This is a genomic window from Citrobacter sp. Cc139, from assembly GCF_030334645.1.
In the GTDB taxonomy this organism is placed as follows: domain Bacteria; phylum Pseudomonadota; class Gammaproteobacteria; order Enterobacterales; family Enterobacteriaceae; genus Citrobacter; species Citrobacter werkmanii.
In genome coordinates this window covers 1-56,846 of record NZ_JAOWDM010000076.1, presented here as the reverse complement: position 1 = coordinate 56,846, position 56,846 = coordinate 1, and the positions used below count along the sequence as shown (strand labels likewise).

General features: G+C 50.2%; 56 protein-coding genes and 2 pseudogenes (1 of these 58 running past the window's edge). 20 read left to right on the top strand and 38 right to left on the bottom strand.

Annotated features, from left to right (window positions below; all coding sequences use genetic code 11):
* The 3 genes from OGV69_RS09890 to symE form a co-directional block, all read left to right on the top strand.
* A protein-coding gene (locus tag OGV69_RS09890; protein WP_069324116.1) for a restriction endonuclease subunit S crosses the window boundary here: on the top strand, window positions 1–923 show its 3' portion. It extends 409 nt beyond the left edge of the window; only the last 923 of its 1,332 coding nucleotides appear in the window; its start codon lies off the left edge, out of view; it ends in the stop codon at window positions 921–923.
* A 94-nt stretch (window positions 924–1,017) separates the two neighbouring features.
* Window positions 1,018–4,284, top strand: coding sequence for a type I restriction endonuclease subunit R (locus tag OGV69_RS09885; protein WP_069324117.1), 3,267 nt, complete (start codon window positions 1,018–1,020; stop codon window positions 4,282–4,284).
* A gap of 223 nt (window positions 4,285–4,507) precedes the next feature.
* A complete protein-coding gene (gene symE / locus OGV69_RS09880) occupies window positions 4,508–4,852 on the top strand; it encodes an endoribonuclease SymE (protein WP_069324118.1) in 345 nt (114 codons plus the stop codon).
* 217 nt (window positions 4,853–5,069) lie between these two features.
* Here symE and OGV69_RS09875 read toward each other — a convergent pair whose 3' ends face one another.
* From OGV69_RS09875 to OGV69_RS09855, 5 genes are all read right to left on the bottom strand, one after another.
* Complete coding sequence (locus tag OGV69_RS09875; RefSeq protein WP_069324119.1) at window positions 5,070–5,576, bottom strand: hypothetical protein; 507 nt, start codon at window positions 5,574–5,576, stop codon at window positions 5,070–5,072.
* 272 nt (window positions 5,577–5,848) lie between these two features.
* Window positions 5,849–6,913, bottom strand: a complete 1,065-nt coding sequence (locus tag OGV69_RS09870; RefSeq protein WP_069324120.1) for a DUF2955 domain-containing protein — start codon at window positions 6,911–6,913, stop codon at window positions 5,849–5,851.
* Window positions 6,903–7,970 carry an HlyD family secretion protein gene (locus tag OGV69_RS09865; RefSeq protein ID WP_069324121.1) on the bottom strand — a complete coding sequence of 356 codons (1,068 nt, stop codon included), beginning with the start codon at window positions 7,968–7,970 and terminating at the stop codon, window positions 6,903–6,905. Before OGV69_RS09865 ends, OGV69_RS09870 begins: the two co-directional genes overlap by 11 nt.
* A gap of 6 nt (window positions 7,971–7,976) precedes the next feature.
* Complete coding sequence (locus tag OGV69_RS09860) at window positions 7,977–8,441, bottom strand: MarR family winged helix-turn-helix transcriptional regulator (RefSeq protein ID WP_069324122.1); 465 nt, start codon at window positions 8,439–8,441, stop codon at window positions 7,977–7,979.
* Between the two features lie 148 nt (window positions 8,442–8,589).
* Entirely contained in the window at window positions 8,590–8,754 is a 165-nt protein-coding gene (locus OGV69_RS09855; protein WP_069324123.1) for a DUF1127 domain-containing protein, read from the bottom strand.
* A 176-nt stretch (window positions 8,755–8,930) separates the two neighbouring features.
* On the opposite strand from OGV69_RS09855, the gene OGV69_RS09850 reads away from it, so the two are divergent.
* A complete protein-coding gene (locus OGV69_RS09850; RefSeq protein ID WP_069324124.1) occupies window positions 8,931–10,343 on the top strand; it encodes an aminotransferase-like domain-containing protein in 1,413 nt (470 codons plus the stop codon).
* 26 nt (window positions 10,344–10,369) lie between these two features.
* Here OGV69_RS09850 and OGV69_RS09845 read toward each other — a convergent pair.
* A pseudogene (locus OGV69_RS09845) lies at window positions 10,370–10,759 on the bottom strand (Rpn/YhgA-type helix-turn-helix domain-containing protein); the annotation flags it as partial.
* A 185-nt stretch (window positions 10,760–10,944) separates the two neighbouring features.
* On the opposite strand from OGV69_RS09845, the gene OGV69_RS09840 reads away from it, so the two are divergent.
* The 3 genes from OGV69_RS09840 (at window position 10,945) to mdtM (ending at window position 14,026) form a co-directional block, all read left to right on the top strand.
* The gene (locus OGV69_RS09840; RefSeq protein ID WP_069324125.1) at window positions 10,945–11,760 is read left to right on the top strand and encodes a helix-turn-helix domain-containing protein; all 816 of its coding nucleotides are present in this window, start codon (window positions 10,945–10,947) and stop codon (window positions 11,758–11,760) included.
* Window positions 11,761–11,808: 48 nt separating this feature from the next.
* A complete protein-coding gene (locus OGV69_RS09835) occupies window positions 11,809–12,459 on the top strand; it encodes a LysE family translocator (protein WP_069324126.1) in 651 nt (216 codons plus the stop codon).
* Window positions 12,460–12,784: 325 nt separating this feature from the next.
* Entirely contained in the window at window positions 12,785–14,026 is a 1,242-nt protein-coding gene (gene mdtM / locus OGV69_RS09830) for a multidrug efflux MFS transporter MdtM (protein ID WP_038636916.1), read from the top strand.
* 84 nt (window positions 14,027–14,110) lie between these two features.
* Here the strand turns inward: mdtM and OGV69_RS09825 are convergent, their stop codons facing one another.
* The 3 genes from OGV69_RS09825 to OGV69_RS09815 form a co-directional block, all read right to left on the bottom strand.
* Window positions 14,111–14,671, bottom strand: a complete 561-nt coding sequence (locus tag OGV69_RS09825; protein WP_069324127.1) for a YagU family protein — start codon at window positions 14,669–14,671, stop codon at window positions 14,111–14,113.
* A 239-nt stretch (window positions 14,672–14,910) separates the two neighbouring features.
* Window positions 14,911–16,101: a cystathionine beta-lyase gene (metC, locus tag OGV69_RS09820; protein ID WP_069324128.1), complete on the bottom strand. Its 1,191-nt coding sequence runs from the start codon at window positions 16,099–16,101 to the stop codon at window positions 14,911–14,913.
* A gap of 31 nt (window positions 16,102–16,132) precedes the next feature.
* A complete protein-coding gene (locus OGV69_RS09815) occupies window positions 16,133–17,365 on the bottom strand; it encodes a dicarboxylate/amino acid:cation symporter (RefSeq protein ID WP_038636908.1) in 1,233 nt (410 codons plus the stop codon).
* 219 nt (window positions 17,366–17,584) lie between these two features.
* Between OGV69_RS09815 and OGV69_RS09810 the strand changes: the two genes are divergently transcribed.
* From OGV69_RS09810 to OGV69_RS09800, 3 genes and pseudogenes are all read left to right on the top strand, one after another.
* On the top strand, window positions 17,585–18,511 hold the full coding sequence (locus OGV69_RS09810) for a LysR family transcriptional regulator (RefSeq protein ID WP_069324129.1): 927 nt from the start codon (window positions 17,585–17,587) through the stop codon (window positions 18,509–18,511).
* Between the two features lie 75 nt (window positions 18,512–18,586).
* Entirely contained in the window at window positions 18,587–19,867 is a 1,281-nt protein-coding gene (locus tag OGV69_RS09805) for a DUF445 domain-containing protein (protein WP_069324130.1), read from the top strand.
* Window positions 19,863–20,021, top strand: a pseudogene (locus OGV69_RS09800) (MFS transporter); the annotation flags it as partial. The gene OGV69_RS09805 and the pseudogene OGV69_RS09800, both read left to right, overlap by 5 nt.
* A 273-nt stretch (window positions 20,022–20,294) precedes the next feature.
* Here OGV69_RS09800 and OGV69_RS09795 read toward each other — a convergent pair.
* The 5 genes from OGV69_RS09795 to uxuA all read right to left on the bottom strand — a co-directional run bounded on the left by OGV69_RS09795 (window position 20,295) and on the right by uxuA (window position 25,979).
* On the bottom strand, window positions 20,295–21,302 hold the full coding sequence (locus tag OGV69_RS09795; RefSeq protein WP_069324131.1) for a porin: 1,008 nt from the start codon (window positions 21,300–21,302) through the stop codon (window positions 20,295–20,297).
* 188 nt (window positions 21,303–21,490) lie between these two features.
* A complete protein-coding gene (locus OGV69_RS09790) occupies window positions 21,491–21,703 on the bottom strand; it encodes a hypothetical protein (protein ID WP_370602398.1) in 213 nt (70 codons plus the stop codon).
* Window positions 21,704–22,331: 628 nt separating this feature from the next.
* Window positions 22,332–23,105, bottom strand: coding sequence for a Uxu operon transcriptional regulator (gene uxuR, locus OGV69_RS09785; RefSeq protein WP_038636895.1), 774 nt, complete (start codon window positions 23,103–23,105; stop codon window positions 22,332–22,334).
* A 133-nt stretch (window positions 23,106–23,238) separates the two neighbouring features.
* Complete coding sequence (locus OGV69_RS09780) at window positions 23,239–24,714, bottom strand: fructuronate reductase (RefSeq protein WP_069324132.1); 1,476 nt, start codon at window positions 24,712–24,714, stop codon at window positions 23,239–23,241.
* Between the two features lie 80 nt (window positions 24,715–24,794).
* Complete coding sequence (gene uxuA / locus OGV69_RS09775; RefSeq protein WP_069324133.1) at window positions 24,795–25,979, bottom strand: mannonate dehydratase; 1,185 nt, start codon at window positions 25,977–25,979, stop codon at window positions 24,795–24,797.
* 261 nt (window positions 25,980–26,240) lie between these two features.
* On the opposite strand from uxuA, the gene gntP reads away from it, so the two are divergent.
* Window positions 26,241–27,584 (top strand): gluconate permease GntP, encoded by a 1,344-nt coding sequence (gene gntP, locus OGV69_RS09770; protein ID WP_286469235.1) that lies wholly within the window; start codon window positions 26,241–26,243, stop codon window positions 27,582–27,584.
* A 49-nt stretch (window positions 27,585–27,633) separates the two neighbouring features.
* On the opposite strand, the gene OGV69_RS09765 is transcribed toward gntP, so the two are convergent.
* The 3 genes from OGV69_RS09765 to OGV69_RS09755 are packed head-to-tail and all read right to left on the bottom strand — an operon-like array spanning window position 27,634 to window position 30,479.
* A complete protein-coding gene (locus OGV69_RS09765; protein ID WP_038636881.1) occupies window positions 27,634–28,329 on the bottom strand; it encodes a LutC/YkgG family protein in 696 nt (231 codons plus the stop codon).
* On the bottom strand, window positions 28,322–29,749 hold the full coding sequence (locus OGV69_RS09760; protein ID WP_069324134.1) for a LutB/LldF family L-lactate oxidation iron-sulfur protein: 1,428 nt from the start codon (window positions 29,747–29,749) through the stop codon (window positions 28,322–28,324). The genes OGV69_RS09765 and OGV69_RS09760 overlap by 8 nt, the downstream gene beginning before the upstream one ends.
* A gap of 10 nt (window positions 29,750–29,759) precedes the next feature.
* Entirely contained in the window at window positions 29,760–30,479 is a 720-nt protein-coding gene (locus tag OGV69_RS09755) for a (Fe-S)-binding protein (protein WP_069324161.1), read from the bottom strand.
* Between the two features lie 580 nt (window positions 30,480–31,059).
* Between OGV69_RS09755 and OGV69_RS09750 the strand changes: the two genes are divergently transcribed.
* On the top strand, window positions 31,060–32,613 hold the full coding sequence (locus OGV69_RS09750; RefSeq protein ID WP_069324135.1) for an L-lactate permease: 1,554 nt from the start codon (window positions 31,060–31,062) through the stop codon (window positions 32,611–32,613).
* Window positions 32,614–33,036: 423 nt separating this feature from the next.
* On the opposite strand, the gene pdxY is transcribed toward OGV69_RS09750, so the two are convergent.
* The 3 genes from pdxY to OGV69_RS09735 all read right to left on the bottom strand — a co-directional run bounded on the left by pdxY (window position 33,037) and on the right by OGV69_RS09735 (window position 36,731).
* Window positions 33,037–33,894 carry a pyridoxal kinase PdxY gene (gene pdxY, locus OGV69_RS09745; protein ID WP_069324136.1) on the bottom strand — a complete coding sequence of 286 codons (858 nt, stop codon included), beginning with the start codon at window positions 33,892–33,894 and terminating at the stop codon, window positions 33,037–33,039.
* An 11-nt stretch (window positions 33,895–33,905) separates the two neighbouring features.
* The gene (locus OGV69_RS09740) at window positions 33,906–35,171 is read right to left on the bottom strand and encodes an aromatic amino acid transporter (protein WP_038636871.1); all 1,266 of its coding nucleotides are present in this window, start codon (window positions 35,169–35,171) and stop codon (window positions 33,906–33,908) included.
* Between the two features lie 189 nt (window positions 35,172–35,360).
* On the bottom strand, window positions 35,361–36,731 hold the full coding sequence (locus OGV69_RS09735; protein ID WP_038636869.1) for a tyrosine phenol-lyase: 1,371 nt from the start codon (window positions 36,729–36,731) through the stop codon (window positions 35,361–35,363).
* Between the two features lie 744 nt (window positions 36,732–37,475).
* On the opposite strand from OGV69_RS09735, the gene OGV69_RS09730 reads away from it, so the two are divergent.
* Entirely contained in the window at window positions 37,476–37,658 is a 183-nt protein-coding gene (locus tag OGV69_RS09730) for a SymE family type I addiction module toxin (RefSeq protein ID WP_069324137.1), read from the top strand.
* Between the two features lie 46 nt (window positions 37,659–37,704).
* Here the strand turns inward: OGV69_RS09730 and OGV69_RS09725 are convergent, their stop codons facing one another.
* Complete coding sequence (locus tag OGV69_RS09725; RefSeq protein WP_069324138.1) at window positions 37,705–38,340, bottom strand: HNH endonuclease; 636 nt, start codon at window positions 38,338–38,340, stop codon at window positions 37,705–37,707.
* A gap of 128 nt (window positions 38,341–38,468) precedes the next feature.
* On the opposite strand from OGV69_RS09725, the gene OGV69_RS09720 reads away from it, so the two are divergent.
* Window positions 38,469–39,341 carry a phosphorothioated DNA-binding restriction endonuclease gene (locus tag OGV69_RS09720; protein WP_083242132.1) on the top strand — a complete coding sequence of 291 codons (873 nt, stop codon included), beginning with the start codon at window positions 38,469–38,471 and terminating at the stop codon, window positions 39,339–39,341.
* A 181-nt stretch (window positions 39,342–39,522) separates the two neighbouring features.
* On the opposite strand, the gene OGV69_RS09715 is transcribed toward OGV69_RS09720, so the two are convergent.
* The 12 genes from OGV69_RS09715 to OGV69_RS09660 all read right to left on the bottom strand — a co-directional run bounded on the left by OGV69_RS09715 (window position 39,523) and on the right by OGV69_RS09660 (window position 46,470).
* Complete coding sequence (locus OGV69_RS09715) at window positions 39,523–40,512, bottom strand: restriction endonuclease (RefSeq protein WP_077905735.1); 990 nt, start codon at window positions 40,510–40,512, stop codon at window positions 39,523–39,525.
* A gap of 281 nt (window positions 40,513–40,793) precedes the next feature.
* On the bottom strand, window positions 40,794–41,135 hold the full coding sequence (locus OGV69_RS09710) for a TA system toxin CbtA family protein (protein WP_069324140.1): 342 nt from the start codon (window positions 41,133–41,135) through the stop codon (window positions 40,794–40,796).
* A 59-nt stretch (window positions 41,136–41,194) separates the two neighbouring features.
* Window positions 41,195–41,425 carry a hypothetical protein gene (locus OGV69_RS09705; protein WP_069324141.1) on the bottom strand — a complete coding sequence of 77 codons (231 nt, stop codon included), beginning with the start codon at window positions 41,423–41,425 and terminating at the stop codon, window positions 41,195–41,197.
* A 5-nt stretch (window positions 41,426–41,430) separates the two neighbouring features.
* Complete coding sequence (locus OGV69_RS09700; protein WP_069324142.1) at window positions 41,431–41,799, bottom strand: type IV toxin-antitoxin system YeeU family antitoxin; 369 nt, start codon at window positions 41,797–41,799, stop codon at window positions 41,431–41,433.
* A 23-nt stretch (window positions 41,800–41,822) separates the two neighbouring features.
* A complete protein-coding gene (locus tag OGV69_RS09695; RefSeq protein ID WP_069324143.1) occupies window positions 41,823–42,044 on the bottom strand; it encodes a DUF987 domain-containing protein in 222 nt (73 codons plus the stop codon).
* Between the two features lie 14 nt (window positions 42,045–42,058).
* Complete coding sequence (gene radC / locus OGV69_RS09690; protein ID WP_069324144.1) at window positions 42,059–42,544, bottom strand: RadC family protein; 486 nt, start codon at window positions 42,542–42,544, stop codon at window positions 42,059–42,061.
* Between the two features lie 55 nt (window positions 42,545–42,599).
* On the bottom strand, window positions 42,600–43,070 hold the full coding sequence (locus OGV69_RS09685) for an antirestriction protein (protein ID WP_077223891.1): 471 nt from the start codon (window positions 43,068–43,070) through the stop codon (window positions 42,600–42,602).
* 81 nt (window positions 43,071–43,151) lie between these two features.
* Window positions 43,152–43,973, bottom strand: coding sequence for a DUF932 domain-containing protein (locus OGV69_RS09680; protein WP_069324145.1), 822 nt, complete (start codon window positions 43,971–43,973; stop codon window positions 43,152–43,154).
* 111 nt (window positions 43,974–44,084) lie between these two features.
* Window positions 44,085–44,318 carry a DUF905 family protein gene (locus tag OGV69_RS09675; RefSeq protein ID WP_069324146.1) on the bottom strand — a complete coding sequence of 78 codons (234 nt, stop codon included), beginning with the start codon at window positions 44,316–44,318 and terminating at the stop codon, window positions 44,085–44,087.
* Window positions 44,319–44,450: 132 nt separating this feature from the next.
* Window positions 44,451–44,915 carry a YfjT/YkfB family phage-associated protein gene (locus OGV69_RS09670; protein WP_069324147.1) on the bottom strand — a complete coding sequence of 155 codons (465 nt, stop codon included), beginning with the start codon at window positions 44,913–44,915 and terminating at the stop codon, window positions 44,451–44,453.
* A gap of 64 nt (window positions 44,916–44,979) precedes the next feature.
* Window positions 44,980–45,384: a hypothetical protein gene (locus OGV69_RS09665; protein ID WP_069324148.1), complete on the bottom strand. Its 405-nt coding sequence runs from the start codon at window positions 45,382–45,384 to the stop codon at window positions 44,980–44,982.
* Window positions 45,385–45,582: 198 nt separating this feature from the next.
* Entirely contained in the window at window positions 45,583–46,470 is an 888-nt protein-coding gene (locus OGV69_RS09660) for a GTPase family protein (protein WP_069324149.1), read from the bottom strand.
* Between the two features lie 215 nt (window positions 46,471–46,685).
* Between OGV69_RS09660 and OGV69_RS09655 the strand changes: the two genes are divergently transcribed.
* Entirely contained in the window at window positions 46,686–47,504 is an 819-nt protein-coding gene (locus tag OGV69_RS09655) for an HAD family hydrolase (protein WP_227628895.1), read from the top strand.
* On the opposite strand, the gene OGV69_RS09650 is transcribed toward OGV69_RS09655, so the two are convergent.
* From OGV69_RS09650 to OGV69_RS09635, 4 genes are all read right to left on the bottom strand, one after another.
* Entirely contained in the window at window positions 47,466–48,296 is an 831-nt protein-coding gene (locus tag OGV69_RS09650) for a dCTP deaminase domain-containing protein (protein WP_069324151.1), read from the bottom strand. The genes OGV69_RS09655 and OGV69_RS09650 overlap by 39 nt on opposite strands.
* A gap of 376 nt (window positions 48,297–48,672) precedes the next feature.
* Window positions 48,673–50,004: a phage exclusion protein Lit family protein gene (locus tag OGV69_RS09645; RefSeq protein WP_069324152.1), complete on the bottom strand. Its 1,332-nt coding sequence runs from the start codon at window positions 50,002–50,004 to the stop codon at window positions 48,673–48,675.
* Between the two features lie 229 nt (window positions 50,005–50,233).
* A complete protein-coding gene (locus tag OGV69_RS09640; protein ID WP_069324153.1) occupies window positions 50,234–50,953 on the bottom strand; it encodes an HNH endonuclease signature motif containing protein in 720 nt (239 codons plus the stop codon).
* Between the two features lie 111 nt (window positions 50,954–51,064).
* Entirely contained in the window at window positions 51,065–52,273 is a 1,209-nt protein-coding gene (locus OGV69_RS09635; protein WP_069324154.1) for a hypothetical protein, read from the bottom strand.
* A gap of 688 nt (window positions 52,274–52,961) precedes the next feature.
* Between OGV69_RS09635 and OGV69_RS09630 the strand changes: the two genes are divergently transcribed.
* The 5 genes from OGV69_RS09630 to OGV69_RS09610 all read left to right on the top strand — a co-directional run bounded on the left by OGV69_RS09630 (window position 52,962) and on the right by OGV69_RS09610 (window position 55,684).
* A complete protein-coding gene (locus OGV69_RS09630; protein ID WP_069324155.1) occupies window positions 52,962–53,549 on the top strand; it encodes a YagK/YfjJ domain-containing protein in 588 nt (195 codons plus the stop codon).
* An 84-nt stretch (window positions 53,550–53,633) separates the two neighbouring features.
* Window positions 53,634–53,840, top strand: coding sequence for a helix-turn-helix transcriptional regulator (locus OGV69_RS09625; RefSeq protein ID WP_069324156.1), 207 nt, complete (start codon window positions 53,634–53,636; stop codon window positions 53,838–53,840).
* A gap of 118 nt (window positions 53,841–53,958) precedes the next feature.
* Window positions 53,959–54,345, top strand: coding sequence for a putative zinc ribbon protein (locus tag OGV69_RS09620; RefSeq protein ID WP_069324157.1), 387 nt, complete (start codon window positions 53,959–53,961; stop codon window positions 54,343–54,345).
* A gap of 51 nt (window positions 54,346–54,396) precedes the next feature.
* Entirely contained in the window at window positions 54,397–54,831 is a 435-nt protein-coding gene (locus OGV69_RS09615) for a putative zinc ribbon protein (RefSeq protein ID WP_069324158.1), read from the top strand.
* 508 nt (window positions 54,832–55,339) lie between these two features.
* A complete protein-coding gene (locus tag OGV69_RS09610; RefSeq protein WP_407125726.1) occupies window positions 55,340–55,684 on the top strand; it encodes a glycosyltransferase family 2 protein in 345 nt (114 codons plus the stop codon).
* Here the strand turns inward: OGV69_RS09610 and OGV69_RS09605 are convergent.
* Window positions 55,606–56,774, bottom strand: a protein-coding gene (locus tag OGV69_RS09605) for an IS3 family transposase (protein WP_114140367.1) whose coding sequence is annotated in 2 segments (ribosomal slippage) — window positions 55,606–56,525 and window positions 56,525–56,774 — 1,170 coding nt in all. Because the reading frame shifts where the segments join, the coding sequence is not laid out codon by codon here. The two genes, OGV69_RS09610 and OGV69_RS09605, sit on opposite strands and share 79 nt — an antisense overlap.
* Window positions 56,775–56,846: the final 72 nt, after the last annotated feature.

Sequence of the window (56,846 nt, the reverse complement as noted above, 5' to 3'; positions counted from 1 at the left end):
CTGGTGCAACGAGAAATGCCTTAACAAAAGGAATGATTGAGGACTTACAAGTTCCCAAACCTCCTGTATATGCACAAAAATCTATTGCAAATGTATTAGATAGCTTTGATAAAAAGATAGAAAGTAATAATAAAATCAACCAAACCCTCGAACAAATGTCCCAAACCCTGTTCAAATCCTGGTTTGTGGATTTTGACCCGGTGATTGATAACGCGCTGGATGCGGGAAACCCAATCCCGGAAGCGCTGCAATCTCGCGCTGAGCTGCGTCAAAAAGTACGCAATAGTGCAGATTTCAAACCACTTCCGGCAGACATTCGTGCTCTGTTCCCGGCTGAATTTGAAGAAACAGAGTTGACCTACGCACCAAAAGGTTGGGTGACGAATCGGCTGGAAAATATTTTAGAGTTGGCTTACGGAAAAGCACTTAAAAAGACAGAAAGAACCAACGGTGATTATCCTGTTTATGGTTCTGGTGGTGTGGATGGAACCCATAATGAGTATCTTGTTAAAGGGCCTGGAATTATTGTTGGAAGGAAAGGTACTGTTGGTTCACTACATTGGGAAAACAAAGATTTTTACCCCATCGATACGGTGTTTTTCGTAAAACCAAAAGAATATTTTCCCCTTGTTTACTGCTATCAACTATTGAAGACACTGGGATTAGAAAATATGAATACCGATGCTGCTGTCCCTGGGTTGAACAGAAACAATGCTTATCGTCTTGAGGTCGTTACACCGACCCAACCCATCATTGCCAAATTTACAAATATAATTCAGGCAATCCAGTTTAAAATAGATTCAAACCATAATGAGACTGAGAATCTAACCGCCCTCCGTGACACCCTGCTCCCCAAACTTATCTCCGGCGAGCTGTCCCTGGAGGATCTGCCAGATTTAGTAACCCAAACCGAACCCGCATAACGCATTTTGCCCCTGAAAAATCAGGGGCTTTCTGGTAAGGTTTTCTCTGTTACAGGAACCCTTACCAGAAAATCAGCCAGGGCCGGAGCGAGATATGCATCTCACATTCAGTGAAGCGAAGTTAGAACAAACCATTATCGAACTGCTACAGGAACAGGGCTATCAGCACCTGATCGGCGATGATGTACCACGTTCCAGCCTCGATCAGGTAATTATCGAAGACGATCTTCGCTACTACCTCGCCGCGCGCTATCAGGCCGACGGCATCACCGAAGCGGAAATCCAGCGGCTGATCAAACAGTTCACCACCCTGCCCGCCTCCGATCTCTATGAAAGCAACAAAACCTTCTGTGCCTGGCTGGCCAACGGTTTCCTGTTCAAACGTGACGATCGCCAGCAGAAAGATCTCTATATCGAACTGCTCGACACCCGGCATCTGCCCGCCGCGCTGCGCGAACTGTTCGATACCGAAGAGGTTCCGCTGCAACAGGCCGCGGAAACATCGGCAAGTTATCATCTTACCCAGCCGCTGAACCGGGTAAAAATCGTTAATCAGCTGACCATCACCGGCAAAGAAAACCAGCCGCGCATTCCGGATGCGATTTTGTATATCAACGGCCTGCCGTTAGTGGTGTTTGAATTTAAAAGCGCAGTGCGCGAGCAGGAAGCCAATATTGGCGATGCGTATAAACAGCTCTGCACCCGCTATCGCCGCGATATTCCGCAGCTGTTTGTCTATAACGCGCTGTGCATTATCAGCGATGGGGTCAATAACCGCATGGGTAACCTGTTTGCGCCGTACGAGTATTTCTACTCGTGGCGCAAAGTCACCGGCAATGAAAACCGCGAGCAGGACGGCATCCCTTCCCTGCACTCGATGATTCAGGGGCTGTTTCACCCGGTCCGCCTGCTGGACGTGATCAAAAACTTTATCTGCTTCCCGGATAAAGCCAAACACGAAGTAAAAATCTGCTGCCGCTACCCACAGTACTATGCGGCGCGCAAGCTGTACTACAGCATCGAACGGGCGCGTAAACCTTTCGGCGACGGCAAGGGCGGCACCTACTTTGGCGCAACCGGCTGCGGCAAGAGCTACACCATGCAGTTCTTAACCCGCCTGCTGATGAAGAGTGTCGAGTTCGCCAGCCCGACGATCGTGCTGATCACCGACCGTACCGATCTGGACGATCAACTCTCGGCGCAGATGTGCAATGCCAAAAACTATATTGGCGACGACACCGTGGTGCCCGTCACCAGCCGCGACGATCTGCGGGAAAAACTAGCCGGTCGCAACAGCGGTGGCGTCTTTCTGACCACTATCCATAAATTTACCGAAGACACCGAGCTGCTCTCCGAGCGCAGCAATATCATCTGTATTTCCGATGAAGCGCACCGCAGCCAGGTCAACCTCGATCAGAAAGTGATCGTCGATAAAGAAAACGGCAAGGTGCGCAAAACTTACGGCTTCGCCAAATATCTGCACGACTCGCTGCCACAGGCCACCTACGTTGGTTTTACCGGCACCCCTATCGACGCCACGATGGAAGTCTTTGGCAACATCATCGACAGCTACACCATGACCGAATCCGTGCAGGATGAGATCACCGTACGCATTGTCTACGAAGGCCGCGCCGCGAAGGTCATCCTTGATGCCGGTAAGCTGGAAGAGGTGGAAAAGTACTACGCAGAGTGCGCTGACGCCGGTACCAACGAGTGGCAAATCGACGAGAGCAAAAAAGCCAGCGCCACCATGAACGCCATTCTCGGTGATGAAGACCGCCTGAAAGCGCTGGCGGAAGACTTTGCTAAACACTATGAAAAACGTGTCGCTGAAGGCTCCACAGTAAAAGGCAAGGCGATGTTTGTCTGCGCCAGCCGGGAGATTGCCTGGGATTTCTATCGTCATTTGAAAGACTTCCGTCCGGCATGGTTTGAAGTAAAACAGGCCCCCGATGGGGTTGAGCTTACTGAGCAAGAACAAAAAGAGCTGCCGCCGTCCGAAATGGTCAAAATGGTGATGACCCGCGGCAAAGATGATGACGCGAAACTGTACCACCTGCTGGGCAGTAAAGAGTACCGCAAAGAGCTGGATAAACAATTCAAAAACGCGAAGTCGAATTTCAAAATCGCCATCGTGGTGGACATGTGGTTGACCGGTTTTGATGTGCCGGAGCTGGACACCATTTATATCGATAAGCCGCTGCAAAAGCACAACCTGATCCAGACCATCTCCCGCGTCAACCGCAAGCTGGAAGGCAAAAGCAAAGGGCTGGTCGTCGACTATATCGGCATTAAGCGTCAGATGAACCAGGCGCTGGCGATGTATTCGCGCATCGATGCTACCAACTTTGAAGATATTCAGCAGTCGGTGATTGAGGTGAAAAACCATCTCGATCTGCTGGCGAAGCTGTTCCATGAATTCGACAGCCGCGCTTATTTCAGCGGCGAGCCACAGGCGCAGCTGGCCTGCCTGAACTACGCGGCAGAATTTGTTATGCGTACTCAGAAGACAGAGCGCCGCTTTATGGGGCTGGTGAAGCGCCTGAAAGCGGCCTATGACGTTTGCTGCGGCAGCGAGGCGCTGTCGCAGGCGGAGCGCGACCATATCCATTTTTATATTGCCGTGCGCTCCATCGTCTTCAAGCTCACTAAAGGCGACGCGCCTGATGTGACGCAGATGAACGCCCGCGTACGTGAGATGATTGCCGATGCGTTAAAGGCCGACGGTGTGGAAGAGCTGTTTTTCCTCGGCGACAAGAAAGCGGAGTCGATCGATATTTTCGACGACGATTATCTGGCGCGGATTAATAAGATCAAACTGCCGGCGACAAAAATTCAGCTGTTGCAAAAGCTGCTGGAAAAAGCCATCAGCGACTTTAAAAAGATCAACCAGCTGCAGGGGATCAACTTCACCCGCCGTTTCCAGTCGATTATGGATAAATATAACGAGCGCCGGGAAGATGACGTCCTCAACGGTGAAGAGTTTGATACTTTCAGCCAGGAGATGACCGATATTATCTACGATATTAAAACCGAAATGGGTACCTATGCCGAAATGGGGATTGATATCGAAGAGAAAGCTTTCTACGACATTCTGGCGCATATGCGCGATAAGTATCAGTTCACCTATGAAGACGACAAGATGCTGGCGCTGGCGAAAGAGATGAAGGCGGTGGTCGATAACACGTCAAAGTACCCGGACTGGAGCAAGCGTGATGATATTAAAGCCAAGCTGAAGGTGGAACTGATTCTGCTGCTGCACAAACATAAATTCCCACCGGTGGCGAATGATGATGTGTATATGGGCGTGCTGGCGCAGGCGGAGAATTTTAAACAGCATCATATTAACACACTGTATTAATGTCACTGCCGGATGGCGCGTTGCTTATCCGGCTTTCATTATATTTCCTGTCATTTTAATTCTCTCATCAATATTTCCAGTAGCGTCTTTATTATTGTCTATTTTTAGCTGGCTTTATTTTTATTTACTGGGTAGATTTACAGGTGTTATTTAACGCAAGGCACCCGTGCTGCAACACGAGCGCCTCGCTAATCACAATCACTATTCTCGGAAAATAGCCATCATGACTACCGTCCATTCTATTGCAGATCCGTGCGATCCAGAAGTCTCCCCGGCAAATAATCGTCTGGGTACCGTGACTTATGCGAGTCGTTATCCGGATTACACGCATGTTCCGGCAATTATTATGAAAGGCCAGTGGCTGGAAGCTGCCGGTTTCGCCACCGGCTGCAAATTCGATGTCAGAGTGATGCCCGGCTGCATTGTGCTGACGACAAAGCTGCCAGAGCCGGAAGAGCCCGCGTTATTGCAGTCGCTGCGTCGGGTGTGCAAGCTGTCCGCACGTAAGCAACAGCAGGTACAGGAGTTTATCGACGTGATTTCGGCGAAGCCGCGCAAGCAGGGATAACTTCTAAGATGCCAGACGGCGCTAAAGTATAGATTCGCGTTTGTGCCGGGTGGCGGCTACGCCTTACCCGGCCTACATATATAGCGATATCAATATGTTGCGCATATTTCATGTGGGCCTGATAAGCGAAGCGCCATCAGGCACTGATTTATCATCAGCCTCACGGCTTCTGCGGGTCGCTTGTTCAAACCTTAAGCGATAACTCAGATCTCGCCATTTAAATTGCCTTATTAAATGGAACAGAATTTTCGACAGTATTGATCATAACCGCAATACACCGTTTCCCTTCTGCCGTTTTGATCTTATACATTTCCCTGATGGAGTTAACAAATAGCTTATTCATTTCTTCTTCTGACTCAGGGAAAGAGGCAAATGCACATATCTGCTCAATAGTCAGCAATGGTCTCTTATCGTTGAGAATAGCCAGAACACCGGCGGGGTTATGTGGAATGGCTTCAGATACCGCCCCCTGCAAATCTTCCGCCGTACTGGCATCTACTCCGGATTCCAGAGCACTGGCCAGCGTTAACCAGTCATTATTACCTTTGCTAATTTCAGGAATAATATGGTTCCACCATTCTGATTCATTGTCATTATAAAGTGTGTGTACAACAGCATTTGCTCCTTTTTCATTTATCATCTGCAGAAGCTGAGGTGCAGTATGCTCTGCAGCGCAGGAAGCACCAGAAAGCATAAATAGAAAGAAGGTAACAATAAATTTCACTGTCTTATCCATTCATAATGACACATCGTTTAAAATATAATGATCGTAGAATTAAATTTGTTCATAAGTTCACAATTATTAAAATTCAGAATATTTATAATTTATATGCTTTTATTTCTCGAACAAATAAACCATATTCTGAATAATTAGATAAAGGTGAAACAGCAGGTAATCTGAAAAACGCCCGGTGGCGCTGCGCTTACCGGGCCTACAAACCTTCTTCTGTAGGCCGGATAAGGCGTTTACGCCGCCATCCGGCACTTCCCCCCCACTCACTCGGTGATCACAAACCGCGTCGCGGCAAAGCAGTTCAACACCCGGTGCACCAGAAATACCATGGTTAGCGTTGCCACCAGCGCGACGGTGACGGAGGTGATGCGGTACAGATCGCTGAATACCAGGTCCTGATCCGGGTGCAGGTTCTGGCCAAACATAATGCCGATGGTGGTGATGCTGGCAAACCCCACGCCCGCGCCGACTTTTTCCATTACGTGCAGGCGGGCGCTGAATGCCAGCCCGAGGCCGATCAGCGGCATCATCAGCACCATATGGTTGCTGAAATCGTAGATAAGCAGCTGCACCAGCAGAATATACAGACAGGCCAGCACCACGCCGACCACACGCCAGATCGAGCTGATCACCGCCCCGCGATAGTGCATCGGGAACAGGATCAAAATGCCCGCCATCAGCGCCGACAGCGAATCACTCAAATCGCAGATCTGGAAGACCACAAAAATCATCGTCGCCACCGTGCCGGAAAGCAGCGACTCGTGGCGCACCCGGGCGGCATCTTTTTCAATGCGCGGCGGCGGCTGGCGGGGTTCCACGTCCGGGATCAGATAATGCAGCAGCGCGCTCAGCGCCACCGCCATGACGCAGGCCTCCATATTGGAGAACATCAGCGTATGCCAGTTGGTGGTGGGATAGCTCATAAAATTGAGCATCGTGCTCTGGCATACCACGCCCATCGAACCGAGCAGAAACAGTGGCCCTTTGCTCATAAAACGAAAACGCATCACGTACAGGCCGAACACCACCAGCGTCATGATCAGCGGCCACTGTGAGAGATAGCCGACAATCAGCACCATTTCAACACAGTTTACTGCCGCGCTGAACACAAACTGTTTTGCCACATGGCGGTTGAATACCGGCACCAGCGACAGCAGCATCAGCGGATAAACCACAAAGAACACGCCGTACTGCACGTTGTAGAAGGTTGAGATGCTCAGCGCGATTGTCCCGGCAACGGAGATACGCAGGGTCTGGCGAAAATCATTGGCGGTGTAGACAATATTCCCGTGCGGCGTAAAGACGTGGGCCAGCGTGTTAATAGACATAATGCAGCCAGCTAACAAGGTGGATTTGCGCCCCGGCAAAGGTACGGGCGAACATCCCCTCGCTGTTATACAGCTGTACCGTGGCGCGCGCCCCGGTCGGTAACGGCGTGTCGAGGGGTTCTTTCAGCGCCACATGAATACGCATACGCTGGGCATCGCGTACCCAACGGGTGGACTGTTCCGGCTGCGACAGCTGGCCGTTAACCTGCTCCTGGCCAGCCAGAATACCGGCATCGCTGCTGGTAACGCGGGCAGAAAAAACCTTGCCCGGCATGGCGTCGAACACCACGGCGGCCTCGGTATCCACGCGAGTGTGGCGCAGGCTTTTCTCGCGAAAGTCGGCCACGATATCGGTCTGGTGGCTGACCAGCGCCAGCAGTGGCGTGGCGGCGGTGGCGTACAGTCCGGGGCTAAGCTGGAGATTGCTTACCGTGCCATCAGTTTCTGCATACACTTTGCTCCAGCCAAGGTTCAACTGCGCCTCTTCCAGCGCGTTACGGTATTTTTGCAGCGTCACGTTGCGCTTGTCATCGCGCTCGCCACGCTGGATAAGCAGGTTCTGAATACTGGCGTTGAGCGCCGCCACCGACTGCTCGCTGGTCTGCCAGGCAGTGCGCACCTTGTCGAGATCGGATTGCGATACATTCTGCATGGCGCTCAGGCGTTGATAGCGATCAAAGGTGGTCTTATCGTTACGGGCATTGAATTGCGCGGTGCGCAGGTTGGCACGCGCAGAGGCGATCTGCGCATCCAACTGTTGGTTGCTCAGCTTCGCCTGCTCAAGAGCAATCAGCGCCGCCTCGACCTTATTGATAAACGGCGTCGGATCCAGTTCGTACAGCAAATCGCCCTTTTTCACCCGGCTATTGTTATGTACATGCACCTGCGAGACATAGCCGGAAACACGTGAGGAAACAGGCGTTACCACGCGCATTACTGTGGAGTCCGGCGTCAGCGGGATCCAGATATCGGCAACGATAAACCAGGCGAATATTACCAGGAAAGCAGCAATACTCACCCTTACCCAACGGGCAAATTTTTGTTCTGGGGTCATCATAGTTTTTTAGTGTTGATTGTCTTCTTCGCGGATTGTCCGCAAATTGCAGGCTAGTTGATTTAACGTCGTGCTAAAGGCGGCAAGCTCCGCTTCAGGAATGGTACGGGTGACGCGATGCTGGTATGTCTCAATCACCCGGTTAAGTTCTTCCAGTCTTGCGCGGCCCTGCGCGGTCAGCGTTAACAGTCGGATGCGTTTGTCATAAGGCGATGTGGAACGCAGCAGGTAGCCCTGCTTTTCCAGTAGTGTGAGGGTGCGCATCAGCGGCGGCAGTTCAATGCCCTGCACCTGGGCCAGTTCACTGACCGAGACGTTGTCTCCCAGTTGATACAGCTGCATCAATACCGTCCAGCTTGATTGCGTCAGGCCTGTATCGGTGATGGCAGCATCAATAATGGCCCGCCACTGGCGTACCACCATCGCCATGCGCATCCCCATCGGACGCCGGGCAAACAGTTCATCTTCAGTCATGTTTCTTTTTCCTCATCGCTGAGAAGAAAATAATACTTATCAGGATAAGTATCAAGAAACAGACTATCAACAAGCATGAATTGATAAACACCGTGAATATAAAAGAGGCCGGATGCGCTAACACCCAGCCTCTGTCGATAGAAAATAATTACTCCACCTGATCGCGTCGCAGCCCGACATCACGCAGCCGCTCATCGCTCATCTGTTGCAACAGACACCGCGTTTGCGCCCGTAGCCGCCATGCTTTGTATGCTCGCCAGATCAGTACAAACCCAATGAACGGCTGCTTTGCTTTATTCTCATGAAATTCCATACCTTGCCTCCCGCCTTGCCAGAGGCTTTATCTTCACGGATTTGGGCCTGAACAATACAGACTCACAAAGTACTTTTATTTAACATACAGATTGGTTAAAAAGAGTTCTGCATCGCTTTTTTCACGCCAATCTGTACTGGTTTTTTTATCTGTATGGTACCCATGAGGGATACAGCATGACGCGTTACCAACATCTGGCCAATCTGCTGGCCGAACGCATTGAGCAGGGGCTGTATCGCCATGGCGAAAAATTGCCTTCGGTGCGCAGCCTGAGTCAGGAGCATGGGGTCAGTATCAGTACCGTCCAGCAGGCATATCAGACGCTGGAACAACTACAGCTGATCACGCCGCAGCCGCGTTCCGGTTATTTTGTCGCGCCACAAAAAGCACAACCGCCGGTGCCGCCGATGTCGCGTCCGGTGCAGCGTCCGGTCGAGATAACCCAGTGGGATCAGGTGCTGGACATGCTGGCAGGTCATGCGGACAAATCGATAATCCCTTTTAGCAGTGGCGTGCCCGATATCAATCAACCCAGCCTGAAGCCACTGTGGCGCGAACTCAGCCGCGTGGCGCAGCATAATCTCAAGGCGGTTCTGGGCTACGATGAATTACCTGGCTGTCGGGAATTGCGTCAACAGATTGCCCGGCTCATGCTGGACGGCGGTTCGATCGTCAATGCGGATGATATTGTGATCACTAATGGCAGCCAGAGCGGAATGTCGCTGGCGCTGCTAACGGTCTGCCAGCCTGGCGATATTGTCGCCGTTGAATCTCCCGCCTACTACGGCACAATGCAGCTGCTACGTGGATTAGGGATCAAAGTTATTGAGATCCCGACCGATCCGGATGCCGGGATCAGCATTGAAGCGCTGGAACTGGCGCTGGATCAGTGGCCGATTAAAGGGGTGATCCTGGTTCCTAACTGCAACAACCCGCTCGGCTTTATTATGCCGGATGCGCGTAAACGCGCTGTGCTCGCCCTCGCCCAGCAGCACGATATTGTTATTTTTGAAGATGATGTGTACGGAGAGCTGGCTACAGAATATCCACGTCCGCGCACAATCCATTCCTGGGACAGCGACGGTCGGGTGCTACTGTGCAGCTCATTTACCAAATCCGTGGCGCCGGGATTGCGCGTCGGTTGGGTTATTCCCGGTCGTTATCATGATAAATTTCTGCACATGAAATATGCCGTCATCGGCACTAACGTTCCTGCTACACAACTGGCGGCCGCCACCTTCGTGCGCGAGGGGCATTATCATCGTCATGTTCGCCGCATGCGTCAGATCTACCAGCGGAATATGGAGATCTATACCTGCTGGGTACGGGAATATTTCCCCTGCGGGATCTGCGTCACCCGGCCGAAAGGTGGCTTTATGCTGTGGGTTGAATTACCACAGCAGGTCGATATGGTCTGCGTTGCCAAACAGCTCTGTCGCCTGAAAATCCAGGTCGCGCCTGGCTCGCTATTCTCCGCATCCGGTAAATACCGCAACTGCGTACGCATCAATTGTGCGTTGCCGCCAGACGAGAAACATCGGGAAGTCATGCAAAAGCTCGGCGAGGCGGTAAAGGTGGCGATAGAGTAAGTCGGTATACCCGGCTTCGCCCCTGTCTAGTGGCTTAACCCCTGGATATCCTCAGCGGAAAGTCGGGTAATTTTTTGTACCGTGCTGATATCGATGCCATCTGCCAGCATGGTGCAAGCAATACGGAGCGCCTCAGTTCGCTGCCCCTCTATCAGCCCTTCTTGTTTACCTTCTTGTTTACCTTCCTGCAGACCTTTTAGCCATCCTTTTTGAAAACCTGCCTCATGCAATCTGTCCGCGATCGTCATCAAATGCTCCTTATGCTGCGGTGAACGTTCAGCGACCCCACGAATAAACTCACTGAATCGAGGTGCATCGCCAGTTTGCAAAATATAATTAAACAGTGTCTTTATCTGGCTGTCATTAGTCAGTCCAGTAAGTAGCAGGGAAACAATTTGTTCAACAAGCCCCATAAGGACGCCCCCCCCTCACCTGCAACTTTCTCTCTTTGCGAGGCGATTTCAGAGATAAAAACGTCCCTTTGTAACGTCCGCATTTATCTGGAACGTATCACGCAGAATCACGACCTCAATGCACATTCCCGCTTTTTCATCGCACACCCTGTGCTATAACAAATCATCACTTTCATGGAGGGCGAGATGTGACGCATACCCGGGATATTCCACAATCGTTCTGGCGTGACGCGCAGTTGCCGTGGCTGGAGCTGCGTAGCACCTGGCGTAGTCATCAAGCCTATAAACGTCATCATCATTCTCAGCTCTCGGTTGGAGCGATTCTTGAAGGTGAGACGTGCTGCCAGTGTGATGGCAAAGAATACCTCCTGAGCTCAGGCGACCTCATTGTGATCCCATCGCTGGCACCTCACAGCTGTAACCCCGTTAATGGGCGGTTTCGCAGTTACCATATGCTCTATCTTGATGCGCGGTGGTGCCTGGCCCATCTGCCTGCGCTGAGCAGCAATCAGCAGCTTTACCCACGCAATCCCGTTATCCGCGATCCGCAATTATTCCAGCGCTATTTGCGCCTCGTGGTGCTCATGCAGCGGCAACAAACGACACAGATAACCGATGCCGCGCAGGCACTGCTGCGCTCGCTGCCGTTGCAATCGGTAAAAGCGGAAAACCTTAGCGCTGCCAGCGCGTATCTGCGTGAACGGTTGCAGTCCTGTTTGTTTGCGCCCCCCTCGCTGGACGATCTGGCTTATGAATGCCACATGCGTAAAGAGACGCTGATCCGTAACTTTAAGCAGGACACCGGCCTGACGCCGGGGAGTTATCTGAATATCCTGAGAGTTAACTATGCCCGCCAGCGGCTGCGTGCCGGGGACGAAATTGCGGATGTCGGCTACCAGAGCGGGTTTGCCGACCAGAGCCATTTCCATCGCACCTTTGTGCGCTACACCGCGGCTACACCGCGTCAGTATGCATTAGGACGATCAATATCAGACAATAATTAGCGCGGCATCAGGCGTAGGGTGAACTCGGATTCCTTCTCTGAGGTCACTATGTCACTGCTTGCTGAACTTTTTCCGTCTGCGTTTCCCGCGTTGGCACTGGCGCATTTTGTCGCACTCCTCAGCCCGGGTCCGGACTTCTTTTTACTGGTCGGCTATGCCGTACGTTACCGGATGCGCGGCAGCGCCGGGCTGTGCGTGGGGATCGCCATCGGCAACGGGCTGTATATCCTGCTGGCGATTATCGGTTGGGGGATCCTGCGTCAGCTTCCTCTGCTGTTTACAGTTATTGAGCTATTGGGCGCACTCTATTTATTGTGGATTGGCAGCCTGCTGATACGCAGCCGCCCACAAACACTGACCGGAGCAGACGCCCAGTCGACCTGTCCAGGGTTTGGCAAACAGCTGCTGCTGGGGTTAGCTTCGTCACTATTCAACCCTAAAAATGCGTTGTTTTATCTGGCGCTAATGACCGCCCTGCTCGGCCCGTCGGTGACGTTGCTGCAACAAAGCATGAGCGGGATATGGATGACCAGCGTGGTGCTGTTCTGGGATCTGCTGATCGTCATGTTCATCGGTTTACCGCAGATCCAGCGACGCTTAACCAGAGGAATATTGTGGGTAGAGCGTATCGCCGGCGGCGTACTGATCATCTTCGGTTGTGCCATCGCGCTGCGTTTTTTGCAAAACATCTTACTCTGATAAACGTGGCGATTTTCTGCAAATAAACCGGATAAACTCGTTTAATTAATATCCAATCCACATTACACTGCAAATGGTTGCTACCCGTTCAACTTACTCTTCTTGAGGTGCGATGTGCTGATTGTTACCTGTAATCGTTACGCTTTCTGACCCTGCGTTAGTGAGCGTTTCTCCTGTTTGCGCTTCACGCCGACAGCGTTTTTGATTACATGAAATTCAGTACATTTGCAGTCTGCTTTTATTCTGTCATCGACCTGACGTCTTAAAGACGGTATTGAATTTCGTTATTCCCGTTGAGGGTTTTCTCCCGACAAGGAGCTGTTTTATGCAACGGATTCTCGCGTTTTTCTCCCAACGCGCTACGACGCTATTTTTTCCTATTGCGTTGATTTTGTATGATTTCGCCGCCTATCTGTCGACGGACTTGATCCAGCCCGGCATCATTAATGTCGTACGCGATTTCAACGCCGATGTCAGTCTGGCGCCCGCGGCGGTCAGTCTCTATCTGGCTGGTGGTATGGCGCTGCAATGGTTGTTAGGACCGCTTTCCGATCGGATTGGCCGCCGTCCGGTACTGATTGCGGGAGCGCTAATTTTTACGCTCGCCTGCGCTGCCACATTGTTCACCACCTCGATGACGCAATTTCTGGTTGCCCGTTTTGTGCAGGGCACCAGCATCTGTTTTATCGCCACCGTCGGCTATGTCACGGTGCAGGAGGCATTTGGGCAAACAAAGGCTATTAAGCTGATGGCGGTAATCACCTCCATTGTGCTGGTAGCGCCGGTTATCGGCCCGCTTTCCGGAGCAGCGCTGATGCATTTTGTACACTGGAAGATCTTGTTTGCCATTATCGCCGTCATGGGGCTTATCGCACTCATTGGACTCACGTTAGCAATGCCAGAAACCGTCCAGCGTGGCGCGGTGCCATTCAGTGCGCGCAGCGTCTTACGTGATTTTCGCGACGTTTTCCGCAACCGGGTGTTCCTGTTTGGCGCAGCCACGCTGTCGTTGAGCTATATCCCGATGATGAGTTGGGTGGCAGTCTCACCGGTGATCCTCATTGATGCTGGCGGCATGACCACATCCCAGTTTGCCTGGGCGCAGGCGCCGGTGTTTGGCGCGGTGATCGTCGCCAATATGGTGGTCGTCCGCTTCGTGAAGGATCCGACCCGGCCACGCTTTATCTGGCGAGCGGTTCCCATTCAGTTGAGCGGGCTGGCGGTATTGATTGCTGGCAATTTACTGTGGCCGCACGTGTGGTTGTGGTCAGTACTGGGGACCAGCCTGTATGCGTTTGGCATTGGAATGATCTTCCCAACGTTATTTCGCTTTACACTATTTTCCAACAACTTACCGAAGGGTACGGTTTCGGCGTCGTTGAATATGGTGATCCTGACGGTGATGGCGGTTTCTGTCGAAATTGGGCGTTGGTTATGGTTCAACGGCGGCAGGATTTCGTTTCATCTGCTGGCGGTGGTGGCAGGTATTGCCGTCGTGTTCACGCTGGCAGGCTTACTGAAGCGCGTACGTCAGCATGAGGCAACCGCATTAGCCGCAGAGAGTTAACCTTCTACGAACTGCCCCCATTCGTGAACACTGATATTGTGTTTAGCGGTTGGGGGCAATCCATCATTGTGCATCTACTTTTAATCATCTGACAAGAGATAACGGAACTTCCGCATCGGGTTCATGCGTGATCCGATTACGCAGGTCGCGACGAATCATTTCAATGACCCAAAACCAGAAAATATGTCCAATAATTTCCGACACATATTCATCAAATGGTAGCTGAGGCAAGGGCGGCGAAAGATGAAGGGCGGGAATGAAGATGCCATGAACTGCCACCGTCACGATTAAACCTGCCAGTACCCCCTGCCAAAGTTTAACTTTTGGAAAAATTTCAGCGGCAACGCAATATCCGACTGCAAACACTAATGAAAATATGATGTGCGTGACCATAACCGGATTAATCACATGTTCAGAAAAGGTATAGACCGTTTGCGTGGGGTCAATCCCTAAATAGTCTCTGAGAAAAAGGTACGGAGGATTAAACTCATTTCTTCCCAGAGAAAATGTCCTGGGTGGAAGCGGAACTTCGGCCCCCCACTTAACAAATGCAGAAAGTACGCCAGAAACGATGCCGACTAACACGGCAACGCCATAATGGCGGCGTTCAGTTGGTGTCCTCGTGAATAAATCTTTCAGCTTCATAACTCATCATCCCCTCTGTGCCAGTAACCCTAAAAATCAGTAACTATGCTATCCAGGAGGGATGATAAAAATCGTGATTAAGATTATCCTTGATAAAAAATGATCTAAAATGACTAATTATGAGTTAATTTGATTGTAAATATAACGTCACTGCCTATGTCATGCAGGCGTTTTATCCGGCCTACTGGCTTACATAGGCCGGATAAGGATCAACGCCATCCGGCAGCGAGTCTGTCACCTCACGCGATGCGCGCAAACCCCGCTTCCAGATCGGCAATCAGATCGTCAACATCTTCCAGACCAATATGCACCCTGACCAGCGTGCCGCTGAAATCAACCTCTCCGGCCAGGCGAATGCTGTTCAGTTCTTCCGGTTGATTCGCCAGAATGAGTGACTCAAAACCGCCCCAAGAATAAGCCATATGGAACAGCGAGAAATTATCGAGGAAATTCGCCATCTGCTCGTCGGTCAGTCTCTTTTTCAGCACAAACGAAAACAGGCCTGAACTTCCGGCAAAGTCACGTTGAAAATACTCGTGTCCCGGACATTCCGCTAATGCAGGATGATTCACCCGCGCCACTTCCGGCCTTGCCGACAGCCAGCGAGCAATGTGAATACTGCTCTCCTGATGCTGCTTCAGACGTACCGCCAGCGTACGTAATCCTCGGCTACCGTTGTAGGCTGTGTCGGCATCCAGCGTTTGCCCCATCAGATAGGAGTTCTCTCGCAAACGGTCCCAGCAGCGGGCGTTAGACACCGCTGTTCCCAGCATGCCATCCGAATGGCCTATGGTGTACTTGGTACCTGCCTGAATGGAAATATCCACCCCGAAATCCAGTGCTTTGAAGAGAACACCCGCCGCCCAGGTATTGTCGATCATAATGACAATCTCCGGATTCACCGCGCGGATAGCCTTCACCATTCCCGGTACATCCTGGACTTCCATCGTGATAGAACTTGGTGATTCGAGGAACACCACCTTCGTTTCCGGACGCAGAAGATCAACGATCCCAGCCCCAATCAACGGATCGTAATACGTTGTTTCCACGTTAAATTTACTCAGGATCTTATTGCAAAAATCCTGAGTTGGCTCATAGGCCGCGCCCGTCATCAAAATATGATCGCCGCTTTGGACGAATGCCAGAATCGCATTGGTCACCGCTGCAGCTCCACACGGATACAGCGCGCAGCCGACACCGCCTTCCAGCTCACTCATGGCTTTCTGGAAGGCAAAATGCGTATAGGTTCCGCGACGACCGTAAAACAGTTCGCCGTTAGCACGGTTGGCGGTGGCAAATTTCTTATCCTTCACGGTATCGAACACCAGCGAAGAGGCGCGTTGGATCACCGGATTCACCGCTCCCTGGGTATAGCGTTTGTCGCGACCAGCAACGACCAGGTGCGTTTCAAGCTTCATAGCGTCTTTCATAACTTCTCCTGTTCTTAATCCGTGTGAAAACCTATACCACCGCAGCAGTAGAGTTTATTTCAGTGTTGGTCTGCTTTTTTCCAGCGAACCGTTCGACAATCTGTGCCGCGTTCAAATCATGGATGACGTTAATCAATGTAGCTGGCGCATCGGTAATGGTGCCCAGTACCACCAGCATCGGGATCGCTTCCATCGGCAGACCCAACGTGGTGACGATAAAGATCTCGCCAAGGAATGCCCCACCGGGTACGCCGCCGACGATAATGGCGGAGAGCACCGCAATCAGCATCGTCAGGAAGAAGGTTTCGGTGGTGAACTCCATACCCAGCACGGAATAGATAAAGACAATTTTCAGTGCGGCTATCATCGCCACGCCGCCTTTATTCAGGTTCACCAGCAGCGGAATGGAGACATCAACGATTTCCGGGTTGATCCCCATCGCTTTACCGGCGCGCAGCGTCACCGGGAGCGTACCCAGCGAAGAACAGGTCCCCAGCGCGGTTGCAGAGGGTTCAATCGCGTTACGCCAAAAGGCTTTCACCGCCGGAATACCGCCGCCAATGTACGAATAGAGAATAGAGCCAAAAACAAAGTAGACCAGCGTAGCAACCATAAACAGGCCAATGGCGCGGGCAAAGGTTAGCAGCAGAGCAGAGTCCTGGCTGGCCATGGTGGCGGCGAAGTAGCAGCCCAGACCAATCGGCGCAACCTTCATGATGATTGAGACGATCTTCATGATCACCGTGTTGGCATCCTCCAGCAGTGAAGCAATGCGTTTCCCTGCCTGATCCGACTGGCCAATCGCCACACCCGCAATGATCGCCATCACGATCAGCGCCAGGATATTGGACTTAGAAAACAGTCCAATAAAGTCGCTGGTGGTAATCATGCTTACAAAATCCATCTTGCCGCTACCCGCCTGTACGGACTGCGAGAGATCGATAGTGACGCCCTGCGCCGGGTTATACCAGAGCGCCAGCGCGACGATCCCGGCCGCCGGAATAAAGGCCATCGCGATCGAAACAATAAAGATAATCGCCATAATGCGCCCCAGCCTTTTCAGGTCGGTCATACTGGCGATCGAAGACATAACGCTGATCCCCACCAGCGGCACAATAATCATAAATAACAGGTTTAAGAATATCTGACCTATTGGCTGGAGCTTACCTGCCAACGATGGGGCATAAATACCTAATAAGCCGCCAATCACCAGAGCAACTAACAAAATAATCGACGATCTGTAGGGTTCGAGTCGTGACCACATAATCGGTACCTTTAGAATAATAATTAATGAGATTAAATTCACAATGTGATGAGTTGCCGTTGCGCCTCCTGTTATTTTGTGACGTAACTCACCTAAGTTGTTATTTTTTCATTTTGCCAGCAAGTTGTTTCCTGTGATTCAATAGTTGCATGTTTAAAAGCCGAATGTAACGGCCTATTCGTACCGTTTTTGCAAATCACTTGTGAATTAAAGGAAACTATGAGTACGCCGATTTCACTCAAGCATCTGGAATTTTTTACGAAAATCGTCGATTGCGGGGGGCTGTCAGAAGCCGCGGCGCAGCTCAATGTCTCGCCGTCTGCGGTCAGTAAAAGCCTGGCCGCGATGGAAGACACGCTGGGGACGACGTTAATTAAACGCACCACCCGCAGTATTACCCTGACCGACGCCGGGCAATATCTCTTCAACCGCGCTAATAAGCTTTTGAAAGAATTCGATGAAACGCTGAATACCACTTCCGGTTATTACCACAGTCCACAGGGTGAATTACGTATAACCTGCTCAATTGCGTTTGGTTATTCCCGACTGGTGAACCTGGTGGATAAATATCGCGCTCAGTTCCCGGATGTGAATTTATATATCGATCTCAACGATAACTTCGTGAATCTGAACGAAACGGATTTCGACATCGCTCTGCGCATTTCTACCGCGCCGCCGCAGAACTATGCCATGCGCAAGCTGGTGCCTGTCCGCTGGGCGTACTGCGCCTCACCCGGCTACCTTGCCAAAAAAGGCATGCCCCAGCGCCGCAGCGATCTGGTCAACCATGATTGCCTGGTGTATCCGGGTCTCACGCCAGTGCTGAAAGTGGCTGATGAACAGGATCGTCTGCATCAGCTCAAACTGCATATGCCGATCCAGGCCAATAGCAGCCTGGTATTACTGAAGTCGGTACTGGAGGATCAGGGCGTGGCGTACTTGCCGACCTACCTGATTGGCGATCATATTCAAAAAGAAGAAATAACACCGTTGATGCTCGACGGCACGATTACCTGTGAAACTCATGCTCTGTATGCGCTCTATTTTCCCAGTAAGTACAGCAACCCCAAGGTACGATCGTTTATCGATTTTCTGGTAGCGGAACTCGGTCCCTTACCTGCATGGGACAACTGGATCCCGGAGTAAGATCTGGTCGCCTAAAAACGAGGGCCGCACCACATTTTTTGCACGATCCTGTCGTCTGGCTCTATTCTTAAGCCTATGAATAAAATTGCTGAACTCAAACGCGCCAAACGACTGGCGCTCTCATTGCTGCTGATTGCCGCCGCCACTTTCGTTATCACGCTGTTTCTGCCGCCTAACTTCTGGGTACTCGGAATCAAAGCGATCGCCGAAGCGGCGATGGTCGGCGCACTGGCGGACTGGTTTGCCGTGGTGGCGCTTTTTCGCCGGGTGCCGATCCCTTTTATCTCGCAACATACGGCGATTATCCCACGCAATAAGGATCGGATCGGGGAAAATCTCGGTCAGTTTGTGCAGGAAAAATTTCTCGACACTCAGTCCCTGGTCACGCTGATCCGCCGCCATGAACCGGCGCTGTTGATCGGGAACTGGTTCAGCCAGCCGGAAAACGCCCGGCGTATTGGCCAGCACCTGCTGCAAATTATGAGCGGTTTTCTCGAACTGACCGACGACGCCCGCATTCAGCGGCTGATCAAGCGGGCAGTGCACAAGGCCATCGATAAGGTTGATCTCTCTGAAACCAGCGCATTGATGCTGGAAAGCATGACCAAAAACAATCGCCATCAGGTGCTGCTCGACACGCTGATCGCCCAACTGATCGCTCTGCTGCAACGCGATAGCTCGCGGGCATTTATCGCCCGGCAGATCGTGCACTGGCTGGAGACCGAACATCCACTGAAAGCGAAGATCCTGCCGACAGAATGGCTGGGCGAGCACAGCGCCGAACTGGTTTCTGACGCCGTAAACTCTTTGCTGGATGACATCAGCCACGATCGCGCCCATCAGATCCGCCACGCCTTCGATCGCGCGACGTTTAAGCTCATCGATAAGCTCAAACACGATCCGGAAATGGCCGTGCGAGCGGAAAGCCTCAAAAGCTATCTGAAAGAAGACGAAGCCTTCAACCGTTATCTCGGCGAGCTGTGGGCAGACCTGCGTCAGTGGCTGAAAACCGATATCAACGCCGATGATTCTCGCGTGAAGCAGCGCATTGCCAATGCCGGGCAGTGGTTCGGCGAAACGCTGGTTGCCGACAGCGCCCTGCGCGCTTCATTGAATGGGCATCTGGAGCAGGCCGCGCATAAGGTTGCGCCGGAGTTCGCCGCCTTCCTGACGCGCCACATTAGCGACACGGTGAAAAGCTGGGATGCGCGCGATATGTCACAGCAAATTGAGCTAAACATTGGCAAAGATTTGCAGTTTATTCGCGTCAACGGCACGCTGGTCGGCGGTTCTATTGGGCTGCTGTTATATCTGCTGTCGCAAATACCTTCCCTGCTGACGCTGGCGAATCTTTAAGGGCATCACCTTGCTGGTGATGCCACTCGCCCGTCAACTTAGCGTGCCGCGCAATATTAATCTGCTGGGAAGCGGCGCTCAGGCCATCATTAGCACCGCGCTGTGTGATGCCGTTGCGTTGTTTTTTGCTGCGATTATCAGTCTCACGCAATGATATAAACAGCGATTCGGCAACCCTAAATAAAGAACAAAATACCCACCAGGAAAATTAAAATTCACAACCGTTAATTTATAAACTCACTTTAAAATGCGTAAAAATGGACACGTTAATTCAACATCAACACCATCTTCAGAAAACACATATATTCTGGTTTAAAAAAAATCGCCCGCTTTAATAATCCTGATCGGTTTAATTTGCTCCTTTAAAAGCAGGCAGATGTAAAAAAGCGTCTTACAAAAGACGCCTTTTACATATTATCACAACAAATTAGAACTGATAGGTCAGACCCGCAACAACCTGGTTGTCGCCGTCAGCGCCATCAAGCAGGTTAATTTTATAACCTACATCAGCAACCATATTTTTGTTGAAGTAGTAGTCTGTACCCAGCGCCACATATTCGGTCAGGTCATTATTATTGTTGTCACGCGTATGGACGTAAGCCACGTTCGGACGCAGACCAAAATCAAACACATACGCAGCCATCGCTTCAAAGTGCTCAGCTTTGTCCGCATCCTGAATCAGGTTGTGGGACTCACCGTACATCGTCGCTACGTAGATGGCGTTAGCATCATACTTCAGGCCAGCACCCCAGAACTCTGCGTTTTCACCATCCCAACCATTCTGTTTCTGCTGAGCAGTCACAGAACTGGTGGTGTAGGCCGCAATCGCAGACACGCCGGAATCGGCGATATTATCGTAGCCCAGGGAGAAGCCGTAGCCATTGCCATGCTGTTTCGTTGGATCCTTATCGGTATCATCCTGACCCTGATATTGCGCGCCAAGGCTCAGGCCATCAACGGCACCAAACAGATTTTTGGTGCGGAGTGTTGCAACGCCAGAAGTGCGTGTAGTAAGGAAGCGGTCAGTATTTTCATAGGAGTCACCGCCGAACTCTGAAAGAGTGTCAGTGTAAGCTCCCACGTCGTAAGCGATACCGTAGTTACGACCGTAGTCAAAGCTAACGTCATGGCCATAATCCAGACCAGCAAACGCCAGACGTGTATTAACACCATTCTGAGAACCTTCTGCTTTAGCGGCATCAAACTGACTTTCAAACTGACCATAGCCAGTCAGTTGATCGTTGATTTGAGTCTCACCGCGAAAACCCAGACGTGCGTAGGTGCCGTCAGCATCGGTGCCGTCAGTCCAGGAGTGGACCGCTTTTACTTTGCCGTACAAATCAAGTTTGTTGCCATCTTTATTATAAATTTCCGCTGCATGAGCGGAAGTGATGCCTAATGCCATCACTGCTAATACCACTGCTGACTTTTTCATATTTTTACTCACTTTTAATTGTGAATTTTGCTATCAACTTTGTTATGAAGGCAGAAAGCCCTCATAAAAAAGCCCCCTGAATACCAAGGGGAGAAATCAAAAACACACCAATAAAGGCAATAATGAAGTGGCAATAAATAATTCACTACTCAGATTTCATTCAAAATCCGGAATAAGGTCAGCCAGGTTTACTCTTGATTCTCACCCTGGTTAATAGAGCGATGTAGCATTAACGCCTCAGCGATAATATCTTGTTTACTTTTTCGCGTTTCAAATGCCAGCGTTCGGACATATTCCCACAGAGAATTATCAACACGGGCACTTAAAAGAACCATATCTTTAGATCGGGTACCCCTGGCTTTTCGGATATCGGGATAATCTCGAGAAGGCATCGTCATCATCTCCTGAACGCAATAAGACGCTTATGGCGATGAAATATGCAGTCAGTGTAAAAACATGTCAACGGTAAAAAGCATTCACAATCGTAATAAAACTGTTAATAAAGCGAGGTAAAATGGAACGATATTTCAAGTGAAAGATAACTTGTTTATAGAATAATGTGTAATTTTAACTTTACATATATTCATTTTTATTCATTTGATTAAAAACGCATGAAGCATTGACACGAATTATTACACTCAATCAAAACATCATTACAGCCAATAAGTTACATACCGTTATTAATGTCTACTTTTATGCGAACTGCTTGTTTTTATGTACTGTTATGCAAAGCGGTTCTACCCAAACCACTGCCGGAATCACTTTGATTCTCACTTAATGCTGACCTGTTTTGTCTAAAAATAAGCACGAAAAGGTAAAAATAAGGTAAATAACCCATTTTTTCGCATGCAAAATTAAGTTGTTTTTAATTGATATAAATCAATTTACGTCGTGTAAAGACGGCGAAAAAATCCCGGCTGAGGCGCCAGACAAAATTTTTTATGTCCAATTCAGCACGATAAAAGGGGAATAATCACGAGGGAAAGTACCACACGGACCGAAGCTGTCCGTGTGGCTGAAGAAGCAAAATCAGGCGTTAACTTTATCCAGCGGCCAGGACTCGAACAGATAGCCATCAAAGTCGATATCATCGACATTTGAAAATTCTAACAGCCGTTGTTTGACGTTTTCCAGATGCTGCCACATTGCCAGCTTCGCCGCGCGGGCGTCCTTTTTAATTAACGCCGCCAGGATCTGCTTGTGGTCGACCATCCACTCTTTACGGTAATGAGTATCATCGAGGTGGCTATGAAGCTGGATCCACATCGGGTTGTTCTCACGCCACTGCCATGACTGGCGAAATAACTCCACCAGCATGCTGTTATGCGTGGCTTCAGCAATCGCCAGATGAAACTGCATGTCACCGCTTTCTGATCCATTCGGTTCGCTGGAGGCCAGCTCACGCTCTTCCAGTTGCAACGCCTGACGCATTTTGACGATGTCTTCGCGAGTGGCCTGCAGCGCGGCAAATTCAGCGATGTTGCTTTCCAGCAACTGGCGCGCCTGCAGCAGTTCAAACGGACCGGCATCGTTGCAGTGATTTACATCCGTACTGTCGATACTCTGCGCATCCGCATTGTCGAGCACGTAGATTCCGGCGCCGCGACGCACGTCCACCAGTCCTTTAATTTCCAGCATGATTAATGCTTCGCGCACCACCGTACGAGTGACATTAAGCATCTCAGCAATTTCACGCTCCGGCGGCAAACGCTCACCGGGCTGGTACGGCGTCTGGACAATCAGATCGCGGATCATGGCACCCACTTCCTGGTAGGGTCTTTGTTGAGAAGTGTTCGATTTCATCGTGTTATGTCCGTCAGAAGCGTGTAATCAGATACGGTGAATAGGTATCGAACTATAGCATTTGCGGCAAGTCAAAAACAGAAAACGGGTCAACCAAATCAGTATTTTGATTGACCCGTCATAGTTCGGGGAATTAAGCGTCAGCGCTTAGCGCGGCAACACACTCACGCGCGCCCAGCTCGCACAGTTGTTGATACATGGCGATAACCGTCTCAACAAAGTCGGCGTTTTCCGCTAAATCATGGCCAAAAATCCCGCTCAGCCCCAGCAGCGCCGTCACACGTTCAGCCCCCTGGTACTGTTGGTTAATACGCTGGAATTCAGCCAGCATTGGATCAACAACATCAATGGCCTGCCCCTGCTCATCCACGCCGTGGGTATAACGCATCCAGCCCGCGACGCCAAGCGCCAGGTGACGCCAGTCGCTGCCGTTTTGCAGGTGCAGACGCACCGGATCCAGCAGGCGCTGCGGCAGTTTCTGGCTGCCATCCATCGCAATCTGCCAAGTGCGGTGGCGCAGAGACGGGTTGCTAAAACGTTCGATCAGCAGCGTCGCATAGGCGTTGAGATCGGTGCCTTCCGGCATCGCCAGCGTCGGCGCCTGTTCCTGCATCATCAGCGCAAACGCCGCTTTGCGATACGCGGGATTGGTCATGGTATCGGCGATAGTTTCATACCCGCCAAGATAGCCCAGATACGCGAGGAAAGAGTGGCTGCCGTTAAGCATGCGCAATTTCATCATTTCAAACGGCACCACATCGGCAACGAACTGCGCGCCGACTTTATCCCAGTCCGGGCGACCGTTGACGAAGTTGTCTTCAATCACCCACTGACGGAACGGCTCACAGGCGATAGCACATGGATCGTAAACGCCCAACTGGTCGGCAATTTCCTGCAACGTTTCTGGCGTCGCTGCCGGAACAATGCGGTCTACCATGGTGCATGGGAAGGTGGCGTTAGCTGCAATCCACTCCGCCAACTGCGGGTCGCGCGCCTGCGCCAGGCCCAGCACCGCGACTTTCGCCACATGACCATTTTCACGCACGTTATCGCAGGACATCACAGTAAAGGCCGCCAGCCCCTGCTCGCGACGCAGATGCAACGCCTGTACGATGTACCCAATCGCCGATTTCGGCGCGGTCGGGTTCGCCAGATCGTGCTTAATCAGTGGGTTATTGAGATCTAACTGGCCGCTGGCAGCGTCAGTGCAGTACCCTTTTTCCGTGACCGTCAGCGAGACAATCGCCGTCTGCGGGCGCGCCATGGCCTGTAAAATACCGTCGCAACCGTCAAGATCCGGGTGCAGCGCTTCTTTCATCGAGCCAATCACTTTCAGCACGGTGTTGTCCGCGCCCTTTTCCGCCACGGTATACAGCAGTTGCTGCTTGCGCAGGTTTTCAATCAGTACGCAGTCGTTACCCGGCATCAGGTTAACTTCACAGATACCCCAGTCGCTGTCGGTGGTTTCTAAGAGATGGTGGGTGTACAGCGCCTGATGCGCGCGGTGAAAAGCACCGCATCCCAGGTGAACAATACGGGATTGCAGGCAAGAACTGTCCCACGCCGGACGCGCAACCGGCAGGTTGCTACTGGCAATTGTCGTTGTCATCGTGAACTCCAGAAGCCGTTGGAATACCAACGGAAGAGAAAAGGAAAAAGCCGGCCAGACAGGTGACCGGCAAATCTGCTTTAACGGCTGAAGAAAGCGCGCTGGATAGCCATTTCAACACCACGCACTTCCGCCAGCCCTTTCAGGCGACCAATCGCGGAGTAACCGGGGTTGGTTTTCTTTTTCAGATCGTCAAGCATCTGATGACCGTGATCCGGTCGCATGGGGATCAGATCCTCTTTGCCCTCAGCTTTACGACGTTGCTCTTCTTCGACGATAGCTTTCACCACTTCGTACATGTCAACGTCGCCGTTAAGATGCGCCGCTTCATGGAAGGTTTTCGGGTTATCTTCACGCAGCGTGGAGCGCAGATGGGTGAAGTAAATGCGCGGACCAAACTGTTTGATCATGTCAACCAGGTCGTTGTCCGCACGAACGCCGTAGGAGCCGGTGCACATGGTAAAACCGTTCGCCATGCTGCTGACCGTATCCACCATCCACTGCATATCTTCCACGGTGGAAACAATACGCGGCAGGCCGAGGATCGGGCGCGGCGGATCGTCCGGGTGTACCGCCATACGCACACCAGCTTCTTCTGCCACCGGAATGATCGCTTTCAGGAAGACGGCAAAATTCTCGCGCAGCGCGGCTTTATCGATATCTTTGTAACGCTCAAGATGCTGACGGAACTGATCGAGGGTATAGCCTTCTTCCGCGCCCGGCAGACCGGCGATGATATTGCGGGTCAAACGCGCTTTGTCTTCATCGCTCATGGTTGTGAAGCGTTCACTGGCCTGAGCAATCTCTTCGGCGGTGTAGTCTGCTTCCGCGCCCGGACGTTTGAGGATATGCAGCTCAAAGGCGGCAAATTCAATCTGGTCAAAGCGCAACGCTTTGGAGCCGTCCGGCAGGACGTATTCCAGATCGGTACGGGTCCAGTCGAGAACCGGCATAAAGTTGTAGCACACGGTACGAATGCCGCACTGGGCCAGGTTACGCAGGCTCTGCTGGTAATTGGCGATCCACTGCTGATAGTTGCCAGAACGGGTTTTAATGTCTTCGTGGATCGGCACGCTTTCGACGACCGACCAGACCAGGCCCGCCTGCTCAATAATCGCTTTGCGCTTTAGGATCTCATCAACCGTCCACACTTCCCCGTTCGGGATATGGTGCAAAGCGGTGACAACGCCCGTGGCACCCGCCTGACGCACATCCGCTAAGGTGACCGGATCGTTAGGGCCATACCAGCGCCATGTCTGTTCCATGTTTTGTTCCTCGTTTACATTATGGACTCGACGATATGGCGCATAAATTCCTCCTTTTGGTATTACATGTCAACCTCAATGGCGAAATTGGTTAACCAAATCACAATGAAAGCCGATTTAATCCTATGTGCGCCGCAAAAATACACGGTGAATATGTAAACATGTAACGCAATGTGACATCTATCGCATCAATGGTTAACCAATATATGTAACATCTCAACCAAAATCATAATGGTTCAACCAAAAGAAGGTAGACGTTTTATGCACGTTCTCAATATTCTGTGGGTCGTATTCGGCATCGGTCTGATGCTGGTACTTAATCTAAGATTCAAAATAAACTCGATGGTCGCCCTGCTGCTGGCGGCGCTCTCGGTCGGCATGCTGGCGGGTATGGATTTAATGGAGCTGCTGCACACCATGAAATCCGGTTTCGGCAGTACGCTGGGAGAGCTGGCGATTATCGTGGTATTCGGGGCGGTCATCGGTAAGCTGATGGTTGATTCCGGGGCGGCACATCAGATTGCCCATACGCTACTGGCGCGCCTCGGCCTGCGCTATGTGCAGTTGTCGGTGATCATTATTGGTCTGATCTTCGGCCTGGCGATGTTCTATGAAGTAGCGTTTATTATGCTGGCGCCGCTGGTGATCGTTATTGCTGCGGAAGCGAAGATCCCCTTCCTCAAGCTGGCGATCCCCGCCGTTGCCGCCGCCACCACCGCGCACTCCCTGTTCCCACCGCAACCAGGCCCGGTGGCACTGGTTAACGCCTACGGCGCTGACATGGGCATGGTCTACATCTACGGTATTCTGGTAACCATTCCGAGCGTAATCTGCGCCGGACTTATCCTGCCGAAGTTCCTTGGCAACCTCGATCGTCCGACGCCGTCATTCATGAAAGCCGACGTCCCGGTTGACCAGAACAATCTGCCGTCATGCGGCGTGTCTATTCTGGTGCCGCTGATCCCGGCGATCATCATGATCTCCACCACCATTGCCAACATCTGGCTGGTAAAAGGGACACAAGCATGGGAAGTGGTCAACTTCCTCGGTTCTTCACCGATTGCAATGTTCATCGCCATGATTGTTGCCTTCGTGCTGTTTGGTACCGCGCGTGGTCATGATATGCAATGGGTCATGAACGCCTTTGAAAACGCGGTGAAAAGTATCGCGATGGTGATCCTGATCATCGGCGCGGGCGGCGTACTGAAGCAGACCATCATCGACACCGGCATTGGCGATACCATCGGTATGTTGATGTCGCACGGCAATATTTCTCCGTACATCATGGCGTGGTTGATAACCGTATTAATTCGTCTGGCAACCGGTCAGGGCGTGGTCTCAGCCATGACGGCGGCGGGAATTATCAGCGCAGCCATCCTCGACCCGGCAACCGGTCAACTGGTGGGCGTCGATCCGGCGTTACTGGTGCTGGCGACGGCGGCAGGCTCCAACACCCTGACCCACATCAACGATGCCTCGTTCTGGCTGTTCAAAGGCTACTTTGACCTGTCGGTGAAGGATACGCTGAAAACCTGGGGTCTGCTGGAACTGGTAAACTCCGTGGTGGGTTTGATAATCGTGTTGATCATCAGCATGATTGCATAAAGTCTGTCCCGCTCTGGCCAGTAGCGCCAGAGCGGTTTTCCAACCTGTCTTAGCAATCCTCAATAATCAGATACACCGCCTTCACCGGGCCATGCACTCCAACCACCTTGATAAGCTCAATATCCGCCGTCGAACTGGGTCCACTGATAATGTTAATGCACGACGGCATCCGCTCACCGGCCTGCGCTTTCTGATGCAGTTTTTCCGCCAGTTGCGCTACGCGCGGCAGGATGGTGCTTTTACGCAGCACAAAAATCGACGACTCCGGCAACAGGCTCAGGGAACGCCCGCGCTCCGGCGCGGAAAACAGCACCACGCCGCCGGACTCGGTCAGGCCATACTCGGCATAGACCACGCCGACTTTCGCCTGCTCGGCCTGGGTAATATTTTCGCTACCGCGCGCCGGGTCCCAGACCACAGCGTTGCATGCCTGCTGTAAGCGTTCGGTAATGCCCAGTTCCACCAGCCGACTGTCGCCGCTCAGTACCACCGGTTGCGGCCCCAGCTCCTCACACAGGCGGAGCGCCGCGTCTGCGGCCTGATCCTCGCGGGTCAGTTCGCAGCGGGCCAGCATCACCTCGCTGGCAAACTGGATAAACGCCTCGCAGCGCTGCTCGGGGCTCAGTTCGGTCAGGCGCTCGTTGGCATAGTTGTTAACCGGCGCGGCATCCGCGTGCGGTTCGAAACGCAGCGGGCGACCCAACGCCTGGGCGACGGTGTTTAAAAATGCGGTACGGTTATCCATTTTTTTTCTCCTGCGCCTGATGTTTCTTAAACCAGCTGCGGAAACTCTCGCCGTCAGCATCAGGCAGATCGCGCGCCTCCATCCAGTCTCCAATCGCGCCAACCTTAAGCGGCGTTTTACCGCCATTGATAAACCAGCTCGCCGCGTGGGCCCCGGCCATCATGCCGATCTTCCACAGCCCTGGATGGCTGTTAGCATAAGCGAACATTTTGATCGCCCGTCGCTCGGCTTTCGGGGTAATGCCCTCCTCGGCCATCACCCGGCGATGCCGCAGGATCAGTTTTGACAGCGGGATCCGCACCGGACAGACGCTGTCACAGGCCGTGCACAGTGAACAGGCATACGGCAGGTCTTTAAAATCTTTATAGCCGCCGAGCAGCGGAGAGATCACTGCGCCGATGGGACCTGGATAGATGGAGCCATAGCCATGCCCGCCGATATGACGATACGCCGGACAGGTGTTCATACAGGCTCCGCAGCGGATGCAGCGCAGCACATCACGAAACGCTGAGCCCAGCACCTGCGAGCGCCCGTTATCGACAATCACCAGATGAAATTCTTCCGGTCCGTCAACGTTATCCGCCTCACGCGGGCCGGTCAGCCAGGTGTTGTAGCCCGTCAGGCGTGCGCCCACGGCGCTGCGCGCCAGCATAGTGATCAGTACATCCACATCGGCAAACGTCGGGGCGATACGCTCCATACCCATCACCGCAATATGCGTTTTCGGCAGCGTGGTGCACATGCGCGCGTTGCCTTCGTTGGTCACCAGACACACCGAGCCAGTTTCCGCCACGGCAAAGTTGCAACCGGTAATGCCGATTTCGGCACTCAGGAAATCCTCGCGGATCTTCTGGCGAATGAATAAGGTCATGGCTTCCGGCGTTTCCGGGCCGTCGTAGCCCAGACGTTCGTTCAGCACACGGCGAATCTGATAGCGATCTTTATGAATGGCCGGGACCACGACGTGCGAAGGCGGATCCTGATCCAGTTGCAGGATGTATTCGCCGAGATCGGTTTCGATCACCTGAATTCCGGCATCCTGCAGCACATGATTGACGCCGATCTCTTCGGTCACCATCGACTTGGACTTCACCACCTTCTTCGCATTTTTATTCTGTGCGACCTGCAGAATGTAGCGGGTAGCCTCTTCTTTGGTTTTGGCGAAATAGACGTGCCCGCCGTTTTGCGTCACTTTCTCGGAGAGTTGAAACAGGTAAGCGTCGAGATTGCTCAGAACGTGATCGCGGATCTGACTGGCACGATCGCGCCAGTCTTCCCAGTGGCCTAACTCATCGACCATTTTCTGTCGATTCGCGCCGATACGCTCCTGCGCATTGGCCACGGCTTTGCGCATGATTGGGTCTTCAATCTGCTGGCGAATGCGCAGTTTAAATTCTACATCGCTGGTTTTTATCGACATTTCTTTCCCCTCAGCGGCTCATCAGCACTTCAGCAATATGCATCACTTTGACCGGCTGACCTTCCCGTTGCAGTCGACCGCCAATGTTCAGCAGGCAGCTGACATCTGCGCCAATCAAGTATTCCGGCTTCGCATCCATCAGATGAAAAACTTTCTCTTTCACCATCTCGCCGGATATTTCAGCCATTTTGACCGAGAATGTTCCGCCAAAGCCGCAGCAGGTGTCCTGATCGGCAAACGTCAGCAGCTCCAGCCCGCGCACGTTTTTCAGCAGTGTGAGCGGCTCTTCCTTCACACCCAGCTTGCGGGTCAGGCTACAGGAGGGGTGATATACGGCGCGGCCATGCAGACTGGCGCCGACATCCACCACGCCCAGTTTGTTGACGATAAAGGAAGTGAGATCCTGCATACGCGCGGCAACGTTCTCAGCACGGATCGCCCACTCAGGTTCATCGGCCAGATAGGCCGGGTAGCTTTTTACCGCATAGGTGCAGGAGCCTGCCGGAGAGATAATCGGATCGTCGTTGTCTTCCAGCGCGGCGATCAGGTTTTTCATCCCGGGGATCGCTTCTTTGATGTAACCGCTGTTGATGGCTGGCTGACCGCAACACCCTTGCTTCTCGGGGAAATTCACGCGACAACCCAGTTTTTCCAGCAGCAATACGGAGTCTCGTGCCATCCGTGATTTCAGTGCGTCACCAATGCAGGTAACAAAGAAATTTACATTCACAATAACCACTCCATTGCTTCATTTCTGTTTATTGCGCTTGATATTGCTATATCAAGCAAAGGTTCAATCGTGTTTCACACCCAGTTTTTCGGTTTGCTCGTTTTACTAATGCCTGGGTTCATAATGATGCTCAGATCGTTTTCCTTTGATGGCGATTCTCCGTTTCTTATATCAGGACAATCGCAAATGTCTGTATTTTAATTTGTATGACAAAACAAAATAATCCCCTAATCGACTCGGACATGCAATAGCCAGGTTTATTTATTTCGGCATCGCTCACATTTTTATATTTAAAACCACAGCATTATTAACATCTTAAGAATAGTTTCTGGAGATAACTATTCTCGTCACTACCATTATCAAATATGTTGTTAAATAACTACTTATAGGTATTTCGCTTACTCTTAAGTATATTTATTCGGCATTAAATTTTAATTAAAAGATTACAATAGTTACAAAACCAAAAATCATAATTACTTTATCCACTGAAGCGATTCAGTTTACAGCTTTTATTAATCCAGCAATGTAGCCTCCCCGCCATAAATATAAATCAGGTTTAATAAACCAATCAGGAATAGCAATGAACGAATATTTTATGTTTGCCCTGGCACTCTCTCCGTTACTACTGATGGTATTTTTAATATTAAAACTAAAAATGGCCATCCATTATTCCGTGCTAATCTCTTTAGTTTTCACTGCCGCGTTATCAGCACTATTCTGGGAAATGCCCGTACAGAATCTGAAAGCCGCAATAGGCTATGGCGCACTGAAGGGATTATGGCCGATCGTGATAGTGATCCTCGGCGCTATCTTCAGTTATAACGTCATGCAGGCGACCAAAGCGCTGGATATTCTGCGCGATATTCTCGCCAGCATTAGCGAAGATAAGCGTATTCAGGTGCTGCTGATTTCATGGTGCTTTGGCGGATTCCTTGAAGCTGCGGCGGGTTATGGTACGGCGGTCGCCATTCCAATCGGCATTCTTATTGCGCTCGGATTCAACCCGCTGAAGGCGGCGATCGCCTCTCTGGTTGCAAATACCGTTCCCACCGCATTCGGCGCGGTCGGGATCCCGGTTTCTATTCTGGCGGAACAGGTTAATCTGCCGGTTTATACCTTAGGCGGAACTATTATTCTGCAACTGGCGCTGTTTAATATCCTGCTGCCGTTTGTCATTGTCTGCATAATTGGCGGCGGCCTGAAAGCCATTCGCGGCGTATTTCTGATCACGCTGATGTGCGGCATCACCACGCTGGTTCCGCAATATTTTGTTGCTATCCATCTTGGCGCGGAATTACCTGCATTTGCCGGGAGCCTGGTCAGCCTGTTTGCCGTCGCGATAGTCAGCCGCCTGCGCAAAGGGAAAACCGATCCCGAATGGCGCATTGAGGTCAGCCATACCCGCGAAACCACGCCGCGCTCGGCAAAAGTGTTGTTCCGCGTGGGCTCTATCTATCTGTTTATTTTTGTCTTTATCCTGCTGTGTTCACCGCTGTTCCCGACGATAAAAGCCTCGGCGTCCCAACTGGCCTCGGTACTGCATTTCACGCTCGCCGACGGCAAAACCCTGGCGCTGAAAGTGGAATGGGTGACCACGCCGGGGATGCTGATCATCTTTGCGACCATTATCGGCGGTTTTATTCAGGGGGCTTCGGCACGTGGGATGCTGGAAGTGTTTATCAAAACCATTTTCCAGCTTAAAAATTCCATTGTGGCGATTATGGCGATCGTCGCGCTGGCCACGGTGATGGATCTCAGCGGAATTATTTCCACGCTGGCCCAGTCGATTGTCGATCTGACCGGCAGCTCATACGTCTTCCTCGCCCCGGTGATTGGCGCGCTGGGCACATTTGTGACTGGCAGCGATACCAACTCGAACATTCTGTTCGGTAAGCTGCAAACTATTGCCGCCAGTAAGCTGCATATCGATCCCAACTGGCTGGCGGCGGCCAATACCTCCGGCGCAACGGGCGGAAAAATGATTTCGCCGCAGAGCATCGCCATCGCAGTTTCAGCCACCAAAATGGACGGCCAGGCCAACCAGATAATGTCTGGCACCATGAAATACTGCTGCGCCTACATTGTGATCCTCGGCCTGAAAGTCGGTCTCTTTTATTACTGGTTTATGGCGTAACCCGTTGTCAACCCCGCCAAATTCGCGGCAATCGTATTTGACGACGCGGTGACCATAAAGGTTTACACCGCCCCGGGATCGGAACGAGGTGACAGGCTTTACGATTTGTCGGCGCTGACTAAAATAGCGCCGATGTTTCAAATCGAGGATTGTTGTTATGTTGTTCTGGAAAAAGATGGTGAAGAAGTTCGACGCCTTTTCTGCGTTGATCCCACCACGCTACTTCCGCGTGTAATGTCTGCGTTTCACGCTCATTTGTCGGCCGGATAAGGCGCAAGCGCCGCATCCGGCAACTGGCCCCCTTTCACTTGCGCAGCCCGCACGCTCTTAACACCCTGACCCACAGACGAAGCCACGCAAAACGGTAGACCAGCGGATGCTGAAATCGTAGCAATGTCAGAAACATAGAGCCTCCTTGCGGCGCTACAGTATCGTTGCCTGATAGCGAATCTGCGGCTCCATTATCTGGTGACGCGCGTCTATCAGCCGCAGTTCATACGAGTCGCGCTCTTTCGTTAGTCGCATCACCGCGTCAACAACACTGGTGGTCCGCTCCAGCGCCAGCTTGTCATCATAACCATTGAGCAGTGAGGCCAGCATCACGCTGCAAATCAGATCCCCAACGCCCACCGGCATTTTGGCAAAGCTATACAGCGGCCGGGCGATGTGTAACGTCTGTTCCGCCGTCACCAGCAGCATTTCAAACGCCTGTTTGTCACGCGAGCAGTCGCCGAGATGCTTCACCAGTACCTTCTTCACGCCCCATGCCACCAGCTGCTGCGCCGCTTCCACCACCTCGTCAAAACTACGCAGTTGCCTGCCCGTCAGCACGCCCAGCTCATAGAGATTCGGCCCCATTATGTCGGCCAGTTGAATGGCGTCATCGACAAAATAGGACTCCACGCCCTGCGCGACAATGCAGCCTTTTTGCGGGTCGCCCATTACTGGATCGCAAAAATAGAGCGCCTGCGGATTACGCTGGCGAATGGTGGTGACCGCGTGCTTGACCTCTTCGCAATGGCGTTTATCTCCAAGATACCCTGACAATACGGCATCACATTGCGCCAGCTTTTGCAGGTCATCCAGCCCGCTGATGATGGCGCTCAACTCGCCGTGCGGCATCGCCATGCCCTGCCACATCCCGTACTGGGTGTGGTTGGAAAACTGCACGGTGTAAAACGGCCAGACATCGATCCCCGAAAGCTGCATCGGCAACACGGCGGCTTTATTTCCGGCATAGCCATAAACGACTGACGACTGAACAGACAACACGTTTTTCATTTTGACTCCGTCTAACGAAACGTTGGCAGCAGACCAAATACGTCCAGAACAACCGTCAGATAAACAATCGCCCCACAGACAATCACCAGATTGAGCACGGTGTTATTACACGGCGCGGTATAGCTGGCGGTCGGAAAACGCTTCCTCGCCGCTTTCACCAGGAACGGCGGCAGGATCACGCTCCAGATGGTAAAGGCCAGACCGGCGTAACCAATCGCGTGCACAAAACCGTTCGGGAAGAAGAAGCACACGGCGGCTGGCGGGAAGTAAGTCACCAGCGCGGTTTTCAGGCGGCCCATGCCGTCATCCGGGAAATGAAACAGATCGGCGATGTAATCAAACAGGCCAAGCGTCGCCGCCAGCAGAGAACTGGCTACCGCGAAGTTGCCGAAGAAGGTCAGGATCAGATCCATATAACGGCTGGTGAACAGCCCGCTGATGGCCTCGACAAACACGTCGATATTGCCGCCTTTGGCGATAATTGGCGGGAATGAGGAACGGCTAATGTTGCCCATCGTAACGGCTAACCAGAAGATATACAGCAGCAGGGCAAACAGCGTGCCGATGATAATAGAGCGCGTAATATTCGAAATCCCGCTCGTGCCGTACAGCTTGACCAGGCTCGGCACGTTACCGTGAAAACCAAATGAGATAATGCAGAACGGCAGCGTCATCAGGATATACGGCAGATACTGCGAATTGGGCAGCGCCACCGCCACGCTGTCGACGAGTTTTGCCACTTCGATATGGCCCACTAGCCCGGAGAAGGTGGCAAAGAACGCCACAAATTTACCGATAATCAGCACGGTAGTGATGCGTCCAACCAGCAAGGAACTGTACCAGGCAATTGCCCCAACCAGCATACTGACGATAATCACCGAGATATTTGCCGGAAAACGCACTCCGCTGTATTTAAATACGGTTTGCGCCATCACCGCCGATGAACCGGAGATATAGGCATAGGTCAGAATATACAGCACAAAGCCGAAAGCGATACCCACCACGATATTCCACTTACGGCCTAATAAATCCTGGGTAAAGGTATTAAAACTGGCACCAGCGCCATAATGCAGGTTAACTTCAACCAGCATCAGGCCGGTTAATAACATCATGATGGCAATAAAGAGAAGAATAACCGACGCACCGGGGAACCATACGCCGGCCATCGCAATCGGCAGGGAAAACATTCCGCCACCCACTACGGTCGCGATAACCAACATGGTTCCGCTAATCAGTCCGGGGGTACTACTCTGTCGCTCAATGGCATTAATATCCATGATAAATGTTCCTGTAGACTATTCGTTATAATTACAGCTGTCATTTGTACATCATGCGGATAATAAAAATGTCGGAGTCAGGGTTTACTTTTTATAGTTCTGTCACGGTAACGGACACCGCAAAGGCTTCCTGTTCATGGAAAAAGAAGACAAAAAAGCCCCATCGCCAGATGGGGCCATAATGCTTATTTAGATATAATCAAAGCGCGCGGTAAAGAAACGCAACTGCTTCGGCTCGTAAATAAACTTCAGCCCGCGAATATCTTCTTTGTGCTGGTAAAGTTTAATAATACCGTCGGCCACCACATCCATATGCGCGTAGGTATAAACGCGACGTGGAATCGTCAGACGCACGGTTTCCAGTTTCGGTCTGTGGTGTTCGCCGGTCACGTTATTACGACCCGCAGAGATAATTCCGCGCTCCATACTACGCACACCGGTTTCCACATAGATGCTGGCAGCCAGGCTTTGCGCCGGGAACTCGTCCTGCGTCAGATGCTCGCAGAAGCGGCGCGCATCGAGGAATACCGCATGACCGCCCACCGGTTCAACAATCGGTACGCCAGCAGCTTTCAGCTTGTCGCCCAGGTAGCGCACCTGCTTCACGCGGTGCTCAATGTACTCATACTGCATGGCTTCGCGCAGACCAATCGCCATGGCTTCCATGTCGCGTCCGGCCAGGCCGCCGTAGGATGGCATCCCTTCGTAGACCACGACTAACTCTTTGGCAGCAGAGAACATTTCGTCATCATTCATGCACAGGAAGCCGCCGATGTTTACCAGGCAGTCTTTTTTACCACTCATGGTACAACCGTCGGCGTAGCTGAACATCTCATGCACGATCTCTGCGATGCTCTTGTTCTCAAAGCCCTGCTCTTGCTCTTTGATAAAGTAGGCGTTTTCTACGCAGCGGGTGGCGTCATAGAACACTTTAATGCCGTGTGCTTTTGTCAGTTCACGTACCGCACGCATGTTTGCCATCGATACCGGCTGCCCGCCCGCGAGGTTAACCGTCACCGCCAGGCAGATATAGGCAATATTCTCGGCGCCTTTTTCATCAATCAGCTTTTGTAATTTTTTAAGATCGATATCACCTTTAAATGCAATATTCAGACCGGCATCGTGCGCTTCGTCACGAACGATATCGACAAACACCGCGCCATTTTTTTCCTGGTGATAACGGGTAGTGGTGAAATACATATTCCCGGCAACATATTGCCCAGGTTTAATAGCCAGCTGCGATAACAGGTTTTCAGCGCCGCGGCCCTGGTGAGTCGGAACAATATGTTTAAAGCCAAACAGTTCCTGAACCGTTCTTTCCAGATGGTAGAAGTTTTCGCTGCCCGCGTACGCTTCATCACCCATCATCATTCCGGCCCACTGCTTGTCGCTCATTGCGTTGGTGCCACTGTCGGTCAGCAGGTCAATATAAATATCTTTCGAATTTAACAGGAAAGTATTGTAACCCGCTTCCTGCATTTTCTTAAGGCGTTCATCACGCGGGATCATAGATACAGTTTCAACGCTTTTAATACGGAAGGGTTCTGCCGGATAATTCATTTTGTTTCTCCAATAACAGTGGTCATGTACGTATTAATGTGAAGTAAAGCATACCTGGTTCATCAATAAAGTCTGATGAAATATAACTATTCGCCTCCTGAGCCAGGGGGAGAAATAATGTGGAGGCACTATGCAAGATTTAATTGATTATGGAAATAGCTCGAGCAACATTAATCACTGGCAATAATTCAAAAATCTGTAAATGTGAGTGATGCAAATCACACGTCATTTTTTTACCTATTCATATTCAACAAGTTTTTTTTTGCGTGTTGTTTTGTCGTTCGCTGTTGAGCGTTACCTGCGACGGGAAATACTGAAAACTTTACTTTCCAGGCTGTTCTCATTTTGTATTGGTGAATGAGTACACCCCATTTTGTGAGAGTCGGATCACTTCGCGAGTTACTATTTGTGATACACATCACTAAAAGTGTAAAGCAAAGTGTACAAATTGGTGTTGTTTCAGAGTTTGCTATTTGCTTCAGTGAGTTAGATCTCATTTTTGGCAGATATCGACAGGCGTTGTTTTCTGGAGCGCGGGGATATTCAGGCGCGTGGAAGGTAATGAATTTATACGCTGAATAATACCGGATTTATTGGGATGAAGGCGTTTTCTATTTATTCCAAAAGCGTGCTATTCGCGCTTATTTCATCTTATTTACATCTGGACTTCACCCAAGATACTGGGGGAATTTACAGGGATTTTATTAGCACGATACGCAGTAACTATTAAAGGGAATAGTCACCATGACTGATACGCATTGTATTGCAGTTTCATTTGATCCAGAAGTGCATGCCGCACGCACCGCCGAACCCGAAGAGTCAGAACTGATGAAATCCCTGCGCGCCGTGGAAAAGCTCTCCGCGCGCAAGCAAAAGCAGGTGCTGGAGTTTATCGGAGTGATTGCGGGTAAAGCGTCGAAGGAGTGAGAGTGTGATAGTCCTTGAGGTGCCTGCGGGGTGCCTTTTTGAGCATTTAGCACAGCATATTTTTCAGTTCTTCCGGGGTATATGGCGGGCTGCGCCGGTGCAGCATAGCATGACAATTTGGACACACGGGGATCAGGTCATTGATGGCATCAAGGCGGTAGTCTTCTTTTATTACTGATAAGGGTACCAGGTGATGTACATGGATAAACCCTTCGGCAATTTTACCGTAGACCTTTGACATATCCATGCCACACACTTTGCACTGATAGCCGTGGTGGTGAAGCGCTGCCTGTCGGGCGTTGCGGTCGCGCTCATAGCGATTCACGGTCACCTGAGTCGCTGCCCCCTCGATATATTCAGTTTGCGCCTCGAGCTCTTCAGGAAAGATCGTGTCGCTCACCACTGCAGCACGATTTTTATCCTGAACAATATGAAAACCTTGCTCAGTCAATAATCTGACGCATTTCGAACTGATACCGCCGGAGAAATCCTGAGGGGTAAACGCTTTGCCCGTCAAAAGCGTTGCCGCAATTCCGGCAATAGCTTTTGATGGATAGCGTCGCCCCTGAAATTCCAGCTCATAAAGCCGTGCCTCTTTGAAACGATGAGAGAAGCCCGAGTCATAGGCGTGAATGGCCTTGATGATGTACTCGCGCGGCAGCGTGTCAGGTAGTTCATTCATGGGGCTCAAAGGCTTTCTGAAATAACGGCATGCGATAAAATGACATCCATAGTGTATCGGTCTCACCCCCCTTGATCAGATGATATTTTGCGAGCATCATCGCAATTATTTACCTGATAATGAAATCAATGGCTTCCAGTAAAACCCTGCAACAGGCAATTGCCGACGTTACCATCTGGCGTAAAGGCGAGCAGCGTGCGCCGCATAAGCCTCTGCTGCTGCTTCATGTGCTGGCGGGTTATCAGCAGGGTCATGGTCGCCTGTTTGACTACGGTTCGGAGGTTCGCGACCCGTTGCATAGCCTGCTGGAGCGATTTGGACCACAGCGCGCGCAGTACCGCCCGGATATGCCCTTCTGGCGCTTACAGGGAGATGGGTTCTGGGAGCTACAAAACGCCGAGCATTGTTCAACATCCGGCAGCAGCAAACAGCCCCCTGCCGGAGAACTGGTGACACATAACGTTGCCGGAGGCTTTGATGAACAACATTTTGCCTTGCTGAAAAAGAGCAAGAATCTTATTAATGTCCTGGCCCAGCAAATCCTCGAGGCGCACTTCACCGAAAGCATTCAGGAAGAGATCGCGGATGAACTGGGATTTGATATCCTGCAAATCCGCAAACAACGGGACCCATTGTTCCGCCAGCAGGTTCTGCGTGCTTATAACTATGAATGCGCCATCTGTGGCTTCAATATGCGCCACGACAGCACCTCAGTCGCCCTGGAAGCCGCCCACATCAAATGGAAACAGCACGGCGGCCCGTGCGAGATTTCAAACGGCCTGGCGCTGTGCGCAATTCACCATAAAGCCTTTGATAAAGGTTCGATTGGGCTGGATGAAAGCATGCGGGTTCAGGTATCACCCGCAGTTAATGGCAGCGGTATGGTGGGAAGACTGTTCTGGGATTTCGACGGTAAATCGATAGCGCTGCCGATGATGCGCGAGAATTATCCAAAAGAAGGGTTTGTAGAGTGGCACAGGAAAGAGGTGTTTAGACAGTGAGTGCGAAGGCCGGACTCGAATTTAACGCCCAACAGACTGATATCAATGTAGTTTAAAGTCAGGAATAAATGGTTGTACCCGCACTTGTACCCACAAGTTAAAATCCGTACAAAAAATAGACATTACTAGTAGTGTGTAAAGCCATACCAGTAGAACACCGATATGGCTGTCAAAGCAAGACTCAGGCAGGCAGGAACGTTTTCTTCAGAGGCACCAAAAGTTTGGTCTCGATATCGACTTGCTCATAGTTCTCAATAAGAGCACGGACGAGATCATCAAGCGTCCAGAGCGTCAGTGGTATCGTCGAACGATCGGCCTCATAGCGAGCATCTTTTGTAAAACCACCGGTACTGACATAAAGCCCGCGATCGTCTTTATGGCGACCGCCAATAAAGCTACGGATCTGTTGGCTTCCCATTTGCTCCCTGCGATGTTTTACCTCAACGATAATACGTGGATTTTCAAAGCCGAATCCATCAGGTGAAGCAATGATATCTTTACCCCGATCGGCTCCCGCTGGTGACACCTGCGTTTTATAGCCCATACTGCGTAAAACTCCGGCAACCAGATTTTGCATCTCGTCCCAATCAAGAGAGTTGATGCGGTCTTTGATACCCTCAAACGCCAGCATTTCCATATCGCGGAGCGGATCAGAAACGACCTCATCTTCATCTATCACAATTGGATTCTGAGTAATTACATCTGCAGTGGGTTTCTTATCCTGCAAAAGCTCTTCTAGAGCATATTCTGGAAGCTGGAAAACCGTCAGCGTGGAGCCCAATGTGTTTTTGGTAGCAACAGACAATCGATCGCGATCGATTTCTTCAGTATTCCATTTAACCTGTCGAGCGATTCCCATCCCCTCTTCTACCCATTCAGGGTGGTACTGGAAATCAGATGTAACCTTACCTAGCAGATAAGTACGATTGGCTGGCGAATAGGTAATAACCCAATCACCCTTTTGGATCTCATTCACAAAACGCCAGACCTGCGATGCACCAGAACGGGCTGTTCCCAGCTTTGTTAAGGGATCTGCCTCCTGGTATAAGGCGAGTAACTGGGCTCGGGACAGGCCGGGTTTGACTAATGGAGCCAGCTGAGACCAACCGATGCCTACAATTTGCTTATCGCGAAAATCGTCATAGAGCTTGCCGCCATCGCCACGAATCATCCACATTCTGTTGCCCATACCAGTCCCTTCATGAGGAAAAGAAATTAAGCTGGATCATAAGCTTGTTCGTCGCATGCGTCAAAACCATCAACAACGACGGCCCAGCATTCTCGGATTGTACTTGCGATAATGTGCCCAGTTAAAATTACAGCTTCAATTTGCATGATATTTCGTCCATATAAGTAAAAGCACCAACCAGCATCGGCAGGTGCTTTTTGGAATGAGTCAATTAAATAAGTAAGGAAAGCTGCAGTGTGAATCAGGAAGGCTATTCCCAATGTTCACCGTGCCGCGCTAATACGATTTCTTTTCAATAAACCTGTTGCCTGTCGCGCCCGCAGAATATCGACTGCCCGCAGATATGGGGACTGTTCTTGCCAGTCGAATCCCCTACGATCAATACGAACCAGCCCGTACTTTTCCACCAGAAAATTAACGGCATCGGCCAAAGATATACCGGCATCGATATGTTCCTGAATTACCGTTTCATCACTGAATGGCGTGTCGTTCAGCGTCAGGCCGTAGTGCTGTTCCAACAGACGAGTAAGCAGCATCTGCCAGACTGCCACAGGCGACGGGCAGGACTGCGCCTCCCGTTCTCGGGATACAGGTAAAATTCTCATCGTTAGTTCTCTATGAATAAAAGAAAGGAATTAATGGCGGACGGATTTAACGCGGTACGTTACTGCCGTATGACATCCAGCGCGGTTTTTAGGGAGTCCCAGTTTATACCCTGATCCGCATCGTGGTGTCGGGCGGCATGGCGTAATGCAGCCCTGGCTTCTTCATCTGTGGCGGACGCATCCACATTGCGTACATCGTCCTCGTACCAGACCGAACACAGGACGAAGTCGTCGTGTTGATGCTGTTGCAGCAGTTCAATGACTTCGCTGACTTTACAGGCGTGTGGCATGGCTATTAGTCTCCGGGTTGTGCTTCAGGTGGGGTCGGGTAAATCGCTATATAGATGTACCCGTGCGAACCGAGAGGGTCGGCTTCACAGGTCAACCCTTTTGCGAAAAGCATAACTCTGTGCGAGTGGCGAGGATTAAGTTCACCGGTGGAGAGCATCAGCTCAAGTTGTTTCATCAGTACCGGAAATGCTTGGTCAAGATGACGTAAATCCGCCTCGCGGAACTGACCGGTGATGCTGGCGCGGTCGGCCAGGTAATGCAGGTAGTTGCCCTCCTGGACCAGTCGTGCGCCAAAACAGGGCGTGATATTGCACTGAAGACCCCACCACGGTTCGGCAATATCATGGTTTACTGGTGGAGTGTTATTCGACAATTGAAGTGCTCCTTAATCATGAGTTAATTCAGGGTAACGCTGCGCAGGACAACATAGGGGCCGTTACGGTCCTGGCGGCATTCAGCAAAGACGGCCAGCACACCTCTGATATCTGGTACTTCACGCCCGGCGTAGTGGCAGATGCTGCCGCTCCATTTGTACTTTCCGGTACAGAATCGAAACAACCGGGACTGAGGATGCTGGCAGTAAATCGTCATCGCCTGGCGTTTGCTGATAATCTTCATTGCACTGTTTTTCCTTAAAGCCAGCCACGTTCGGCAAACGAGATGACATCCATCCCGCCAACTACCAGATGGTCCAGTAACCGGATATCAACGAGTTCAAGTGCATTTTTGAGGCGTTCAGTCATCTGCCGGTCAGCATGGCTGGGTTCCGCAAGCCCTGACGGGTGATTATGTGCAAGTACGGCCGCCGCCGCATTGTGCTTCAGGCCCGCCTTAACAATTTCACGCGGATGCACTGTGATAGTGTTGATGGTGCCCAGAAACAGCGTGTCGTAAGCAATAAGCCGGTGCTGGTTGTCGAGCCACAGCACGGAGAATTCCTCACGTTGCTCCTGCGTCAGTTGCAGACGAAGCCAGTCGCGTACCGAACTGCTGGTGGTGAAGGCCGCACCGGGTTCGTGTAACTGGCGTTCCAGAATGTTCAGCGCCCGCCGGATGGTACGCTGCGCATACGGCGTCATGGCGGGGCGCGGGTGAGGATGTACTGAGAGGGGGAACATATCGGGTTGTAATGGTGCGGGTAATGTTGTCGTGTCCTGCATGGCCTGAAAGCTCCTAATCGATGATGTGCATGATGGCGTTACATTCAGCATGGCTGAGCCCGTAATCCCGCAGACGATAGTAATGTTCCGTCATGGCATCGGACTCAGTGCGACAGGCATGGTGGCTGTAAGTAATCAGACAGACCGCAATCCCGGCAGCTTCGGCGCTCATGGCCGCACTGTTGCCATTCATGTCGTTAAACAGTGACCATGTTTCATCGCCTTCAGATTCCGGTGCCATAAATGCGCCACCGTTGCTCAGCGTGTAAAAGTTCCAGACGCCGCCGCTGTAGTCCGCACAGAGGCGGTCCATCCAGGCGAAGATGTGCGGCTCCAGGATTATCCACTGCGGTATGCTGCCGAAGTGCTGCGGCCAGAAGCCGATGCGGTTCTCGTCGGTTACCTGTGTTTTGGCAATCTGATGTGGAGCCGCAACAGGAACGGTTTCTGCGGGAGTGAACAGTGGCAGAGTGTTGTCAGTCATTTGTGTTTTTCCTCAGGCATGAATACGTTGAATGGGAATAAATCCCCGGAGATGGATTTTGGTGATGGGAGCCGGGGAGGGTTATTTACTGAGTAGGTTCATCATGTTCTCGGCCATCACCCAGAGCGCCCGGTTGAGTCTGACATCACTGTCTATCCCGTTAATGGCGCGAGTGTGACTGCGCTTGCCCTTCGCAGTGCGTCCGGGCAGACCGCCTTTCAGCAGGTTCTCCTGAAGCCTCTGGTATGTCGTCCACAGGTCATCCTTGCGGTCTTCATAGCGTCGAGGTGTCAGTATCTGCGTTGCGGTGACCGGCTGATACTCTTCGCCATAACGGTACGTCAGCGCAGCATTTGCCAGCGCCTCCTGTGCTGGTGGCGGTAACAAAAGCGATTCCATCGCATCGCGCTTGTCTTCCACCCGGTCAAAGACGCTGAGCACGTCGTAGGCTCCTTCAATGACCTTGCTAACGACATCGCCCCGGTGCGGAACTCTGATTTCGCCAAACGACTGACCACAGACCATGCCGTTGGTGCAAATGGCGCGGAAGTATCCCGGCAGCATCTGGTAACTGGACGAACCGTCGTGCGAATTGAGTAGGATAATTTCCGGTACTTGCGGGCGGTTGATTTGCCCGGTACGACGCAGGCGCAGCATATGTTTTGTATGTTCACGTCGGTTCTGATCGCGGACGCGACTCTGGCAGGCAAAGAACGGTTCAAAACCTTCGCGATGCAGGTTTTCAAGTACGGTGATGGTCGGTATCCAGATATAGCGGTCTGAACGGGACTCATGCCTGTCGCTCCCGAAAACGCTGGGGACAACCTGCATTAGTTCTTCACGGGTCAGGGGACGGTCGCGGCGGATCTGGTTCACCCGACCAAAACGGCTGGCTAATCTCATACTTAATTTCCTCATGGTCAATGTCACGGTATAAACAAAAAGACCATGCGCTCTGACGGGTACATGGTCTGTCGGTGTACTAGCTGGTGTGCGGGTGATGCCCGTGGTGCGTCAGTCCTGGGGGAGCCCATGGCTTACCAGATAACGGTTAAACCACTCCCCGGCATCCGATTCAAAATTCCATGCCCGCCAGATTAACTGACTGTCGCGGTCACGGATCACCAGCCGAAAATGGCTCCCCTCGTCGTCTTCAATGGTGATGTTGCAGTAAAGTGCCGCCACGACTTCAGCCTGTGGGGGGGTGAAAGGGCCGGGTGGTAACGGCGTATCGTCAGTGTTTTGCACAGTGCGCTCCTGATAATTGGCACAAAAACAAACGCCCTGCCCGAATGAGCAGAGCGTGGAGTAGTGTTGGCTAAAAGATTGTTTACGGCAGAAGTGTTATTACGGAGGCTGGTTCAGCGAGTATTGCAGACCTTACTGGATATCAAACTTCGCCACGCAGCCGTTATCGCCAAATGCCGGTATCACTCCGGCAGCACCTTTCAGCGTGAAGACCGCCGGTTTTGCACCAGTGCCGGAAACGATCACACGTTTACCGGTACGCAGCTTGTTCCACGCCCACATAAGGTTGTCTTCTCCCACGTGAGAGTCGCTTTCGCTGATATTTGCCTCTTCTTCGTTATCAATTTTCATCGTCAGGGTCTGACCGCTGTCCATACTGACCTGATGGCCGTTTGCGTCGGTGAAGATGATGGTGGCGGCCTGTGAGCCGGAACTGTCGCACGCGAGGTACAGCTGTGACTTCCCCTTGCCGAGGATAGTGTATTCTGCTGTGCCCTGCGCAAAGCCACTGGTCCAGGTATCGTGGCTACCGAACGCCAGCGCCTGATCTGAGAAACAGAGTGCGAGGGTAAGAGGGAGTATCGATTTGAATGACATCAGGCTTTTCCTTTAATAAACAATGAGAAACTTGGGGAGATTAGACGTCGATTTTAAAAGCGGTTTATTCGGTCACCGTGAAGGTGCCATGGTCGGTGAATACCCTAGCTTCAAGAAAGCTGCAGACTACACCTGCGGGTGGCTGAAGGTAGGTATGGCCGAAATGCCAGGTCAGTCTGTCAGCAAAATGCATCGTGGTGGGCGTGAAATTCGCCCCCTGCGCCACCCAGCCCTCAAGCCTTTTCCCCTGATAGGTGATAGTTCCCTTTGTCAGCAGCGGGCATTTTCCCCGGTTGACGTCAATATTCTTAATCACAACGGTGTCCGTTTTAGCCGTAACGGTGACATTGATACCCTGTATGTTTTTCTGAATACCGACCTTAATGATGTCATTTTCAGTCGCTCCGGCCGTTGAGGACAGGGTTGCCAGCAGAATAATGGCTGCAGCAGCAGTATAATATTTAGTCATAAAAGTTCCTTAAGACGTGACAATCCCTGCGAATCATCGCATTGATTTTTAATGAAGAAATAACGTAATGACATGAATCCCAATGGATTATGTAACTGAGGGGCTTATCAGGTACAACGATGAATATCGATCTGTTCGATCGACGAATTCGATCGTGACGAAGCAAAAACGCTTATCAACAAAAATGAAGATGTTTATCTAACCGAAGAAAAATCCCCACAGGGAGCGTGCCGCACGGGCGACGGTGTGGGTCACCGCATGCAGTGCTGTGCGGGCCACCTGCGGCAGAGGGGCCAGGTCAATGACCTTATCAATCACCTCCACCACGGCATCGCCAAAGCTGCTGCTGGCGCTATTGATAACGGTATCAGTGCGATACCGGTTCTGAAGATGAGGCACAAGTGGACTGCGGGCCTGCTTTGGGAGTCGGGTAATCATGGCCTCCACCAGGCGCGACAGCCGGTAACGCCCGCGGACAGAGACTGGCAGAATATCTATTTCTGCTATCTGCAACTGACGTGCCACAGCCTGCTGTTTCTGCGCAATACGCTCCGCCTGTAACGCCGAGGGCTGAGCCGACAACCAGCGCCACTGCTCGGCGGGTTCGGTTTTGTCCACTTGGTTGAGTATCCACAGCACTGGCGGCAGCGGTCCACTGAACTGCGCGAAGACGTCACAATAAAACTGCTCTTCCACCGCAAATGCGCGGTCATCGGCCTTGAGCACCCACAGCACCATATCGAGCTGTGGCATGAGGTCACGATACAGCTCACGGTATTCACCGTCGCGGGAAACAGACTCGCCCACGCCGGGCAAGTCGACCAGCGTCAGATAATGGCTGCCGAAGCGCAGCCGGACCCGTTGTGGCTGGCGCGTGCAGGCTTCCACTGCGTTCACGGCGCAGACTTCGCTACGGAACAGTGCATTGCATAGTGAGGATTTGCCGACACCTGTTTTCCCCATTATGCCAATCACGGGTTCATACGTGACCAGCCGGTTAAGTTCCTGCAACAGATGCTGGCGCAGCGCGTATGGGTAACGCCGCAGATGGCGACGAATAAGGGCATAGCCCGAGGAATGTTTCATGCTTGCCTCTGTATGAAAAAAACCATCCAGGGGGACGGCCTGTTGGAGTAAAACGGGAGGGAATTCATGAAGGTGATATATAACTAAAAAAAATTAAGAAGAAAGCCACAGCGGCCGGTTAAACTACCACTGGATGAGGACTAATGGATTAAGTATGCGGGTCTGCTTTGTGCCTGAAACGGACGTTGCAAACTCTACTCCTGCAGCTGCCAATCATGATTCCAGAAAATTTTTATCACTGTTTTGCTCTTAAAAAGACAACTTTAAGCAGATTTCTTGATAACATATGTAGTGTAGACCGTGCATGGTTAAGTCAATTTTGTAGCTTACTTAAAGGGTTAAACATGATAATTTGCTTCATTGACATGGAAGGAACCATTCTAGAGAAAAATATTTCGCTTGATAATGGAAAGGTTGCACCCAGTGCATGGACGGCTTTAGCAAAGGAAATCAGCGAGGACTGTTATCAAGAAGAAGAACTGTCTAAAGATCGTTGGCTGCAGAATAAGTACGGTAGTTATACTGAATGGATGAAAGACACCGTTAGGATTCATATTAAACATGGTATGAGAAAAGATCATCTTATCAAAGTTATAGATGCATCAAAATTTCATGATGGTGCAGATGAACTTTTTGAATTTCTTAGAAAAGAAAATATTATTACTGCTCTTATATCTGGAGGCTTCAAGCATTTAGCAGATTTAGCTCAAGTGAAATTATATATTGATCATGCCTATAGTGCTTGCGAATACTTCTTCGATAAGGATGATAAAGTAAAGCATTTCAATCTACTCCCTACAGATGAAGTTGGGAAACTTGTTTTTATGAAGCACTTAGCTGAAGAGTATGCTGTGAGTTTGCGTGATTGTATCTTTATTGGCGATGGAAAAAATGATGTTCATTTGGCAAGAGAGGTTGGTACATCTATTGCTTTCAATGCACAACAAGAGCTTGTTGATGTATCAACCTTTTCTGTAAAACAAATAAAACCAGACCTATCTGCCCTTATTCCTATTATCAGGCTTAAGCTCTAAGGTTCGTATCTGTTCTTTTAGTTTTTCGACATCACTTTCAAGACCTTCAATTTTATACTCATTTTTTTTCTGTGTAATCAGGCCATCTTTGAAATCATATTGCCAAGCAAATATCCAATCTTTTACCATGGGTAAGAAAGTAAAAAACAAACCAAGTAGGGCAATTGTAAAGCCTACTTTAACCATAGAAAATTCTGAAACCTTACTATATATCTCGTCTTGAATCTGTTGTTTTAAAACCTTTGGTTCTAAAAATGTTTTAGGGAAATTCTTTAAATCATTTAATTTATTATTTTTATAATCATTATAATCCTGATCGCTATAATTACCTACGGCTTGCAGAACCTGAGAACTAGGCAGTGCTGAATCTAATTTATGAAAAACAACTCTGAAAAACTCTTTTTGTTCTTTTGTTCTTCCTGAAGGAATAACTGCATCTACGTTCGAAAAATTTATTACCACTGTTGATATAGGCCCTACATAGTTCGCATCTATAATACCAGTATTTAAAGCTAAAAGTCCTTTTTGACTTAACCTGTTTTTTAAGAAAACATATGCAACATGATCGGGTGGAACATGGATTATCTCATCGGAAATAATCACTAATGACTCTTGAGGTTTAAGTTTTGCACCTACCCCCTGAACAATATTTTCATTATTGTCTTTTTTAAGAATCTCTCCAATAGTAAGATCAACACTTGAAGCCTTACTATAATCCGCAGGATTTAATAAATTTCCTCTATTATCCCTAACGTAACCTAAGCGAATTGCTACTGTTGAATCTAGCTGCATTTATCCCCCTTGCAATACAGAATGAACTTTATGTGATGTAAAAATCATCACCTTCAACCATAATTTTTTTCAAGCTAAATTACAAGGAGATTTGAATGTCTATTTTAAAATAGCGAATTTGGAAAACCTCAGTATATTTAGCATATTGCAGTAACTCTTTATGTGGCCACACTGGAACACTGGAACACTGGAACACTGGAACACTGGAACACTGGAACACTGGAACACTGGAACACTGGAACACTGGAACACTGGAACACTGGAACACTGGAACACTGGAACACTGGAACACAATACTACGCCAACACAACACCTCGCTCATAGCAGGCAGACAACACTAGGTACCTGTCCATTTTTTGTCAGAAACGGAACTAGATCAAACAAGATAATTTCTCATTAAAGACGCCATCTCATCATTAGAAAGCTCACGGCAATAATCGATCATTTTATTATATAAACCCCTTGCATAAATTGCTATTTCAGATAGTGGTCTATTCTCATCTTTAAAAATACGATGGAAATATTCAAGCCGAGTATATGCATCCGGATGAGCACCTTTAATCGATGCAATATTTATAACCCCTCCAAATCTAGAACGAATGTTCTCCTCCATTTGTTCAATAAAGTTCATATGTTCAAAAAGAAGTTCGACCGCTTCAATTGCATCCGCATAAACAATGACAGAATTTTTATTTCGTGGTTCGTCATCCCTCTCAGTCATAACCGCCGAAGCCATAAGTGCATTTGCTAATGTATCTGCCTCATACTCAAATTTCGTAATTTTGTTCTGACGTTCAACATAATCCTTTATCAAACTGGCTCGTTCTGGATGTTCAAGAATATGGTGAGCGATTTCGTGTAGGACAATGAAATCAAGTTGGTAATCAGTTAGTGTTTTTACTTTCCAGCCTGATTGTCCAAAAAGAAATTGTGGGAAGAAATACCTAGGACTACATGATGTTAAAAAATATAAAACCACTGGAACTATCTCAGGTAATGCACGTTTTTCTCTGTTCCCTAGACTATAAACCTCAGTTGACTGGAAGTGATAAATAAATCGATTAAGCTCATGAAGAATCCCATTGAGCCCGAAATTGGCGGTAACATATTTTTTTCCGTTAATTGAACAGCTTGTTGCATTAAGACCTCTTCTGTGTATAGGGAAGAAAAATATCTTGTCAAGCTGTGCATTGTTTATCAAATTGTTTGGTATATGGCTCATAATTCTTAGTTGACTGAGCCGCAGCCAATAAGGCATTTTGTATCTATTGCTTCCGAAACTTGATGCTAAAAAATCAGCTTTTCTGTAGATAAGGTTATTGAAAGTGCTGTTGTGATAACTAATTGCCCTTATATCATCATTAGATTCAGGAACCTTCCAGCCAAGCGAAAATGTACATCTAAGCTCAAGGAAAAACATGTCTACAACTGAGTCTGTCTCACCTGACAACCTTTTTTCCATCAAATCCACCTGGATGTGTGTTAACTCTGGCAATTGACGATAGTCAAGTGTGCATAAACTTTCTAAATCTAAAATAGTTGATTCCATAAAAAGGGGGGATTCACCTCCCTGAATTGTTAATGCAGCAGCGCTAGCTACTATATCGTCGATTTCGTCTTTACTTATAACAAAACTAATAAGATCCCAGTCAGTACTTATCTTGTTAAGGCTTATGGTGTTAAAATCTACGGCCGAACACTCATTCATCTACCTTTTCCTCAATCAATTTTGAATAATAAGTTTTCTTTCAGAGAGTCGTGACTAATAGTTGTTCGTTCAATATAAAACAATATCACCTTCGTTGAAATACACACATATCTTCTTTTATTATTCCTTGATTAAGGTTAGCGTTGCATCGACTCGTTGAACTCCCCTAGATCATGACTGGAATGATTCTCATATGCTCAAAAAACCCACAAATAGCATCCACAAGTGGCTACAACCTCCGATGAAACGCCTCCCATCTTGGCTCAAGATAGACTATGTTGATCGGCTTCTTAGTCGCCAGTAATTTCTTCCCTTCAAGCTCACTCAGGTCTTCATCCTCCTTAAGGACCTCAGGAGAAAAATGAATACGTAACGTTTCAGGATCAACCGCACACATGCCAGCATCAAAAAGCCGGTGGATATCAGCACGAAGCCACAAACCATTGCTCCAGTGGTCAAAACCAGCGTTGCAGTGCTCAATGAGGTGGGCTGCTTCTCCCCTACATTTGGTGCTTACGCCGGTAACAACACATCTGTTCAGACAGTTTTGACGAACAGCATTGCTAAACTTCATCTGATCTGGCCGGGATGCTGAGCCATAGTAGCGATTCCCATAACGTTTGGCTGATACGGTCTCATCCAGAACGTCACTGAGGGAAGAAAAGTGTTCAGCCCGTAGCACCTTCAGACGTACCTCCCAACGAATGCCATCTCTTGCATGTGGGGTTGTAACGCGAGGGTCATCATCGGGCCATATTGCAATACCCTTTCGCTTCACTGCGAGCCTAAACTGCCGGGCATCTGCATTGGTCCCCGTACCTTTTATCTGCATAAATTGATGTACACTATTAAATTCCTCATAGGCTTCTGATCCATCCACAGGCCGAACCAGAACTTTGTCCTTAATATCGCGTGGCAATTTATCCATCATGTTTTTATCTATCGCCATAATGAGATACCTGGTGGTTTGTAGAGTTTGCAACTATGTACCGCATTTTCCTGCGAAACCATAGCCACTGGTTCATTTTCTGAGGTCGCTCAGCTAACTCACAAAGGATTGTTACGGCTTCTCCTCTTTTAAAATCCCGTAGACATGCTCCTCAAAGTTTGAAGGCAGAACATCATTAAATTCGTCGAACGGGTAAGGCAACTCGGGAGAGCCCTCTTGATCATAGAGATCATTTCCGGGTGTAGCTGAAGTTTCATTGATAGGTAATGCTGTTTTGGATTTCTTCTTCAGGTCTTCTTTTTTGGCTTTTCTGCGTTTCTTCTCGGCTGCGTTGATGTAGGTAAAATCGTCAGAACATGTCAGGGTTCGTGCACCAGGAATAACATTGTAGATTTGAGCCTGAAGGCGAAAGAAAGCCAGATAACCTTTACTGTTGTTTTCGAATTTGCTTTCTTCTGATAAAACCAACGAGATCGGGTCTGAAAATTGGCCAACATCGATTAATCGGTCTGGCCTGCGGATAAATAGACCACTGTCTTCTGGAACATATGGCCGGGATGCATCCTTAAAGCAATAGTACCCAGCCTGCTCACCAGATCTGTTTTCTTTCTTACCCGATTGCACCCATTTCCTGTAAATGTCTAATGAGACTAAGCTGTCGACCCGACTGTCTGGATGCTTTTTGAAAAAGAAATTCACCAGATAAAAAGGCTCAAATCTCGCACTTATCAGTATCACTCGCGAGTAACCACAGGAGGCTTTATAAAGCGGATCCGCAATTATCCTTTTCCTCATCAAGGTAAAGCGTCGTTCAAGTTCAGCGAGTTGTAGTCTGAAACGAGAGTCATCTTTTTTAATCCGTATGTTCTGCATCTTCTCCCCTTTATCAAGAGGTAAATAAAAACACAGAGTTAACATTTCAATCTGACGATGCTTTCTTACAACCTTTCGAAAGTTCTCGCTGAGATAAGATAATGCCTTCTCTTTATCAGAGATCGCTTTTACAAGCGTATCTTTCCACTTTTTCTCTAACTGTTCGCTGTGGATTAGCTGAGAATCACGAAACTTCGTCTTCGGTCTTCTAAACTCTTGCCCATCGCTGGTCGCCTGGTTCAGATAAAGTTTGTCCAGCATATCGAACATCCTGAAGCTAGCTTTGGACTTTTCATCCTTATCTGGCCTTTCATCCTCCTCCAGGCGCTCGAACCCAACAAAGAAATATTGATGGCTGATTTCCCCCCACCTTTGGTTAGGACTCTCATAGGCCAGGTCTTCCCGGCGTAAGTCAAACACTCTAAAGTCATCCTTCAGGCATGCCATCCCTCGCTCCTCCCAACTCGCTGCGACATCGAAATTGTCACTCGTCCGATCACACAATTCACATAATTCACATAATTCACATAATTCACATAATTCACATAATTCACATAATTCAACTGTACGAATTTTGACGTTTATCATGGCTGTTTTTTAGTATTAAACGACTCGATTTTAATACAATAGATCGCCGTTTTTTATGATGTATATCGTCGTTTTTTAATTATTTAACTCACTTGCAGATGCCGTTTACACTGGGTTTATTGCCAAAAATGCTTTGCAAACAGCCTGCTCTGTCTCTTTCTGGCCTATTTGTTATGGCAATATAGCGGAACGTGGCTTAGATACGGCTCCTTTATGCCGCTGAGTTAGGTCCTGGGGGAGAGCCTTTAGATGGTAAGATTTTTAAAAATCATCTGGTCAAGGGGCGAAGGTTCCAACAAGGTTAATGCCATGAGATGAGCAAATGCTCCTGCCTTGAAGTACATGAATCTCGAGGCCGAAATCATTTAGTTAAGGAATAAAATGATATTTTATAGAGAAGCACTTTCGTAACCCTCCACACCCAGGAGCGATGCCCGAGCACGGCAATCTGCAGGGTACCGCGATATTTACCGCTCTCCTGCACCCATTTCAAAACTGATGCCAATGTCCATTCCCATGACGATTACACTCACATGGAGAACAAGACATGAGCTACCACGACACGACCGATATCAATCTCAGCTACGTTCAGCACACAGCCCTGAACCGAAAACTACGACGACATCAGGACCAGTTATTCGAACGCTATTCCAAGCTACTGATGCTACGGGTGGACTTCTCGTACCTCCAGGACAGTGATTCTCATGGGCAGGGAGATATTCATTCAACAGTATCGGATATCACGTTACTGATTCAACGCAGTGGGGATATCAACGGGCTGGTAGGTTACGCATGGGTACTGGAACAAACCGAACAGCATGGTTATCACATCCACGCCGCGTTTTACCTCAACGGTCAAAAGCATCGCCAGGTCTGGACTGTCTTTGAAGCACTCAGGGAAACCTGGAAGTATGTGACATGGGGAGAAGGACACACACACCGCTGTGAGCCTAAAGAGCATTATCGCGTGCGAGGAGAATGGGTGACCTCTTATAACGATGCCAGAGGACGCAGAGGTATGCAGTATATCCTCAGCTACCTCAGTAAGCAGGCACAGAAAAGCCTTGGGGTTATCTGCCAGTTGAGTGACATTCCTGCACCACGGACAGCAGGCAGGCGGCGAAAAGCCAGTTAAAAATTACGCCGATGCCACATCGTTTGAAGGAGTCTGCGTTCACCTTACCTGGCTCCTTCTCCCATTCACTTAAGGAGAAAAACGATGACCACACCTGCCAGCCTTCTTAACGATAAGTTCGTCGATATGGCCTTCATTACACAACTCACTGGCTTAACCGATAAATGGTTCTACAAACTGATTTCATTGGGTGAATTCCCAAAGCCAATTAAGCTGGGCAGAAGCTCCCGCTGGCTTGAAAGCGAAGTGGAAGCCTGGCTACAGCAACGCATAGCACAGTCCCGTCAGTAATCTATCGAACGCAATAAAATTCCCCACCTGATTTAAACTCCACCAGTCGTATGGCCTCCGCTGCTGCCCTTCCCGGGACGGCTTAGCCCTGAGCGTCACCCGGCAAAGGACCAATACTATGTACGCAAAATCTTTTATCGCCACTGATGGTAATCAGCGCCTCACGGGCGCGGTCACTGCACAGCTTAACCCTTACAACCGCTACTCCTGCCACCTTTGTGGCAGCGCTCTGATATTCCACCCGGAATGGGGTAATAACCGTCCGTGGTTTGAACACACATGGGAAGACCTGACCGAGAACGGACGTCACCACTGCCCGTATGTGAACCCGGAGCCGAAAGAAGCGCGGCGGATACGCATGCTGCGTCGCTATGTGCCGGATGTCTTACCGCTTGTGCGCAAGGCCGAATGGCACTGTTCTGGCTGCGACTGCGATTATCACGGTGAGCGCTATTGTCTGACCTGCCGTACCGGTGACCACAGTACCGAACGTTACGCAGAATGAGCCTGCGTTATCTGCCACTTGCTATCAGGATCCCATGACAGGATTTACACCATGCAATTTAGAACCATTCGTACCGCCCTTGACCACGAGGGCGAAGTCACTTACATCCGGGACCTGACTCCGCGTTCAAGGGGGCTCTGGTTCTGCCGTTCCTGCAACAATCCCCTGCATCTGCACTGGACGCATGACAACGGCGGTTATTTCGAACATGACCTGGAAGACGCTGACGAACGCCGGTTAAGGCATTGTGCGTACCGGATCATAGCCCGGGATAAACCGGTATCCGCTTTTGACCAGGCCGTGAATGCACTGATGGAACGTGATGATGTGTCCGTAACAGCACCTTCAGACAGAGAATACTTCTGCGTACTCTGCCAGCGTGAATATTATGGTATCCGCTGCTGCCCAGCGTGTGGGCAGCATATCTACAGCACGGAAATGAAAGACCTAGATACCCTGACGATACCGGTTAAATTTGCAAAATAAGGGGGGGTCTCGCCGTTGGTTATGCAGAGAGAAAGCCTGACATACGGGCATTCCTACAACAGGCGATGGCGCATTATCTAAGACTGGCAGAACTCAGCTTTACAGTACTGTAAACGCACAGTGTCGCATAACCACGCCTCTTATCGATCGGCACCAACGATCAATATCTGAAAACTGATCTATCAAAACGATTATCTTTCATGCGCCCAGCCTGGCTATTATTGTCTTACCTTACTCGCAGAAAAGCCTTTTATTACGGTTAGTTATCTAGCTGAGGCTTGCTACGTCCTTTTTCTATGTACCCAAAATCACGAGGTTACTAAGGCGCGGAAAGATGAAGAGATGTGCACGTTGCAACAAAAAAAGAAGCGTCCTTGAGCGGTGGCTCTCCCTCGATAAAGAATTCTGCGACGAGTGCTTATTTGATATCGACCAGGAAATCAGGGAAAGACGAATTATCCCGATCGGGCGTCAGAACGACAATAACGAAAGGAAGTCGTAATTCAGCATGAAAAATAAAATCGACGTTAGCATCATTATCCCTGCTTACAACGCCGCTGCGACCATTGGTTGTCTGGTCAATAAAATCCTCAGCGAACCCCACGTAGCGATTGAACTTATCGTTGTCGACGACGGTTCTACCGATGGTACCGGCAACATTATCCGCCAAATCCACGATGACCGGCTCACCCTCATTGAGCGGGCCAATCAAGGTGTCTATGCTGCCCGAAATGCTGCTCTAGCCTTGCACCAAGGAGAATGGGTTTGTAGTGGTCAACTAAAACTGGCCACGGCTTTAGAGTTTTTCCAGTATCGGTTTTCCGATTCGTTTGGAGGTAATCCACCGTTATAGTCATGCGGCCTTAGCGAGCTGTAATACCCGACGATATAGTTTGTGATCGCATGAGCTGCTTCGCTAAAGTTTATATAGCCTGTCACTGGCACCCACTCGTTTTTCAGACTTCTGAAGAAGCGTTCCATCGGGCTGTTATCCCAGCAGTTTCCGCGTCGGCTCATACTTTGCCTGATCCGGTAACGCCACAGTAACTGCCGGAACTGCCTGCTTGTGTAGTGGCTACCCTGGTCACTGTGGAACATCACTCCCGCTGGTTTACCTCGGGTTTCCCACGCCATTTCCAGCGCTTTGATGGTTAGCTTGCTGTCCGGTGAGAATGACATTGCCCAGCCTACCGGTTTCCTGGCGAACAAATCGAGAACGACGGCGAGGTAAGCCCAGCGCCTGCCTGTCCAGATATACGTCACATCGCCGCACCATACCTGATTAGGCTCTGTCACTGCGAACTGTCGCTCAAGGTGATTTGGGATAGCGATGTGTTCATGACCACCCCGTTTATACCGGTGGGTGGGTTGCTGACAACTCACCAGTCCCAGTTCTTTCATGAGCCTGCCGGCAAGCCAGCGTCCCATTCTGAAGCCTCTCAGGGTTGCCATAATGGCGATACTTCTCGCGCCAGCAGAGCCATGGCTAATGTTATGCAGCTCCAGAACCTGACTACGTAATACAGCCCGCTTGCCGTCTGGCTTTTCGGGGCTTTTCACCCAGTATTTGTAGCTGCTGCGATGAACCCCGAACACGTGGCAGAGTGTGACCACAGGATACTGCGCTCTGAGTTTCTCGATTAACGAGAACTGTTCAGGGAGTCTGACATCAAGAGCGCGGTAGCCTTTTTTAATATGTCGTTTTCCATTTCGATGCGTTGTAGCTTTTTCTTTAGCTCACGTATTTCAATCTGTTCTGGGGTTATAGGAGAGGCTTTAGGTATTTTGCCCTGTCGTTCATCCCGTAACTGCTTTACCCATCGCGTCATGGTAGAAAGCCCCACGTCCATAGCACTGGCCGCAGCTGCAACTGTGTAGTTCTGATCAAGGACCAGTTGAGCGGATTCGCGTTTAAACTCTGCGCTGAAATTTCTTTTTTTCATTGGGACACCTGTATTGTTCTGAGATGAGCATATCACCTCTGTTCAGGTGGCCAAATTCAGTAAACCACTACA

What these genes read in the sequence shown, in the direction of transcription:
- OGV69_RS09805 (WP_069324130.1), top strand. Translation starts at nt 18,587, where the DNA reads ATGAATAAAATTGCTGAACTCAAACGCGCCAAACGACTGGCGCTCTCA.
- OGV69_RS09750 (WP_069324135.1), top strand. Translation starts at nt 31,060, where the DNA reads ATGAACGAATATTTTATGTTTGCCCTGGCACTCTCTCCGTTACTACTG.
- OGV69_RS09705 (WP_069324141.1), bottom strand. Translation starts at nt 41,425, where the DNA reads ATGCCACACGCCTGTAAAGTCAGCGAAGTCATTGAACTGCTGCAACAG.
- gntP (WP_286469235.1), top strand. Translation starts at nt 26,241, where the DNA reads ATGCACGTTCTCAATATTCTGTGGGTCGTATTCGGCATCGGTCTGATG.
- OGV69_RS09685 (WP_077223891.1), bottom strand. Translation starts at nt 43,070, where the DNA reads ATGACTGACAACACTCTGCCACTGTTCACTCCCGCAGAAACCGTTCCT.
- OGV69_RS09760 (WP_069324134.1), bottom strand. Translation starts at nt 29,749, where the DNA reads ATGTCGATAAAAACCAGCGATGTAGAATTTAAACTGCGCATTCGCCAG.
- OGV69_RS09815 (WP_038636908.1), bottom strand. Translation starts at nt 17,365, where the DNA reads ATGTGGTCACGACTCGAACCCTACAGATCGTCGATTATTTTGTTAGTT.
- metC (WP_069324128.1), bottom strand. Translation starts at nt 16,101, where the DNA reads ATGAAAGACGCTATGAAGCTTGAAACGCACCTGGTCGTTGCTGGTCGC.
- OGV69_RS09740 (WP_038636871.1), bottom strand. Translation starts at nt 35,171, where the DNA reads ATGGATATTAATGCCATTGAGCGACAGAGTAGTACCCCCGGACTGATT.
- symE (WP_069324118.1), top strand. Translation starts at nt 4,508, where the DNA reads ATGACTACCGTCCATTCTATTGCAGATCCGTGCGATCCAGAAGTCTCC.
- OGV69_RS09810 (WP_069324129.1), top strand. Translation starts at nt 17,585, where the DNA reads ATGAGTACGCCGATTTCACTCAAGCATCTGGAATTTTTTACGAAAATC.
- radC (WP_069324144.1), bottom strand. Translation starts at nt 42,544, where the DNA reads ATGTTCCCCCTCTCAGTACATCCTCACCCGCGCCCCGCCATGACGCCG.
- OGV69_RS09650 (WP_069324151.1), bottom strand. Translation starts at nt 48,296, where the DNA reads ATGCAGCTAGATTCAACAGTAGCAATTCGCTTAGGTTACGTTAGGGAT.
- OGV69_RS09715 (WP_077905735.1), bottom strand. Translation starts at nt 40,512, where the DNA reads ATGATTCGTGGCGATGGCGGCAAGCTCTATGACGATTTTCGCGATAAG.
- OGV69_RS09790 (WP_370602398.1), bottom strand. Translation starts at nt 21,703, where the DNA reads ATGATGACGATGCCTTCTCGAGATTATCCCGATATCCGAAAAGCCAGG.
- OGV69_RS09620 (WP_069324157.1), top strand. Translation starts at nt 53,959, where the DNA reads ATGTACGCAAAATCTTTTATCGCCACTGATGGTAATCAGCGCCTCACG.
- OGV69_RS09795 (WP_069324131.1), bottom strand. Translation starts at nt 21,302, where the DNA reads ATGAAAAAGTCAGCAGTGGTATTAGCAGTGATGGCATTAGGCATCACT.
- OGV69_RS09695 (WP_069324143.1), bottom strand. Translation starts at nt 42,044, where the DNA reads ATGAAGATTATCAGCAAACGCCAGGCGATGACGATTTACTGCCAGCAT.
- OGV69_RS09710 (WP_069324140.1), bottom strand. Translation starts at nt 41,135, where the DNA reads ATGAGAATTTTACCTGTATCCCGAGAACGGGAGGCGCAGTCCTGCCCG.
- OGV69_RS09850 (WP_069324124.1), top strand. Translation starts at nt 8,931, where the DNA reads ATGACGCGTTACCAACATCTGGCCAATCTGCTGGCCGAACGCATTGAG.
- OGV69_RS09885 (WP_069324117.1), top strand. Translation starts at nt 1,018, where the DNA reads ATGCATCTCACATTCAGTGAAGCGAAGTTAGAACAAACCATTATCGAA.
- OGV69_RS09870 (WP_069324120.1), bottom strand. Translation starts at nt 6,913, where the DNA reads ATGTCTATTAACACGCTGGCCCACGTCTTTACGCCGCACGGGAATATT.
- OGV69_RS09855 (WP_069324123.1), bottom strand. Translation starts at nt 8,754, where the DNA reads ATGGAATTTCATGAGAATAAAGCAAAGCAGCCGTTCATTGGGTTTGTA.
- uxuA (WP_069324133.1), bottom strand. Translation starts at nt 25,979, where the DNA reads ATGGAACAGACATGGCGCTGGTATGGCCCTAACGATCCGGTCACCTTA.
- OGV69_RS09860 (WP_069324122.1), bottom strand. Translation starts at nt 8,441, where the DNA reads ATGACTGAAGATGAACTGTTTGCCCGGCGTCCGATGGGGATGCGCATG.
- OGV69_RS09825 (WP_069324127.1), bottom strand. Translation starts at nt 14,671, where the DNA reads ATGAAGCTGAAAGATTTATTCACGAGGACACCAACTGAACGCCGCCAT.
- OGV69_RS09670 (WP_069324147.1), bottom strand. Translation starts at nt 44,915, where the DNA reads ATGTCATTCAAATCGATACTCCCTCTTACCCTCGCACTCTGTTTCTCA.
- OGV69_RS09615 (WP_069324158.1), top strand. Translation starts at nt 54,397, where the DNA reads ATGCAATTTAGAACCATTCGTACCGCCCTTGACCACGAGGGCGAAGTC.
- OGV69_RS09835 (WP_069324126.1), top strand. Translation starts at nt 11,809, where the DNA reads ATGTCACTGCTTGCTGAACTTTTTCCGTCTGCGTTTCCCGCGTTGGCA.
- uxuR (WP_038636895.1), bottom strand. Translation starts at nt 23,105, where the DNA reads ATGAAATCGAACACTTCTCAACAAAGACCCTACCAGGAAGTGGGTGCC.
- OGV69_RS09660 (WP_069324149.1), bottom strand. Translation starts at nt 46,470, where the DNA reads ATGAAACATTCCTCGGGCTATGCCCTTATTCGTCGCCATCTGCGGCGT.
- OGV69_RS09645 (WP_069324152.1), bottom strand. Translation starts at nt 50,004, where the DNA reads ATGAATGAGTGTTCGGCCGTAGATTTTAACACCATAAGCCTTAACAAG.
- OGV69_RS09640 (WP_069324153.1), bottom strand. Translation starts at nt 50,953, where the DNA reads ATGGCGATAGATAAAAACATGATGGATAAATTGCCACGCGATATTAAG.
- OGV69_RS09780 (WP_069324132.1), bottom strand. Translation starts at nt 24,714, where the DNA reads ATGACAACGACAATTGCCAGTAGCAACCTGCCGGTTGCGCGTCCGGCG.
- OGV69_RS09655 (WP_227628895.1), top strand. Translation starts at nt 46,686, where the DNA reads ATGATTCCAGAAAATTTTTATCACTGTTTTGCTCTTAAAAAGACAACT.
- mdtM (WP_038636916.1), top strand. Translation starts at nt 12,785, where the DNA reads ATGCAACGGATTCTCGCGTTTTTCTCCCAACGCGCTACGACGCTATTT.
- OGV69_RS09630 (WP_069324155.1), top strand. Translation starts at nt 52,962, where the DNA reads ATGAGCTACCACGACACGACCGATATCAATCTCAGCTACGTTCAGCAC.
- pdxY (WP_069324136.1), bottom strand. Translation starts at nt 33,894, where the DNA reads ATGAAAAACGTGTTGTCTGTTCAGTCGTCAGTCGTTTATGGCTATGCC.
- OGV69_RS09730 (WP_069324137.1), top strand. Translation starts at nt 37,476, where the DNA reads ATGACTGATACGCATTGTATTGCAGTTTCATTTGATCCAGAAGTGCAT.
- OGV69_RS09765 (WP_038636881.1), bottom strand. Translation starts at nt 28,329, where the DNA reads ATGGATAACCGTACCGCATTTTTAAACACCGTCGCCCAGGCGTTGGGT.
- OGV69_RS09665 (WP_069324148.1), bottom strand. Translation starts at nt 45,384, where the DNA reads ATGACTAAATATTATACTGCTGCTGCAGCCATTATTCTGCTGGCAACC.
- OGV69_RS09610 (WP_407125726.1), top strand. Translation starts at nt 55,340, where the DNA reads ATGAAAAATAAAATCGACGTTAGCATCATTATCCCTGCTTACAACGCC.
- OGV69_RS09725 (WP_069324138.1), bottom strand. Translation starts at nt 38,340, where the DNA reads ATGAATGAACTACCTGACACGCTGCCGCGCGAGTACATCATCAAGGCC.
- OGV69_RS09865 (WP_069324121.1), bottom strand. Translation starts at nt 7,970, where the DNA reads ATGATGACCCCAGAACAAAAATTTGCCCGTTGGGTAAGGGTGAGTATT.
- OGV69_RS09720 (WP_083242132.1), top strand. Translation starts at nt 38,469, where the DNA reads ATGGCTTCCAGTAAAACCCTGCAACAGGCAATTGCCGACGTTACCATC.
- OGV69_RS09635 (WP_069324154.1), bottom strand. Translation starts at nt 52,273, where the DNA reads ATGGCATGCCTGAAGGATGACTTTAGAGTGTTTGACTTACGCCGGGAA.
- OGV69_RS09625 (WP_069324156.1), top strand. Translation starts at nt 53,634, where the DNA reads ATGACCACACCTGCCAGCCTTCTTAACGATAAGTTCGTCGATATGGCC.
- OGV69_RS09680 (WP_069324145.1), bottom strand. Translation starts at nt 43,973, where the DNA reads ATGAGATTAGCCAGCCGTTTTGGTCGGGTGAACCAGATCCGCCGCGAC.
- OGV69_RS09735 (WP_038636869.1), bottom strand. Translation starts at nt 36,731, where the DNA reads ATGAATTATCCGGCAGAACCCTTCCGTATTAAAAGCGTTGAAACTGTA.